Below are 56,195 nucleotides of genomic sequence, written 5' to 3'. Positions count from 1 at the left end.
CGACGACCAGCAGCCACAGGAACAGCCGCCCGTCGTCCGGGCCGGTGAGCGCCTGGCCGATGCCGTCCGGGGCGACGTCGCCCATCGCGGCGACCGCCTGGGTCCCGTAGAGCAGGAGGGCGGGCAGGCCCAGCAGCAGGGCGGCCAGGGTGAGCAGCGCGGCGAGCGCGGTGATCACGGCCCCGGCGCGCCCGCGCCCGCCCGGCGCCCGCCGGGCGGGGGCCTGCGGGACCCGCTTGTGGCTCCGGGTGGTCCGGGCCTGGTCCGGGGCGGGTCGGGCCTGGTCCTTTGCACGTGGCGCGGCCATCAGTCGGTCTCCGCTTTCTCGACTCCGTGGACGAGGGTGGCACTGCCCCTGCCCGTTACCTGACGCTCTCCGAGGGAGCCCAGCAGGACCGGCCGGAAGTCCGTCACCACCGTGACGGTGACGACCTTGCCGTCCGCCGAGAACGTGACCCCGGCCGCCGTGAGTCCGTACAGCCCGAGGTAGGCGTCGACGGCCTTCAGGGCGTAGTCGTGCTGGACCTGGATGCCCTTGCCCTGGAGGACGAGGGCCTGGTCGAGCTGCTGTCCGCCGACCCGGGCCGCCTCCTGCGCGTAGGCATCGTTGCGTTCGACGACCCGCAGGCGGCCGCCGACGTCGACGACGATGGCGATCACGAACACCAGGTAGCCGGCGCAGATCGCCACGAAGAGCGAGACCGCACCTCGGTCGGACCGCCGCCGCGGCCGCCGCAGGCGCAGCAGGCCGGTCGGCCGGCCGTGCGGCCCGGCACCCTCACGTGCACGCACCTTCACACCCCCTCGGACTTCCCCACCGCTGTTCGCCCCCTGGCCCTTCGTCCCCGCTCGTCCCCGAGCCGTTCGTCCCAATGCCGTTCGTCCCCGCTCGTCCCCGAGCCGTTCGCCCCGAAGCCGTTCGCCCCCGAGCCGGCCGGCCCCGCCCCGACCGCCCCGAACGCCACCGGCCCCCACCGGGCGCCGCCCGGCCCCGTTCCGTCATCGCCCGGGCGCTCTCCGCTTGCGTCTCCCCCGCCCGGGCCGTCCCCAATCCCCGGATCCGGCCCACCTGTCGTCACGCGCCCCGGTAGCGGTCCACCACGGAGGTGAACTCGCCGGCCAGGGTCTTCGTCCCGGGCACCCCGGAGAGCCCGCCGAGCAGGTCGCCCAGCCCGACGTCGCACACCACCCGGACCTTGACGGTGGCGACGGCGCCGCCCGGCAGCTCCAGTTCCCCCTGGGTGACGGTCACCGAGAGGTTGCCGCAGGAGACGCCCTGCTGCTTCAGCTGGTCGCGGGCCGCCTCCTTGGCCGGCTCCGCCATCCCGTCGAAGCTGCGGACGAGCGAGGCCGTGCGGGCGGCCGAGCGGGCCGCCGCCTCTACCGTCGCGGAGGTGGTCTGCAGGCGCCCCGCCGCGATCGCGATCAGGACCAGCCCGACCACGTACGGCGCGATGATCGCCGCCTCGATGGCCACCCCGCCGCGGTCCGGCCGTCGCCGCACCCCGGCCGGACGCCACCGCGTGCGCGCGGAAGACCCGGACCGCCCGCTCACGGCGCCGCCCCCGGCGCCGCTCCCGGCGGGACGAAGCGCTCGCGCGGCGCCTCCGCGAACTGGGTGATGTGCGGCGCGGACAGACCGGGGATCAGCAGCGTCGGGGTCAGCCGGACGGTGACCCGCACCCGTTGCGCGGTGCTGCCGTCGGTGCTCACCTCGTACGTGCCGCTGCCCTGCCGCCGCAGGAAGTCCTCGGCCTGCGCGCGCGCCGCCGCGTCCTTCGCCGCCTGGTCCGCCGCGTCGTCCGGCGCGCCCTTCGTCGCCGCGCCCGCCGCGCTCCGCGTGCGGCCGGCCTCGGCGCCCTCGCGGGCGGCGGTGAGCGCGACCTGCCGCGCGTACCACCACAGCGAGGCCTGCACGACCAGCAGCAGGAGCAGCAGGACCACCGGGAAGACGATGGCCAGGCTCAGGCTCATCGCTCCCCGGTCACTCCCGCTGCCGCTGCCGCTGCCGCTGCCGCGCGAACGGCGCTTGTCGCCCATCATCAGGTTGCCGCGCCGCCCGGGTACTTCGGGTCCTGCTCGACCTTGGTGGACACCTTCTTCTGCAGAATCACCAGCGAGGCCGCGACGGCGCCGGCGACGACCACCAGCGCGATGATGGCGAGGGCGAGTTCGATGCTGATGGCGCCGCGGTCGCCGCGGGCCCGGGCGGCGCGCAGCCGGCCGAGCCGGAAGGTGAACAGCAGCAGGGCGAACTGGACGGGCAGGAGCACGGGCCGCAGGAACAGCCCGGCCAGGTATTTGAGCCGGACGGCCAGGTGGGTCATCGGGTTCTCCCGGTGGTGAGGTGAGGTGCGGTGCGGGCTCGTCCGCCCGGCGGGCGCCGGGCGGACGTCAGGCGAGCATCTGGTGGAGGGCGGGGAAGACGATCAGGACGGTCATCAGCAGGGTCAGCGCGGATCCGGGGGCGACCATCCGCTCGCTGTCGGCGTTGGCGCGGGCCAGGTCCTCGGCGAGCAGTTCGCCCCGCAGGCCCTTGGCACGGGCCCGCAGGGTGTCGTACACGGCGGCGCCGTCGGTGCCGGACAGGCGCATGATGTCGGCGACGTCCTGGAGCGGGGTGAGGCCGAGTTCGGCGGCCAGCGCGTCCAGCCCGGCCCACGGCGGCATGCGGTCGGTGGCGGCGCGGTCGAGGGCGTCGCGGATGCGCAGGAACACCGTGCCGCGCCCGACCGAGGCGGCCCGGCGCAGCGCCTCGGCCGGCCCGCAGTCGGCGGCCCGTTCGAGCGCGACGAGTTCGAGGTAGGCGGCGATGCCGTGCAGGTACTCGACGCGCGCCTCCTTGGCCTCGCCGGCGACGATGGCGTCGGGGACGAACCAGAGCAGCGCGGCCAGCAGCGGCCCGGCCACCATCGGCAGGGCGAAGGGCAGTTGGACGTCCACGACGGCGAACACCGCCGCCAGGTAGGCGGGCAGCATCAGGCCGATCACGGCGAACAGCAGCTTGTGCACCATGAAACGGGCCGGGGTGCGGCCGATCAGGGCGAGTTCGCGGTGCGGGACGCGCACCCCGCGCACGGCGACGGAGCGCTCGCCGATCCGGTCGTACCAGCGCGGGCGCTCGTCCGGGTCCTCGGGGCGGTCGGCGGGGACGCGGTGCAGCCGGTCCAGGGCCTGGCGCAGGTCCGGCGGCGCCGGGCGCAGTTCGGCGATCAGCAGCGCGACGCCGCCGGCCGCGGCGGCACCGGCCAGGACGGACCACGGCGAGATCATCGGGCCTCCCCGAGCAACTCCGCTGCCTCGTCGGCGCCTTGGGCGTCCTGACCGGGCGCGGCGCGGCGGCGGCCGGTGCGGCTGCGCCGGTCGGCCACCAGCAGCCGGGGCACCGGCGGGTGGGAGGCGAGCGCGCGCATCCACGCGATGATGGCGACGAACAGAGCGGCGACGACGGCGAGCACGACCTGCCCGACGAGGGTGGTGTACGGGCGGGTGTAGTCGGAGTTGAAGGCGCCGACCACTATCACCAGCGTGATGATGCCGACCAGCCAGCGGATCGTGGTGCGGTGCTTGGAGCGGTCGGCCTCGATGGCGCGGCGCTGGCGCACCTCCTCGCGCACCGAGTCGGCCATGTCGGCGAGCGCGCGGGCGAGGCCGGGGCCGCTGTCGCCGGCCCGCAGGAGGAGCGCGGCGAGCACCTTGTCGGCGGTGGCGTCGGCGAGGCTGTCGGCGAAGGCGCGCAGCGCCTCCTCGGGCCGCCAACGGGCCTGGAGGCGGGCGGCGAGCTCGCCGATCTCCTCCTCCAGGGCGGCGGGGGCGGTGCGGCGGCTGGTGACGATCGCCTGGTTGAGGCCGACGCCGAGCAGCAGCACGTCCGCGATGCGCTGGGTCCACTCGGAGAGCGCTTCGAGGCGTTCGATCCGGTGGGTGTCGGAGCGGGTGGTGTCGAACAGCCAGGGCAGGCCGAACACGGCGAGCGGCACCAGCAGGGCGGTCAGCGGGATTCCGGTGAACAGCCAGCCGAGCGCGGCGCCGATCAGCGCGAGCGGCAGCTGGATCCGGCGCAGGCGCACCATCCGGGCGGGGGCGGTGCCGGGGGCGCCGTACCAGAGCGTGTGGGCCCGGGTGGCGAGCGGGTTCTCCTGCTCGTCGCCGCCGTCCGCTTCCGGCGCCGGTTCGCTGCCGCGGGCCCACGCCACCAGGGCGACGACGCCACCGGTGACCAGCAGCCCGCACAGCACGAAGAGCAGCATCATCGGGCGCCACCGCCGATCCGCAGCTGGAGCTGGGAGGCCCAACTCCCGTAGCGGGAGCCGAGGAGCGAGGCGTCGAAGCCGGCCCGGCGCAGGTCGTCCAGGCACTGCGGCGGGGTGTGCGGGACGGCGCGCGGCTCGCCGAGCTCGGGGCGCGGGCCGAAGACGGTGTTCAGCGCGGGCCGGCCGCTCTCGCCGAGGCCGGTGACCTCCAGGACGTGCGAGACGAAGCGGTGCCGGCGCCCGCCGACGGCCGTCTCGTCGACCATGGCGACGTGGACGATCAGGTCCAGCGCGTTGGCGGTGAGGCGGTAGGCGAGGCCGTCGGTCATGTGCGAGCCGTACTCCAGGCAGAGTTCGGCGATGCGGTCGACGACCATGTGCGGGCCGCGGGCGTGCAGCGTGCACATCGAGCCGCCCTCGCCGTTGGTCATGACGCGCAGCATCGGCACGACCTCGCCGGAGCGGACCTCGCCGACGATGATCCGCGAGAGCGTCATCCGCAGCGCGGCCGGGATGAGGTCACCGATCGTCAACTCGCCTGCCAGGCGGCCCTCGACGCGTTCCCCGTTGCCCTCGCGGGCCTCCATGGGGACGACCTGGCGCAGGTGGCCGAGGGTGTGCAGCCAGAGCTCGAACTCCGACTCCAGGGTGCCGATCCGCTCGTCCGGCGGGATCTCGGCGGCCATGGCGCGCAGCAGGCTGGTCTTGCCGACGCCCTGGGTGCCGGTGATCATCACGTTCTTCCGGGCCCGGATGGCGGCGGCCAGGAAGGCGGCCAAGGTGCTGTCCAGGGTGCCGAGCCGGACCATCTCGGGGAGCGTCGCGGAGGCCACCCGGTGGCGCCGGATCGCGACGTACGGGCGGGGCGTGACCTCGGTGAGCGCCTGGAGGCGCATGCCGCCCTCCAGGCGCAGGGCGAGGGTCGGGCTGGCGGTGGAGAGGCTGCGCTCTCCGCCGCCGTGCTGGCGGGCCAGGTCCTGGAGCAGCTCGACGAGTTCGGCGTCGCTGTCGGCCACCGGCGGCACCTGGCGCAGCGGCTGGTGCACGCGCGAGACCCAGACGTCGTCGCAGCCGTTGATCAGGATGTTCTCGATCTCCGGGTCGTCGAGGTAGGGCTGGAGCCGCCCGGCGCGGAACAGCAGGTCGAACACGGCCTCGGCGAGCGCGCGGTCCTGCTCCCGGGTGGGCGGGATGCCGTGGGTCTGCGCGTAGGCGTCCGACCAGCGCGCGACGGCCTCCTCGATGAGCGCCCGGCCGCGCTGGCGGCGGGTGGCGCGGTCCGGCTCGGCGCCGGTGCCGGAGGTCAACCGGGCGATCTGCTGGTGCAGTTCGGCCGCGACCTGGCGCTTGAGCTCGCGCGCGACCTGCGGGTCGACGGCCAGCCGGGTCCCGGCGCCGCGCAGGTCGAGCGAGGGCAGCTGGGACGGGACGGCGGTGGGCCCGGCCGGCGCCGCCGCGTACGCGGACTGCTGGGCGTACGGCGGCTGCTGGGCGTGCTGCTGTGACTGTTGGGCGTGCTGATGCGGCTGTTGGCCGGGCACCGGCTGGGGCACGGGCTGAGGCGCCGGCTGGGGCACCGGCTGCGGATGGACCGGCCCGGTCGCGGGCAGCGGGCCCGACCACGGGAGCGCGGCCGGATCGGCGGACGGGCGCTGGTGCAGGGGGCTACCGCGCACGGAGCACCTCCCCGGGGCCGTGGGGCCGACCGTTCACCGGGGGCTGCTGCTCCTGGTGCGGGTCCGGCTCCTGGACGTGCTGTTCTGGGACCTGCTGCTGCGGCTGGGACTGCTGCTGGACGTACGGCTGCTGCGGCTGTTGGCCGTAGGCCTGCTGCTCGTAGGTCCGTTGCTCGTAGGTCTGCTGCCCGTGTGCCTGCGGTCCGTACGCCTGCTGCCCGTGCGCCTGCGGGGCGTACGGCGACGGGGCCTGCACCTGCGGGCCGTACGCCTGCGACCCCTGCCCGGGGAACGGTGCGGGTGCGGCCGGCTGCGGCGCGAGCCCGGCGAGCGGCGCCACCGGGCCGGTGACGATCACCGGCGCGACCGGCTGCGGCTGCGCCTGGAACTGCACCTGGGTCTGCGGCTTTACCTGCGGCCGCACCTGGCCGGACGACTGCATGGGAGACTGCAACCTCGCCTGAGCGTACGGAAGTTGCTCCGCCTCCACCGACGACGGCGCCGCCATGGCAGCCCCGGCGGGCACGCCGACCGGCGCCCCCGGCTGCGCGCTCCGCGCGGGCGCGGCGACGGGCCCCGCCATCGACGCCACCGCCGTGACCGACGCCACCGGCGCCACCGCCGCGACCGGCACGTGCGCCACCGCCTGTCCGGGCGCCAGCCGCTGGCGCCGACGGCGCACCGCGAGCTGCACCTCGTCCGCCGCCGACCGCGCCGTGCGCATCAGCTCCGAACGGATGAACCGCCGGTCGGTGATGTCCCCGCCGTCGGAGAGCACCCGCGCGGTGCGCACCGCGTGCGGCAGCAGCCCGAGCACCGGCAGGCCGAACTCGCGCGACACCTCCGCCCCCGAGTACGGCCCCTCCGCGACGAGCAGCAGCCCGAGCGCGTCCGCCCCGGTGCCGGCCGTCGCCAGGTCCTCGGCGAGCGCGGCCAGCCGGGGCCGGGCCGCGCTCAGCCCGCGCAGGGTCGTCCGCACGGTGGCCGCGACGACGTCCGCCCGGCGGGCGAGGACGGCGCTCGCGCCGGTGGTGCCGGAGCGGCCGAGGTCCACGATGACGTCGTAGCCCTGCTGTTCGAGCCCGTGCAGCAGGTCGGCGAGCGGCTCCCAGGTGTAGGCGAGGCCGGGCGCCTGGCTCGGGTCGGTGAGGCCGGGCAGCAGGAGGCGCTCGGCGGTGCCGTCCGGGGAGAGGTCGACGAGCTGTTCCCAGAGCGTCTGGGCGAGCAGGCCGCGCCGGTCGGCGATGGCCAGGTTGCGCAGTCCGTACACCGCTTCGACGCGCCCCTCCAGGGCGCCCGCGAGCACGGCGCCGCCGTCCGGGTCGGCCTCGACGAGGACGACCCGGCGGCCGGGCTCCAGCGGCCAGGCGAGCAGGAGGGCCAGCGCGGACGTGGTCGCACCGGGTGCGCCGGGGCCGCCGGCCACCGCGATCACCGCCATCAGGCCCCACCCGCCCCTGTGCTGCGGCTCGCCCCGGCCGACGGGCTGCCCGCGGGCGGCGCCCCGGCGGCGGAGGTCCCGGGCGCGGGAGTCCCCGGCGCCGGTGTCCCCGCGGCCGGGGAGGCAGGAGCCGAGGGAGTCGAGGGGGCCGGGGTGGACGCCCCGGTGGCCGGCGGCGCGTCCCCGGCGGCGGCGCGCGGCGCGAGCAGCACCTGGATCCGTCCGCTCGCGACCCACTGGGCCAGCCGGGGCCCGTCCGCCGTGCCGATCGCCACGTCGGTCACGACGCTGCCGTCGGTGTCCGGGCGCCCGACCGTGATGACCGTCGCGGTCAGCGAGTCCGCCCGGCCGTTGTCGGGGGTGTAGACGATCACGACCTGCATGCCCGGCTGGAGCCGGGAGGCGGGCAGCTGGCTGCGGTGGGCCGCCACGCCGACGATGATCTGCCCGGGCTGCACGGCCAGCGACTGGGCGAGGTCGCCCTTGGTGAGCATCGCGCCGCGCTTGAGGTCGGTGGCGGCCCGCAGGCCGACCGCGCCCGACCGGTCCTGCGCGGACACCGGGCGCAGCGCCGGGTCGGAGGCGATCCGCGCCACCACGAGGTCGTCGTCGGTGATCACCTGCCCGTACGGGACGTCCCGGGCGAGCGCCAGCACGGCGACCCGCTGCCCGGTGCTGCTGTAGAGGACGGCGCCGCCGAGTCCGCCGGCGGCGATCAGCGCGATCGACATGGCGAGCACCGCCGGACGGCGGCGCCGGGCCCGCAGGGTGCGGGCGGGCGCGTGCGGCGCGGCGCGGCCCTTGCCCTTCCCCGTCCCCTTGCCGCCGCCTTGGCCCTGTGCCTGTTCGGGCACGGCCACGGACACCGCGGCGCCTGCGGGTGTGCCGGGTCCCGGCGTCGCGTACGTACGGTTCTCCACCGGGTTGAGGCCTTTCGCGTGTCGTCGTGCTCGTCGGTCGTCGGTCGTCGGTCGTCGGTCGCCGATCGTCGGTCGTCGGTCGTCGGCGGAGCAGGTCAGTTGAGGACCTGCACCTCGGCGACCTTGAGCTGGAAGGTGGCGCTCTGCGGCATGGGGATCGGGTCGACCTTGGTGTTCAGGCCCGTGACGGTGACCTCGCCCACCCAGTTCGCCGTGGCGGACACGGTGAACGCGCCGCCGGGCTCACGGGCCGAGCCGGTCGGGAACTCGAAGCCGCAGTCGGGGGACTTGGCGGCGCCGTAGCCGGGGTCGTACGGCGTCCCGGGCTTGTCGCAGGTCAGCGAGTACTTGTCGTTGAAGGTCCAGACCACGTTCTTCAGCCTGGGCGTGACGGTGACGGTGATGCCCTGGAGCGGCAGGGAGATGGGCTCCGGCGCCTGGCGGCCGTTCAGCCAGAGCCAGACCGGTGACTTCACCACCGCCGTGCCGAGTGGCGCGGCGGCGGGCGCGGGGGCCGGGAAGGGCATCCGGCCCACGATCTTCATCGCGATCGCCCGCGGGTCCGGCGGCGGTGCGGAGGGCGCGGTGGCGCTGAACTGGATCTTGCCCGGGGAGAAGCCTCCCCCGGCCTGCGGGCACGACGGCAGGTACAACGAACCCTCGGACGGTTTGTGCCCCTCCCACGCGGGGTCGTCGGCTGGCTTGTCGACGGTGGTGTAGTAGCAGCCGTCGCTGTTGCTGAACCAGCCCATCTCGGGGTCGTGGCACGGCCATTCCTGCCCGTGGTAACTGCACAGCAGCGGGCCGCCGCTGTTGCCGCCCCCGCCCCCGCCACCGCCTCCGTTTCCGCCGCCCGTGGACGTGCCTCCCCCACCGTGGACCTCACCGCAGATCACGTTCGGGGCGCATTGCTGCGCGCTGCCGCCCGGTGTTTCGTCCGCGATCGCCGGAACGGCCGCCGACATCAGCAGCAGGGCCGCCGACACCGGCGCGAGGGGTGCGAATCGCCGAGCGGTATTCCTGGTGTTCAGCATGTCCGGTCCGCCTCCCGCTTGAAGTCGTAGATCAGCCAGCGTGCTTGGAACCAGCGCAGGGACGCCTTCGCCACGTAGCGGTCGACCCGCCCCACCGGTTCCCGCGCGGCCTTCGTGGTGGCGTCGACCCGGTTCCACTGCGACACGTCGAGGCAGTCCTCGATCACCGCGGTGTGCGGATCGGCGTTCAGGTCGACCGCCGTCACGACGGCGGAATTGCGCGGCGCCCCGGTCATCACCAGTTTGGCGTCGTGGAGTTGACGCAGTCCGACGAGCGTATCGGCGAGCGCCTGTCCGGAGGAGTACGTCTCCAGAGCGATTCCGTCCGAATCCGTGCGCCCGAATGCCTCGGTCTGGGCCCGCCACCAGTCCTGATAGGTGTTCACGGCCAGTCGGCCCGCGGCACCTTCCGGACCGGTGGTCGGCGCGATCGTGGCGTTTATGGAACCACCCGAAGGAGTTAGCGGGTTCACTTGCGCGACGCTCGGCGCACCCGTCCCGAGACGATCGACGGAACCGCCCGGCCCACCGCTCGCGCACGCGCCCAGCAGCATCGCCAGAACCACCCCACCGACCCCAACCGCCCCAGGGCGCAACACATTTCCGCGCTGCCGCATCGCCCCACCTCATCGCGACCGAACCCGACCGAAGTCCGTGGCCGCCGGAAGAATTCCGCCGTCCCACCGATGTTTCCGCGGGGCATCGATTCTTCGCCAACCCACCCCATCACGGCAACACCTCGGGCCCCCTGACCTTACGCGGAAGGCGGATCCGTCGGGGCACTTTCGCGCCACAGGACGGCCAACAGTTCTTCGGAAAGCGACAATCCGGCCAATGCGCCCCGCACCGCCGCCCGATTGCGCATCAAGAGGCGCCCGCCCTGCGGCGGAACGAGCAGGCGCGCGCCCGGCGCACCCGAACTTCCGGCCGGTTCCGCGCGGTCCACGACCGCGGCGACGGCGGGCTGGAGGTCCAGCGGCCCGACGGCGGCCGGCGCACCCGGCAGGCCCTGGCGCAGCACGGTGGTGAGGGCGTGGCTGAACGATCCCTCACCGCCCGGCAGCACGGCGTCCCGGCCGCGTCTACCGGGGAGGTAACGACCGATCCGGCCCCAGAGCGGGACGCGCGAGTAGCTCAGCAGTTCGCCCGCGCCCTCCTGGCCGGAACGGGTGTCGGCACCGCGTTCGAGCGCCGCCCAGGTGTCCCGGTCGGCGACGGCGTCGACGAGCAGCAGCGTCTCCTCCTGGTCGCCGTGCACCATGGCGCTGACCACCCAGTCCCAGGCGAGGCCGCGGCGGTAGGCGTTGCCGGCGGTGCTGCCGGCCGTGACCAGGGCGAGCCGGCGCCCGCGCGGGTCGGCGACCAGCTGGCCGAGCAGGCAGACCACCAGCCAGCGACCGGGGTGCTGGGCCGCCGAACGGACGGCGGTGAGCATCGCGTTGGCGTCCGCGTCCGGCGCGACGGCGGTGACCCGGCAGCCCCCCGCGCCGGTGTCGAAGCACATCCCGGGCAGTTCCCCGGCGAGCAGGCGGGCGCCGTCCGGCGCGTGCGCCGACCCGCCGAAAGCCTTGTCGGGGCCGCCGTCCGCCCCGATCACCACCAGATCGACCCCACCGGCCATCAGCACACCCCCTCCTCGCCGGCCCCGGCGCACCCGGGGCCGCCCGCCGGGCAGGCTACCGCCCCCGGCCGCCGCCGACGGGGCTCCCGGCCCCTTCGCTCCGGGACCATGGGCCCTATCGGCCCGTGCGGCGGCCGGAGGACGATCGGACGCATGGAGCCCGACGACCGTGTGGAGACCCTGAGCGAGACCGAGTGCCTGCGGCTGCTCAGCACCGTGCCCGTCGGGCGCGTGGTGTACACCGAGCACGCGCTGCCCGCCGTCCTGCCGGTCTCCTTCGAGGTCGTGGACGGGCGGTTGCTGCTCGCCGTGCGCCGGGGGAGTGCGACCGCGCGCGGGCTCGACGGCACCGTGGTGGCTTTCCAGGCGGACCTCCTGGACCCGGTCACCCGCACCGGATGGAGCGTGCTCGTGCACGGGCGGGCCAACGCGGTCGGCGACCCCGAGCAGGTACGGCGGGCGCTGCGCTCCGGGCTGCGGCCGTGGGTGGGGGACCCGGAGCCGACGTACTTCGCGCTGGTGCCGGAACTGGTGAGCGGGCGCCGGCTGCTCCCGGCCGGACACGGGGTGCTCTGGCCCTGAGGGGGTGCCGCGGGTCTCGACGAGTACTGCGGGTCCTGAGGGGTGCTGCGGTCCTGAGGCGCTGACCTGGGAGTTCCGCGTCCACCCTCGATGAGGTGCGGGGCCCGCTCCTGACAGGTACCCGGGAGTAGGCATACCCTGCCGACGTCCTGATCACCGGGCTGCGGCCCGTCCCCCTCCAGGAGCGACCGTGACGAGCTTCGCCTCCCTCGCCGACCTCACCTCCGCCGTCGGCACCGAGCTGGGCACCAGCCAGTGGCACACGATCGAGCAGCGGCAGATCGACCTGTTCGCCGAGGCGACCGGCGACCACCAGTGGATCCATGTGGACCCGCAGCGGGCCAAGGAGAGCCGGTTCGGCTCGACGATCGCGCACGGGTACCTGACGCAGTCGATGATCCCGGTGCTCGCCAAGGAGTGCTACAGCGTCGAGGGGGTGCGGATGGCGCTCAACTACGGGTCGGAGAAGGTGCGCTTCCCGGCGCCCGTGCCGGTGGGCACCGCGATCCGGGCCACCGCCGAGCTCGTCTCGGCCACCGAGGTGCCGGGCGGGGTCCAGGCGGTCGTGCGCTTCACCATCACCAGCGCGGAGAGCGCCAAGCCGCACTGCGTCGCGGAGACGATCACCCGCTTCTACGCCTGACCCGCCGCCCGGGGGCCCGCCCGCAGCGGCGGGCCCGCACTCCAATTGGCCTGTACGCCGATCGGCTCGCACTCCTATCGGCCCGTGCTCCGATCGGCCCGCACTCCTATCGGCCCGTGCTCCGACTGGTCCGTACTCCGATTGGCCCGCACGGACGTCTCCACCGGGTCCGGACGGCTCACGGGGCGTAATCTCCGACGAGATGGTTGTCGCACCGCGTGGGGGCCGCACCCGGCCCGCCCCGTGGTGCGCCCCCCGGCATGCCCGGTAGCCGTGACCGTCCCTGGAGGAGCCGTGCCCCGCCCTGCCCCGTGGTTCTCCCGCCTCGCCGGTCTGACCTCCCAGCTCGCTCCTCCGCCCGCACGCCCGGCCCGCGGCCCGGGATCCAGCCCGGGATCCAGCCCGGGACCCGGCCTCGCCCAACTGCCCCGCGCGGCCTGGCACCGCGTGCGGGCCGAGGCCTTCGGGGCCGACCCGCGCGGCGAACGACTGGCCCGCATCCACCGCTCCCCGCAGTTCGCCGACGGCTCCTTCCGCAACCCGCTGCCCACCCGCCGGCTGGTGTACGAGCGCAGCCCGCTGGAGATCACCCTCGCCCAGCTGTCCGGCGACAAGACCCGCCGGGCGCCCGCCGCCGCCGTACCGGTGCACCGGCTCCTGCCCTCCGACCTCGCCGAGCCGCCGGAGTCCGGGCTGCGGCTCACCTGGCTCGGGCACGCGACCGTCCTCGCCGAGATCGGCGGACGCCGGGTGCTGCTCGACCCGGTGTGGGGCGAGCGCTGCTCGCCGTTCGCCTGGACGGGCCCCAAGCGGCTGCACCCGGTGCCGCTGCCGCTCGCCGAACTCGGGCCGGTGGACGTGGTCGTGGTCTCGCACGACCACTACGACCACCTCGACATGGCGACCGTCCGCGCGCTCAACGGGACGGGCGCGGTGTTCGCGGTGCCGCTCGGGGTCGGTGCGCACCTGGAGCACTGGGGGGTGCCGACTGCGCGGATCGTCGAGCTGGACTGGTGGGAGTCGGCCGAGGTCGCCGGGCTGACGCTGACGGCCACGCCCGCCCGGCACTACTGCAGCCGGGGACCGCGCACGAGCGCGCTGTTCCTGTGGGCGTCCTGGGTGGTGGCCGGCGGCGGGCACCGGATCTTCCACAGCGGGGACACCGGCTACTTCCCCGGCTTCGCCGAGATCGGGCGCCGGCTCGGGCCGTTCGACGCGACGATGATGCAGGTCGGCGCGTACAGCGACTTCTGGCCCGAGGTCCACATGACGCCCGAGGAGGGCGTGCGGGCGCACCTGGACCTGGGCGGCGAACTGCTGCTGCCGATCCACTGGTGCACCTTCAACCTCGCGCTGCACCCGTGGGAGGAGCCGGCCGAGCGGGTGGTCACGGCCGCCCACGCGCTCGGCGCCCACCTCGCGGTGCCCCGACCGGGCAAGCCGTTCGAACCGGTGAATCCGCCGGCCCTGCGGCTGTGGTGGCGGGCGGTCGCGGCGGCGGCGCGCGGGAGCGTCGACCCGGTGGTGGTCCGGGAGACGGGTTTCAGCGAACAGATTTCAAAATCTGTTCGCTGAAATCTGTTATCTGTTATCTGTCTTCTGTCAGCTGTCTTCTGTCGTCTGTCACCCGTCGCCCGTCGCCGCTCCCCCCGACGTCCGCCCGCCCCCCACGCCCTGCTCCCTACGTCCTACTCCCCCAGGACGTCCCGCAGGGCCCGGGCCTCCTTCACCACCCGGCCAGAGCCGCCCTTCGCCGCCGTGCCCGTCACCTCGGCGATCACACCGCGCGTCCCCGTCCGGCGGGCGCAGTCGGCGGCCAGCGCGACGAGGTCCCCGAGGCCACGCACGCTCTGGTCCCCCGCCAACAGGACCGGCAGCGCGGCGCCGAGCACCGACCACACCGTCGCGTACGCCCCCGTCCCGGCCGCGAGGCCCAGCGCCGAGGCGAGCCGGGTGGGCTTCACCACACCGCACTCGACCAGTGCGCCCAGCTCCCGCCCGAGGAGCGCGCCGTCGAGGTCGCCGCGGGCGGCCAGCACGAGCAGCGCGTCGACGGCCGCCGTCCGGTCCTCGGCGTGCCGGGCACCGAGCCCGTACCCGAGGACCAGGTGCAGCGCGAGCCCCGCCCGCCCGCCGGCCTCGGCGAGCACGGGCAGCAGCGGCCCCGCCCCGCGCTCGTCGAAGTCGGCCGCCGCGGCGAACCAGTCGAGCCAGCGGGCCGCCAGCTCCTCGCGGTGCCACGGCAGCATCGCCGCCCAGTGCGCCGTCGGCATCCACAGCCAGTGCCGCTGCGCCCGGACCCGCGCCACGCTCGGCTCGGTGCCGTCCAGCAGCGCCCGGAAGTCGCCCGCGAGCCGCTCACCCGCCGGTCCCTCGGGCCCGGCGCCGAGGCCCGGCTGGGCGACGGCGACCCGGTGCAGGTCCTCCCACCAGCGCTCGCCGTAGAGGTGCGAACTCCGCGCGCCCCGGCCGGGCGCGAAGACCACCCGCTCCGACGGCTGGGCGGGCAGGCCGCCGCCGCGCAGCCACTGAGCCACCCACCGCCCGGCGGGCGTGGGCACCGCCTCCGCCGCGCGGAGCACGCCGGCGTCGGCCGGCCCGACCCGCAGCAGCGCCGAGCACAGGTCCGCCTGGCCCGGCGTGACGCCCGCCGCCGCGTACCCGGCCAGCCGCTCGACCAGCACCGCCGCGTCCAGCGCTCCGGTCGCGTCGGTGGGCGTGGCCAGCAGGTACGGCGGGCGGTTCGCCGTCACCTGCCACGCCGCCTCCTCCAGTCGGGCAGCGAGCACCCGGCCGTGCAGCGTCGTGTAGTCGCCGCGCAGCGGGGAGCGGCCCTTGCCGCCGAGGAAGTCCCGGAGCCGGTGCGGCGGCGTCCGGCCGGCCGCCGCCGTCGCGACGTAGAGGACGCCCCCGGGGCCGCAGTCCTGCCAACGCCCGACGTCGTTCCACTCGTGCACCCGAAGGACCGGCCCCAGCGCCTCGACGAGCGCGGCCCGGTCCTCGCAGGCGTGCCGCACGAGCCCGTCCAGGACGCGCTCGAACACCGCGACCTCCGGCGCCGAGGACGCGAGCAACGCGGACAGCTCCTCCGCGACCTCCGCCGCCGAGGCGATCGGCGCCCCGAGCGGCAGCGGCTCGGGAACGGGCGGCAGCAGCTCGTTCCACCCGGTGTCCGGGTCGTCCCCGCCGACCGGTGCGCCGAACAGCTCGCCCGCCCGCGGATGGTGGACGGGGTTCAACCCCTCTGCGGCGAAGAGGAGTTCGGGCAGCACCGCGCTCCCGGCCGCCTTGAGATGACGAGCCACCACGTTCAACGCCCGCTCCTGGACGCCCGCGTCCGGGTGCCCGAACACCCCGGCCGCGGCGAGCACCACCGCGCCCGCCCGCTCCGGCGAGCGCCGGGCCGCCTTGTCCAGCCACCCCAACTGCGCGCGCACCAGCTTCTTCTCGGCCCGGAACAGCACCACCGCCGAGGCCTCGCCCAGCAGTTCGGGCTCGACCAGCCCGGCCTCGTCCAGCCCGGCCAGCTCCTCCTGCGCGTACCCGGCGATGACCGCCAGGCCGTCCAGCATCGCCACCAAGTCCCGTGCGCGGGCCGCGAACTCCTCGGGCGTCGGCGCGAGGGCGCGCAGCACGTCGGCGAAGAGCCGCTGGTCGGCGGGCCGCCCGCCGCGCAGCAGCCGGGCCAGGCAGCGGTCGAGCACCTCGCCGCGCTCCAGCACCCCGGAGGAGGCGAGCTCCGCGACGGCCTCCGTGAACACGTCCCCTGGCCGGTTGCTGAGCGACCAGGACAACAACTGCCCGACGTCGTCGAGTTCGAAGACCCTCGGTATCAGCACCGGGGTGAAGGCGTCGGCGCGCAGCTGCTGCGCGAGCGTCGGGCGCGCGCCGGTGCGGCCGATCTGCCCGTTCAGCCACTCCCGCACGAACGGCTCGCTCTGCGGCACCGCGCACCCGGTGCGCCGCACCACGGCCTCGACCACCGGGTGGAGCGACCAGCCCCAGCCCGGCACCGCCCGCTCGGCCAGCCGCGCGGCCACCTCGACCTGCCACTCCACCGGCTGCGCCGCGACGACCACGGCCAGCTCCCGGGGCAGCGTGCCGCTGCGCCCGCCGAAGTCCCGCCCGCCGATCCAGGTGGCCGCCCCGGCCGGACCCGCGTGGCAGCCGGCCCCGGCGACCAGCAGGGCGGCGGCCCGCGCGTTCGCGAGGTTCGACCACTCGCCGCGGATCTCCCGGCGCTGCTCCTTCAGCCCGGGCACGCAGGCCCGCCGCTGCGCCGGGTCCAGCGCGGCGAGCAGGCCGGGCACCGCCCGCACCGCACCGCTCCGGACGGCCGCGAGCAGCTCGCCGACCCCGTCCGCCATCGCCACGGCCGCGTCCGCCGATGCCACCGCGTTCACGCCCCGGCCTCCTTGCCGTCCCGTACGATCCCCACCGCGAGCGCGTGCTTGCACGGCCCGCGCCCGCCGCGGTACTTGGCCCACCACAGGCAGGTGCAGCTCACCCGGCCCGCTTCGTCCGTCCGCACCCGCTGGACATGGTCGTCCACCGTGACGACGGCCGTCGCACCGCCCTCCTCCAGCCGCACCGCGCCCGCCGCGACGAGCGCCCGCGCGGCCCGCAGCCGCGGGTTCGCCGCCTCGGCCCGCCCGGCGTCGTACGGGAGCTGCCGGTGGAAGTAGGCGGCCTCGGCGGTGTCGTAGCCGATCTGCCCGGCGGTGCCCAGCCTGGTGAGCGCGGCCCGCACCCGCTCCGCGGTGAGCCCGGACTGCTCGGCCAGGTCGGCGACCTCGATCCGCGGCTCCCACGCGAGCAGGACGGAGACGAGCTCGGCGTCCCGCTCGACGGTGCCGGTGGCCAGGGCCCCGAGCACGCCGCCCTCGCCGGAGAACCCGCGCGAGGCGTCCGGGGAGAGCGTCAGCGTCAGCCGCATGCCCGGCAGCACGACCTCCCACGCGGAGGCCGCCGGGCCGGCCAGGGCCGCACCGGCCACCGGCCCGTACACCCGAAGCGCGAGCGCGTGCCGCAGCACCCGCTGGAGCGCGACCAGCCGCTCGGGACCGGGCAGGCAGACCGCGCCGGGCACCGGACGGGTGGTCGGCCGCAGGGTGCGCCCGGCCGGCACGACCCACCCGACGCCGCCGCGCCCGCCGCCCCCGCCGCGCGGCAGCGAGCGCAGGAAGCGGACCGCCTCGGCGGCGGGCAGCTCGGCCCGCAGGTCGAAGCCGGCAGCGGTGACCTGCGTCTCGGCGAAGCCGCGCAGCCAGCGCTCGGGCAGCGGCACCTTCTTCTCCACCACCGGCCCGTCGAAGGTGGTGACCTCCAGCGCGTCCGGCCCGACCGCGAGGTGCAGCGGCTCGGCCGGGCCGATCCGGGTCAGGGCCTCGCGCAGCGGGTTGTTGACGTCCACGTTGGTGGTGCCGTGGCCGATGTCGTCGCCGTCGAGTCCGGCCTCCAGCACGTCGAGCCGGGCGTAGACGCCGCAGCAGCCGGAGAAGGACTCGAAGCGCAGCCGGTCCCCGTTGGCGGTGACCACCGGGTCGAGCGAGGCGCGCAGCTGCGGCTGGTAGTAGCGGGCGGCGGCGACGTCCGCGACGGCGAGCAGCGCGGCGGCGGCCGGCGCCGGGTCGGCGAGGAAGCCCGTGAAGAACCGCGGGTTGGCCGCCGCGCCGAGCGGCGTGGCCCCGCCCGAGGTGGCCAGGTCGAGTCGCCGGCCGGCACCCGCGGCGTCCGGATCGAGCACGGCGGAGGGGCGCAGATAGGCGTACGCGTGTGCGGATTGCGTCATGCCGAGCACGCTAGGTGAGGGCACTGACAATTCCTCACCCGCGAGCGCGACTGAAACAGGTTCTACATCTCTTTCGCCCCCTCGATGGTTACCCACGTCACACCGCCACCGGTTGGCATCTGCCACTATGGGCCCGTGACCGACCTGACCGAACAGGCGAGACGAGCCGACGCCCCGGCCGGCTCCTTCGCCTCGCTGCTGGAGATCGAGCGGCTGGACGAGAACACGTTCCGGGGCCGCTGCCACGCCGGGGCGCCGATGCGCGCGTTCGGCGGACAGGTCGCCGCGCAGGCGCTGACCGCCGCCGGGCGCACCTGCGACGGCGAACGCGCCGTGCACTCGCTGCACAGCTACTTCCTGCTGCCCGGCGACCCGACCGAGCCGATCGACTACGAGGTCGACCGGATCCGCGACGGCATGTCCTACACCACCCGCCGCGTCACGGCGGTGCAGAACGGGAACGCGATCTTCACGCTCTCCGCGTCCTTCAAGCGCCCCGAGCCGGCCGCCGAGCGCCACCGCCCGATGCCCCCGGTGCCCGGCCCCGACGGGCTGCCGGACGCGTTCTCGCTCTGGGAGCCGGCCGCCCGCGAGGCCCTCGCCCGCACCGAGGGCTTCCGCGAGCTCGAACTGCGCTTCGTCCCGGACGACGCGCCCGGCCTGCCGGAGGCCGTCCCGGGGATGCCGCAGCAGTTCGTCTGGTTGCGCACCGGCTCCCCGCTGCCGGACGGCGACCCGCTCCTGCACACGTGCGCGCTCACCTACCTGTCCGACCTCACCCTCGCGTCCACCGCCGGACTGCACGTGCAGCCGAACTTCTTCCGGCGCATCGAGCCGCCCCGGCTGCTGATGGCCTCGCTGGACCACGCGATGTGGTTCCACCGCCCGTTCCGGGCCGACGAGTGGCTGCTGTTCGCCCAGCGCAGCCCGTCCTCCTCGGACGGCCGGGGGCTGTCGCTCGGCGAGTTCTACGACCGGGACGGGCGGCTCGTCGCCTCGGCCGTGCAGGAGGCGCTGATCCGGGAACGGCGCTGATCCGGGCCGGGCCCGGCGGCCGGCGCCGCCCTGCTCAGCGCCGTCCCGGGCCTCCCCGGCACGGCGGTGACCGCCCGGCGAACGGAAGGGGGCCGGTCGGCGTCATACTCCTGAGCGGCCCCGGCCCGTATCATGGTGCGGGTGACCAAGGTTGACCTGTCACCACGGCCGGTGGAGGCGATGTCTCCGCGTCAGCTCGAACGCCGCGAAAGCCTGATCGCGGCGGCGCTCGCCCTGGTGAACGAGATCGGCGTCGAGCGGCTGCAGATGAAGCAGGTCTGCGAGCGGTCCGGAGTCGCCCTGGGGACGGCGTACCGCTACTTCTCCTCCAAGGACCACCTCCTGGCGGCGGCGATCGCCGAGTGGCACCGCCTGCTGCTGGCCGACCTGGTGGCCGAGCTGCGCGGGCCACGCGCCGGGCTGGGGGCCACGGACCGGGCGGTGCGGTTCGTCCGCGGCGGGATGCGCGCCTACCAGCGGCAGCCCGAGCTGGCGCGGCTGCGGGTGGCCGTCGCCGCGTCCACCGACCCCTTCGCCAGCGAGGCGCTGCAGGGCATGGCCCGGGCCGACAGCGCCGCGCTCCAGGCGCTGATGGGCGAGGTGCCGGGCGCCGCGAGCGACCTCGTGCGGCACATCGTGGGCCACGCCTGGCAGGGCGAGCTGACCGCGTGGGTGACCGGCCGCACGACGCTCGGGGACGCCAGGCGGCGCCTGGAGGACGTGGTGCGGCTGGTCCTGACCCCGTACGAGACGCCCTACCCGGCGCCCTACGAGGTCCAGACCGTGGTCCAGACCACTGCTGTACCGGCCACCGCGGTCCAGACCGCGCCGGTCCCGACCACCGCCTAGACCGGGCCCCGCCTAGACCCGGCCCCCGCCGGGTGCCGGTCCCGCGACCACCGTCACCGGGTGGGCCACCACCGCACCGAACAGGTAGCCCTCCCGGTTGAACTCCGCCGACCGCGGCTGCGTGCCGCCCCGGCGGTCCGTCGCCCGGGCGAGCAGCTCGTGGCGGCCGGGCCCCGCGGGGCGCCAGGCGATGCTCCAGCGCGTCCAGTCGCGGGCGCGCGGCTCGTCGTGCAGCTCGGCCCGCCGCCACGTCCGGCCGCCGTCGTCGCTCACCTCCACCCGGAGCACCGCGGCCCCGCCGGACCACGAGCGGCCGTGCAGCCGGTGGGTGCGCCCGGCCGCCAGCACGGCGCCCTCGGCGAGCTCGAAGGCGCACTTCGGCACCTGCCGGCTCAACGGGGCGCCGCCGCCGGGCGGGTGGCCGGGGCCGAACATCCGGTAGAAGTCGGTGTTCCAGGGCGAGGACAGCGGCCGGTCGGCGACCTCGATCGAGCCGAGCCACTTGATCGAGGCGATGCCCACCCAGCCCGGCACCACCAGTCGGGCCGGCGCGCCGTGGTCGGGCGTCAGCGGTTCGCCGTTCATCCCGTAGGCGAGCAGCACGTCGTCCAGCGCCTTGGCGAGCGGCAGCGGGCGGCGCACCGGGCCGTGGTCGACGCCGTCGCGGACGTAGTGCGGGTCGAGGCCGGCCGGCAGCAGGTCGACCGCGCCGGGGCCCAGCCCGGCCTCGCGCAGCACGTCCGCGAGCCGGACGCCGTACCAGCTCGCGGAGCCGACACCGCCGAGCGCCCAGGGCGTGCCCGGGACGCGCTGGTGCTGGCGGCTCGCGTAGTAGCTGCGGCCGTTCCCGGCGCACTCGATCAGGGCGCTGATCCGGCTGCTGGGCAGGGCCCGGAGGTCGTCGAGGGAGAACTCGACCGGCTGGTCGGCGGACGGGGAGCCGCGCAGACCGGTGCCGAACAGCCGCAGCCGCCACGTGCCGGGGTCGATCAGCGGGGTGCGGGTGTGGTTGCGGACGAAGAACCGTTCCACCGGGACGTGCCGGCCGATCGCCGCGCGGCCGTCCGCGCCGCGCAGCGCGTCCCAGCGCATCTCGGCGTTGGTGTCGTGCGCCACGAACCACGCCGCGGGCAGCGGCTTGACGATCCCGGGCACGTGAACGGACTCAGGGGCGGACTCACGAACGGATTCCCGAACGGACACCTCGGCTGGTGCGTGGGCGGGCGCATGGACGTCATCGGCCATGGGCGGACTCCTTCCCTCCGAACGGAAGGCACTGTGCGCCACCGTTCCGTCACGCTCCGGATGGTACGGCCGCGCACCGGCCCCCCGTAAGACGGCCGGGGGGGCTTGACCTTCTCACCGGTGTGAACACCTACCGTACGGACGAGCCGCGCCCCGCACCCACGGACAGGAGCACCCACGATGGCGTCCACCCCCTTCCCCCCGCTCGCCCGGATCGTCCGCGGCACCGGCCCCGGCCTGCTGCTCGCCCACGGCGCCGGCGGCAGCGCCCGGGACAACTGGGGCCCGCTACTGGCCGGCCTCGCCGCCCACCGCACCGTCGTCGCCCCCGACTACCCCGGCTCCGGCGACACCCCCTACGAGCCCGGCGAGCCCACCCTCGACGACCTCGCCGACCGGCTCGTGGCGACCGCCCACGAGGAGGGCCTCGACACCTTCGACCTGGCCGGCTACTCGCTCGGCGCCGCCGTCGCCGTCCGGGCCGCCACCCGCCACCCCGGGCGGGTCCGCTCGCTGCTGCTCCTCGCGGGCGTGGCCGGCGGCTCGGCGCGGCTGCGACTGCTGGCCGACCTCGCCATCGACCTCGCCGACCGCCCGGCCGACCTGACCTGCCTGATGCTCACCGTCGTACTCGGCGGGACGTGGATCGACGCGCTCTCCCCCGACGACCTCGCGTTCCTGCGGGAGTCGCTCGACTCGCCCGTCCCGGCGGGCTTCCGGCAGCAGTTCCGGCTGGCGGGCCGGGCCGACGTGCGCGCCGAGCTCGCCGCGATAGCCGTGCCGACCCTCGTCGTCAGCACCACCGAGGACCAGCTCGTGCCGCCCGGCCAGCACCGACTCCTGGCCGACGGCATCCCCGGCGCCCGCCTCGCCGAAATCGCCTCCGGCCACCTCCCCGTGGTCGAGCGGCTGTCCGAACTGCGTTCCGTGGTGCTCGACTTCCTCAAGGAACTGGACGCCACAGCCGTCTGAGGCCTGGCGCCGAGCCCTCGGGGAACAGCGGGCAACGGCGGGGAACACCGCCCGTCGACGGGACGTTCGCCCGGTCATGCGCATCGGAGAAGTCTCCCGCCTGACCGGGGTGTCCAGCCGCCTGCTCCGCTACTACGAGGAGCAGGGTCTGCTCGAACCGGCCCGCTCGGCCGCCGGCTACCGCGAGTACGCCGAGGCCGACACCGTCCGGGTCCGGCAGATCCGCAGCCTGCTCGCGGCCGGCCTGTCCACCCGCGTCATCGCCGAGATCCTCCCCTGCGCCACCGGCCCGATCCCGGCCCTGGAGGCCTGCCCGGACCTGCTCGCCACGCTGCGCGGCGAACTCGCCGACATCGACTCGCGCATCGACGAGCTGACCCGAAGCCGCCAGGCCCTCGCCCGCTACCTGACCACCGCGCACGCCCCGACGCACGAGTACGCGGCCTGACCACCGCGTGCCCCCGACGCACGAGTACGGAGCCTGACCGTCACCGGCGAGCGGCCGTGACGGGACGTAAGTCCCCTCCCGCCGCCTCCCCGGCGCGCCCTCCCCGCCCTCGCGGTGCGAACTGGACATAGTGCGATATGCAGCCGAATCCCCGTCATATCGCCGCCGCCCCGGTCCGCCCCGCGAGGTACGAGAGGTACGCCCGATGAGCACCCAGCCGCCGCAGTCCGAGCCCCGCCTCAAGGGTCCGGACGAACCCGCCGCGACCCTCCCCGTCGACCGGGTGGTGTTCGGGGTCGGCGCCGTCCTGGTCCTGGCGGTGGTCGCCTGGGGCATCTTCGCCGAGGACTCCCTCGGCCGGACCTCGAAGACGGCGCTGGGCTGGGTCCTGCACAACTTCGGCTGGCTGTTCGTCGTCGCCGCCGACGTGTTCCTCGCCCTCACCGTCCTGCTGGCCTTCAGCCGCTTCGGCCGCATCCGGCTCGGCCGCGACGACGACGAGCCCGAGTTCTCCACCCTCGCGTGGGTCGCGATGATGTTCAGCGCCGGCATGGGCATCGGCCTCATGTTCTACGGCGTCGGCGAGCCGCTGCAGTTGTTCGCCGCCCCGCAGCCCGGCTCCGGCCTCGAACCGCAGAGCGCCGCCGCGGCCCAGCAGGCCATGGAGTTCTCGCTGTTCCACTGGACCCTGCACCCGTGGGCGATCTACGCCGTCGGCGGCCTCGCGCTCGCCTACACCACCTTCCGCAAGGGCCGGGGCAACCGGATCTCCTCGGCCTTCGTCCCGCTGATCGGGCAGCGCGGCGCGGACGGCTGGCCGGGGCGGGCGATCGACCTGCTCGCCGTGTTCGCCACCGTCTTCGGCTCGGCGACCAGCCTCGGCCTCGGCGCCCTCCAGGTGGCCGACGGGCTCGGCTACATCTCGTCCGTCCGCAACACCCAGAACGCCCAGATGGTCATCATCGGCTCGCTGACCGCCGCCTTCGTGCTGTCCGCGTTCTCCGGCGTCCACAAGGGCGTCAAGTGGCTCTCCACCGCGAACGTCGTGCTCGCCTCGCTGATCATGCTCTTCGTGTTCGTGTTCGGGCCCTCGGTGTTCGTCCTGGACGCCGTCCCGTCCACCGTCGGCGGGTACCTGTCCGACCTGCTCGCGATGTCCACCCAGACCGGCGCCTTCACCGACGAGAGCTGGCTCGGCTCCTGGACGATCTTCTACTGGGCCTGGTGGCTGTCCTGGGCGCCGTTCGTCGGCACCTTCATCGCCCGCATCTCGCGCGGCCGGACCATCCGCCAGTTCCTGCTCGGCGTGCTGCTGGTGCCCAGCGGGGCCACCGTCGTCTGGTTCTGCGTGATGGGCGGCACCGCGATCCGGCTGGTCACCACCCGCACCGCCGACCTCGTCGCCACGATCCCGCAGGGCGCCGAGGCCTCCCTGTTCGAGATGCTGCGCTCGCTGCCGCTCGGGTCGGTGACCAGCGTCGTCGCGGTGGTGCTCGTGATGACCTTCTTCATCACCAGCGCCGACTCCGCCTCGCTCGTCCTCGGCTCGCTGTCCAGCCGGGGCTCGCTGCACCCGCGCACGTGGCTCGTCGTGGTGTGGGGCGTGCTCATGGGCGGGGTCGCCGCCGCGCTGCTGCTCGCGGGCGGGCTCACCGCCCTGCAGAACGCGACGATCCTCGTCGCACTGCCGTTCGTCGTCGTGATGCTGCTGCTCTGCGTGTCCCTCGTGAAGGAGCTGCGGGAGGACCCGGCCGCCGGGCCGTCCCGGTTCCACCCGGCGCACGGACTGCGGGACGCGGTCCGCGTCGCGGTCGGCGAGGCCCTCGCCGACGCGGGCCGCCGCGACCGCACACCACCCGTCTGACCAGCCAAGACGCCCCGCCCGAGCCAGGTTGGGGCGTATCCGCCCCAACCGACGTCCAACCCCCGTCCGGACTTAACCCGTGCGTACCGACCGTTCATTCCGTCCTGCCACCCTCCGTGACATGAACGCCTTCCCTCCGGCGACCTACCAGGAACCGCGCTTCCCGCTCCCCCAGCGCCACCGCCGCCTGCTCGCCTGCGCCGCCGTCCTCGCCTCCATCGTCCTCGGCACCTTCGGCGTCGGCGCGACCGTGGAGACCGTCCAGCACGACACCGTGACGACGACCGCCACCGCCGGCAAGTAACCGACCGCCCCACCGGACCCACCAGCACCGCCGTCCCCAGGGGCGCGGTGCTTTCGCATGTCCGGGCCGGACAGCCCGGGAGGGCCTCGGGAGCGCCTACTCGCCCTCGTCGCGGCGGGAGTGGCGGCCCGTGCCCGGGGAGGGGCAGAGGTCCAGCGCGGGGGCGTAGCGGGCGGCCGGGGGGCGCAGGAGCCACGCCGGGGGACGGGTCGCACGCGGGGCGGGGGTGATCAGGCCCAGGCGGTGCAGGAGGTCGAGGGCGTCGCGACGCAGCGCGGTGCGGTCGGCGAGGTAGTCGCGGCGCCAGCCGGCCGGGAGGCCGTACTCGTCGGCGATGTCGCCGAGGACGCCGTCTATCAGCGCGTCGGGGATCGGCACGTCGCCGTCGGTCGGGTCGCCGGGCAGCGGGCGGACCTCCTCGACGAGGCGCTCGACGAGCAGCAGGGCCGCCTGCGGCAGGGTGCCGGCACCGGGCAGGGCGAGGTCGGTCAGTTCGTCGGCCGGGTCCAGCAGGGCCACCCCTTCGGCCCTCAACTCGGCTTCCAGGCCGAGGAATTCGCCGAGTGCGGCGGGCCCGCTGAGTCGGTGGTCGCGCAGCCATTCACGCTGTTCGCCGGGGAGGTCGGCGGCGAGGACGGCGGGGGTCTCGGCGAGCAGGCGGCGCACGGCGGTGGCGGGTTCGGCGTCGGCGGCGCGGCGGATGAGGTCGGCGGCGCCGTCGGCGAGGGCGGGCGGCCCGGCGGGGACGGCGCGGGCGAGTTCGCGGTCGACGGTGAGCACGCAGGAGCGGTCGGCGGCGGCCGGGTCGTCCGGGAGTCCGTCGAGCACCTGCCAGCCGGCGAGCGCGGCGAGGGCCATGGCGCGGTCGGCGGGCGCGGCGGGCAGGTCGGGCGCGGCGGCGCGCATGGCGTCGAGCAGCCGCCGGTACGGGAGTTGCTCGGGGGCGTCGACGAGCAGGGCGAGCGCGAGGGCGAGCTGGGCGTAGCCGGCGGGGGTGAACGGGGTGCCGGTGCCGGGGTCGTGGAGGCGGCGGGCGGCGGCGGGGCCGAGGCCGGCCTTGTAGAGGCGGGCGTGCCAGGGGCCGACGACGAGGCGGTAGCCGAGCAGGGTGTCGAAGCGCTCGGTGAGCCAGTCGCGGTGACGGCGGATCAGCGGGAAGCCGTCGGCGTGCGGGCCGGAGGCGGTGACGAGGGGGTGGGCGAGCAGCAGCCGCGCGGCGATGCGGCGTTCGGCGGCAGCGTCGGGGTGCGGCGGGTCCTGGGGGCCGCGATCCCGGGCCTCACGCTCATGGGCAGCAGGCTCATGGGCAGCACACCCCTGGGCGGCACACTCCTGGGCAGCACGCTCCTGGACATCGCGGTCCCGGGCTTCAAGGGGCTGGACGTCACGCGGCTGCTTTTCGCACGCCTGCGTTCCGCACGCCTGGACCGCGCACCCCTCGGTTTCCCGCTCCTGGGCGGAACGATCCTGCGCGCCGGGCAGCAGCCGGGTCCGCTCGGGCTTGCGGTGCCTTCCGGGCTTGCCCGCCTTGGCGCCTGAGCGCACGACGGGCGGCGCGGCGGCGTCCCGGCGGGCGCGGCGCAGGCCGCGCACCGGGCGGGCCTCGCGGACGCGGCGCACGGCGGCGGCGTGCGCTGTGGGGCCGTGCCACCAGCTAATGTCGGCGTCGGCCGGCACGTCGGCCGGAACACCGAAGTGACGGGCCGGATAGAGGCCGAAGGACGCGGTGCACAGGTCGTCGGCGATGCCGGGGCCGGCCGCGGCGAACCAGTGCGCGAGCCGCAGCAGCCCCGGATCCGGCGACAGCTCCCGCCCCGCCGGGGACTGCCCCTTCACATCGTCAGACCTACTGCCGGGAACGGGGACGGACGCCGTGACGGACGGCGCGACGGATGCACAGGAGGTCGCGGACGCAGCGGCGGGGGCGGGTACGGCGAGGACGGCGTCGGTGGTCCCCCGCCCCGTTCCGCCCGTGCGCCCGTCCGGCCTGCCGTCCGCCACCCGGGTGGCGGAGGCCGCGTACTCCTGCTGCTCCATGTCGGGGACCAGACTAGACGGTGGCCGGGTCACCCGTCGGCAGCAACCGGGCCCCGGGCGGACATCCCGGCCAAGTGGCCGCCCGCCCTCCGCTACGTCGCCGACGGCCTGCGGGCACCGCCACCCCGGCCCCGTCGCGCCCCCGCCACAGCCCCATCGCGCTCCCCGAGTACCGCTCGCCGAGGTGTCATCCCCCGCCCCCGAATGGGGTTACGCACCGGTAACCCGGTCTACCGCCGCGCCGGACGGTCGCCTAGGGTTCGAGCGCGAGGCCCGTTCCCCCCCACCCTCATTCCCGGAGGTCAGCAGCCGCATGAGCATCAGTACGACCACCCGAGCCGTCCTCGGCGGGCGCCTGCGCTCGACCACCGGCCTGCTGGGCGGCTTCGCGGCCACCTCGGCGGCACACCTGGGCGCGATCCTCTCCGGCACCTCCGTGCTCCGCAACGCCACCAAGCCCGCCCTGATGCCCCTGCTGGCCGCGCACAGCGTCTCGGCGGCGACGGCGGCGGAGCGGGAGGCGCCGAAGCTGCTGGCACCGGCGCTGCTGCTGAGCGCGGGCGGGGACGTACTGCTCCAGCTCAAGGACGACACCGCGTTCCTGGCCGGAATGGGCTCCTTCGCGGCGGCGCACGTCTGCTACGTGACGATGTTCGTGCGCCAGGGGGCGCTCACCGACCGCAAGCGCGCCCTCCTGGTGGCGGCCGCGTACGCGGGGGCGTGGGCCGGCATGATCGGGCAGCTCTGGCCGGACCTCGGGGACCTCCGGGTGCCGGTGGCGGGCTACAGCCTGCTGCTCGCCTCGACCGCCGTGACCTCGGCGGGGCTGGGCTGGCGCACCGGCCTGGGCGGGGCACTGTTCCTGCTCTCCGACACCCTGATCGCCACCCAGCTGGCGAAGTGGCGCGAGCTGCCGGGGCATCAGTTCTGGATCATGGCGACGTACATCCTCGCCCAGTACCTGCTGGCCGACGGCGCCCTGAAGGCCGAGCAGCGGCAGGCCTGAGCCCGCCCCGAGGCGCCCTGGCGTCCCGGGGCACCGCGGCAACACCATCGGGACACCACCGCGCCGCCGGTCCGAGAACGGTCCGGCGGCGCGGCGGATGCGAGCGGGAGGCACGCGGAAGGGCCATCAGGCACCGCGCCTCCGCAGCAGCCAGAAGCCGCCGACCCCGCCGGCGACGAGCACCAGGCCGCCCGCCAGCTCGGCCGGGTCGCCCGCGACCGAGCCGCCGAGGCCGGTGTGGACGGAGCCGTGCGGGGCGACCTGCTGGCTCCCGGCACCGGACTGACCGAGCGAACCGGCCCACTCCCCGGCCGCCTTGCCCCAGTCGCCCAGGCCTTTGTCGGGGCCTTTGTCGGTGCCCTGGTCCGGGCCCGTGACGGTGGTGACCGTGACGGACGTGGAGAAGGCACCGCCGTCGGGGCAGGTGCCGTCGACCTTGCTGTCCCCGCCGTGCTGGCCGGCCAGGCGCGCGGAGCCGCTGTGCTTGCCGTCCGGGCCCAGGGTGAGGGTGGCCGGGCCGCCCTCGAAGGCCGCCGAGTGGGCGGTGATGGTCTTCGCGTCGGGTTTGTCCGACTTCTCGCAAGAGACCGTGACCGTCACGGTCTGGCCCGGTGCGGCCTGGGACGGGCTGACCGAGGCCGCACCGTCCCTGGCGATCGCGAGGGGGGCCGTCAGACCGGTCAGTACCGTCGCGCCGATCAGGGCGGCGGCGGCCGTACGCGTGGGGCGCATGCCGGAACCTCCGGGATTCTCGGGCGCGGCCGGGGACTCCCATGTCCACGTGGTCGAACAACCGCACCCAGTCACTCACCGACGGTAGGCACCCCTTCGGCGCCCGGCCACCGCGCAGGACCGTTCGGGTTACGGGCGGTAGCTGTGCGTGACACGGAAGCTGTGCGTGACGCGGTAGCTGTGCGTGACTCAGAGATCCAGGTCGACGACCACCGGGGCGTGGTCCGAGGTGCCCTTGCCCTTGCGCGCCTCGCGGTCGACGTAACTGTCGGTGACGGCGTCGGCGAAGGGCTCGTTGGCGTAGGTGAGGTCGATGCGCATGCCCCGGTTCTTCGGGAACGCCAGCTGGCGGTAGTCCCAGTAGGTGTAGGGGTGGTCGTACTTGAGCGGGCGGGGCACGACGTCGTGCAGGCCGACCTCGCCGAGGGCCTCCAGCGCGGCCCGCTCGGCCGGGGTGACGTGCGTGAGGCCCTCGAAGGCGGCGACGTCGAAGACGTCGTCGTCGGTGGGGGCGATGTTGAAGTCCCCGAGGACGGCGAAGGGGCGCGGCCCGGCCGCGTCGTCGGCGGAGGCCTTGCGCAGGGCCTCCAGCCACTCCAGCTTGTAGCGGTAGTGGGCGTGGTCGACCTCGCGGCCGTTGGGCACGTAGACGGACCAGACCCGGACGGGGCCGCAGGTGGCGGCGATGGCGCGGGGCTCGACGTCGGGCAGCAGGGCGTCGTCGGCGAGGTAGCCGGGCTGGCCGGGCAGGTCGCGCACGACGTCGTCGAGGCCGAGCCGGGAGACGATCGCGACGCCGTTCCACCGGCCGTTGCCGTGGGCGGCCGTCTCGTAGCCGAGCGCGCGGACGTCCTCGTAGGGGAAGGCGTCGGCCGCGCACTTGAGCTCCTGGAGGCAGAGCACGTCGGGCTTGGCGCTCTCCAGCCACTCCAGGAGCTTGGGCAGCCGCGCGGTGACGGAGTTGATGTTCCAGGTGGCGATGCGGACGGTCACGGCGGGCGGCCTTCCCGGGTCGTACGGACGGCGGACGGGGCGGGCGCCCGCTGGGAGCGCCCACCCCGAACATACCGCCCGCTACCGACAATCCCGGCAGGCTCCGGTCCGCATCTCAGCCCGCGGGCCGGACCACGGCGGCCGCGCCGCCGCCGCGCCGCACGGGTTCGGCCGCGGCCACCCAGCGGCCGTCCGGCAGCCGCTCGACGCCGGTCGCGGCCCCGATCTCGTCCACCGGGCTGAAGCGCTGCCCGAGCGCCTCCAGCCCGGACCGCTCGGGCAGCGCGAGGAAGCCCGGCTCGGCCTGGGTGGTGGCGGTGTTGCGCTGGCTGGCGCGCGGCGCGGCGATGGCCTGCTCCAGGCTCAGGCCGCGGTCGAGGCGGCCGAGGAGCACCTGGAGGGTGGTGGTGATGATGGTCGCGCCGCCGGGGCTGCCGGTGGCGAGCAGCGGCTCGCCGTCGCGCAGCACGACGGTCGGCGACATCGACGAGCGCGGCCGCTTGCCGGGCCCGGGCAGGTTGGGGTCGGGCACGCCGGCCGCGAGCGGGGCGAAGTCGAAGTCGGTCAGCTCGTTGTTGAGCAGGAAGCCGCGGCCGGGGACGGTGATGCCGCTGCCGCCGGTCTGCTCGATGGACAGGGTGTACGCGACGACGTTGCCCCAGCGGTCGGCCACGGTGAGGTGCGTGGTGTTCTGGCCCTCGTACGGCTCGGGGGCGGCCTGGCCGCCGTCCGCGCACTCGGCCGGGTCGTACGGGTCACCGGGGGCGAGCGGGCTGGTCAGGGCCTTGTCCGGGCTGATCAGGCAGGCCCGGGAGGCGGCGTAGTCGGGCGAGAGCAGTTCCTTCGTCGGCACGTCCGAGAAGCGCGGGTCGCCGAGCCAGCGGTTGCGGTCGGCGAAGGCGATCCGGGAGGCCTCCAGGAAGTGGTGGTAGTACTGCGTGCCGCTGTAGCCGGAGACGTCGCCGTTCTCCAGGATGCCGAGGGCCTCGCCGACGGTGGTGCCGCCGGAGCTGGACGGTGCGATCGAGTAGACGTCGTAGTCCCGGTAGGCGACGTGTGTCGGGGCCTGGCGGCGGACCGCGTAGGAGGCGAGGTCGGCGGCGTCGACCTTGCCGGGTCGGGCGTTGCGCCCGGAGGCGGGGTCGACCGGCGGGTGCTGGAGGGTGTTGACGACGTCCCGGCCGATGTCGCCCTGGTAGAACGCCTTGGTGCCGTCCTTGCCCAACTGCCGGTAGGTGGCGGCGAGATCGGGGTTGCGCAGGACGGAGCCGACCTCGGGGAGCTTGCCGCCGGGCAGGAACAGCCCGGCCGTCGCCGGGAAGTCCTTGAAGCGGCTGTAGTTGTCCTCGGTCATGCCGCGGAAGGTGGCGTTGACGACGAAGCCGTCGTCGGCGATCCGCTCGGCGGGCCGCAGGTTCTCGGCGAGCGAGCGCGAGCCCCACTGCCGTAGCGCGTCGTCCCAGGTGGCCGCGGTGCCGGGGACGCCGACCGACAGGCCGCTGGTGACGGCGTCGGGGAAGGCGAGCGGCTTTCCGCCCTCCAGGAAGAGCCCGGTGTCGGCGGTGCGGCCGGCGGTCTCGCGGCCGTCGATGGTGTGCACGCGGCCGGTGGCGTGGTCGTAGTAGACGAAGTACCCGCCGCCGCCGATCCCCGACGAGTACGGCTCGGTGACGCCGAGGGCCGCGGCGGCGGCGACGGCCGCGTCCACCGCGTTCCCGCCCTTGCGCAGCACCTCGATCCCGGCGGCGGTGGCCTCCGCGGACACCGTGGACACGGCCCCGCCCCACCCGACCGCCTCCGGCACGTGGGCCGGCGGCGCCACCGCCCCGGCCGGCCCGGCGGCGGACCACACCAGAGCACTCGCGAGCAACAACGGTGGCGCGAGGCGGGTCAGAGCCCTCATCCCATTCCTCCTGAGTCGGCGTCAACTCCGTTGTTTCACAGGAGGTGTGATCCCGACAACCACACGGCGGCGGCGAAGTGCGGCGACCGGCCCCGACCCCGGCCTCTGACGGCCGGGACCACTGGAAGGCCGAGGGCTGACCCTTCGGGAGTTTGCGGGCGGAGGGACGGCCGACGATCAACAGATAACAGATGACAGAAAACGAAATCTGTCATCTGTTATCTGTTCGCTGAAAGTTGTTCGCCGCCCCCCGCCCTACAGCGCGCTGCGCTCGACCCGGCGGCGCTTGATCGTGCGGAAGCGGCGGGCGACCTGGCGGGCGAGGTCGGCGGCGCCGACCAGGCCCGCCTCGTTGCCGAGGGCCGCGTGGACGATGACGGCCTCCGGGCGGAAGCCCCGGCCGGTGAGGGTGCGCCGGAAGGTGTCCCGGGCGGGGCCGAGCAGGAGGTCGCCCGCCTCGGAGACGCCGCCGCCGATGACGAACCGGCCCGGGTCGAGGGCCGCGGCCAGGTTGGCGATGCCGACGCCCAGCCAGGTGCCGACCTCGTAGAGCAACTCGGTCGCCGTCGGGTCGCCGGCCTGCGCGGCCTCGGTGACCAGCGGGCCGGTGATGCCCTCGACGGTCCCGCCCGCGAGGGCCAGCAGCGGCTGCACCACCGGCGACTCCTCGGCGATCAGCTCGCGCGCGTCGCGCACCAGCGCGTTGCCGGAGGAGTACTGCTCCCAGCAGCCCCGGTTGCCGCACGGGCAGCGGTGGCCGCCGGGCACCACCTGCATGTGCCCGAACTCGCCCGCGAGCCCGTACTTGCCGCGGTCGACGTAGCCGTCGCGCACGACGGCCCCGCCGATGCCGGTGCCCAGCGTGAGCATCACCATGTGGTCCTCGCCGCGCCCGGCACCGAAGCGCCACTCGGCCCAGGCCGCCGCGTTGGCATCGTTCTCGACGATCACCGGGAACCGCAGCCGCTCGCTGAGCGCCTGCTGGAGCGGCTCGTTGCGCCAGTTGAGGTGGGGGGCGAAGAGCACCTTGGAGCGGTCGGCGTCCACCCAGCCGGCCGCGCCGATGCCGACGGCGTGGACGTCGTGCCGGTCGGCGAGCTCCAGCACCAGTTCGACGATCACGTCCTCGACGACCTTGGGGCTCTTGCTCTTGTGCGGGGTGTCGGTGCGCAGCTTCTCCAGCACCTTGCCCTCGCCGTCCACGACGCCCGCGACGACCTTGGTGCCGCCGATGTCGATGCCGATGGTGGGCAGCCGCAGTATCCCGGCGGGCAGGGCGCGGCGGCGGCGTTCGGCGCGCGGGCCGAGGCCGAGCAGGGTGGGCAGGACGGCCGGCCGGGTGCTGCCTTGGGGGCTGTTCACGGCTTCGGACGCTCCTCACGGGTGTCGGAACGGGTGTCGGAACGGGTGGTCTCGGAACGGGGGGCGTCGGAACCGGTGGTGTCGGAACCGGTGATGTCGGTACGGGTGTCGTCAGGGCCGGACGCGCCGCGCGGGCCGCCGCCCGCGTTCGGCCGCGCCAGCTCGTGGGAGAGCTCGGCGAGGTCGGAGCCCCCGGCCATCTCGGTGGTGAGCTGTTCGAGCCCGATCGCGTCGCGCGGGTGGCTGCCGGCCATCCGGCCTCGCTTGAGCAGGGTGAAGTGGTCGCCGACCAGGTACGCGTGGTGCGGGTTGTGCGTGATCAGGACGACCCCGAGCCCGGCGTCGCGCGCCGCGGTGACGTACTTGAGCACGACGCCCGACTGCTTGACGCCCAGGGCGGCGGTGGGCTCGTCCAGGACGAGCACCTTGGCGCCGAAGTGGACGGCGCGGGCGATGGCCACGCACTGGCGCTGGCCGCCGGACAGGGTGCCGATCGGCCGGTCGACGTCGTGCAGGTCGATGCCCATCCGGGCGAGCGCCTCGCGGGTGGTGGCGCGCATGCCGTCGGCGTCGAGGCGCAGGCCGCCCCAGCGGCGCAGGCTGCGCTCGGAGCCGAGGAAGAAGTTGCGCCACACGGGCATCAGGGGGACGACGGCCAGGTCCTGGTAGACGGTGGCGATGCCGCGGTCGAGGGCCTGGCGCGGGGAGTCGAACCGGACCTCCTCGCCGCCGACGGTGTAGACGCCCTCGTCGTGCCGGTGCAGCCCCGCGATGATCTTGATCAGGGTGGACTTGCCCGCGCCGTTGTCGCCGAGCACGCAGCTGATCTCGCCGGCCCGCAGGGTCAGCGAGACGTCCTGCAGCGCCCGGACGGTGCCGTAGCTCTTTCCCACGCCGTCGAGCGCGAGCAGTTCGCCCTCGGAAGGAATCCCGGCAGTCATCGCGGCCCCCGCTCGGCCCGGCGCTTGACGAACGCGTTCAGCAGGGCGGCGAGCAACAGCATCGCGCCCAGGAAGAACTTGAACCAGTCCGGGTTCCACTGCGCGTACACGATCCCCTTGCTGGCCATGCCGAAGATCAGCGCGCCGAGCGCGGAGCCGGCCACCGAGCCGTAGCCGCCGGTGATCAGACAGCCGCCGATGACGGCCGCGACGATGTAGATCAGCTCGTTGCCGACGCCCTCGCCGGACTGGACGGTGTCGAAGGAGAACAGCAGGTGCTGGCCGAGCACCCAGGCGCCGAAGCCGACGCCGAGGTAGAGCACGGTCTTCGTCCGGGCGACGGGCACGCCGACCGCGCGGGCCGCGGCCGCGTCGCCGCCGACGGCGAAGATCCAGTTGCCGAAGCGGGTGCGCAGCAGCACCCAGCTGCCGACGGCGAGCATGCCGAGCCACCACCACACGGTGGCCTTGACCGTCAGCCCGCCGACGGTGACCTCGGAGGCGAACAGCCAGCGGCAGGAGGCGAAGCCCTGCATGTCGGAGATCGGCTTGGTCGACACGGTGCCGGAGACGAGCTTGGTGACGCCGAGGTTGGCGCCGGTCAGCATCAGGAAGGTGCCGAGCGTGACGATGAAGCTGGGCAGCCTGGTGCGCCCGAGCATCCAGCCGTTGAACCAGCCGACCGCGAGCGCGGCGGCGAGCGAGGCGACGACGCCGACCCAGGTGACGGCGGTGAACTGGTAGGAGATCATCGACGAGGTCAGCGCGGCGGTGGTGACCAGCACGCCGGCCGACAGGTCGAACTCGCCGCCGATCATCAGCAGGGAGACCGGCACCGCCATGATCCCGATGGTGGACGCGGCGTAGAGCACGGTGCCCAGCGAGGCGACCCGCAGAAAGGGTTCGGCGGCGGCCGCGAAGACCAGGAAGACGGCGCCGGCGGCGATCAGCGCCCCGAGCTCGGGGCGCGCCAGGAGGCGCCGCAGGGCCGCCGGACGGTCCTGGACGAGGAAGTCCGCCGCACTCGGCGGGAAGCTCGACGGAGAGCCGGACGGAGCGCCGGGCGTAGGGCCGGACGGAGGGCCGGACGGGCTGCTCAACGGGTCCCCCTCGCGACGTACTCGGCGAGCGCGTCCGCGTCGTTCTTCGTGAGGATCTGCGGGCCGGTCGCGACCGGCTTGCCGCCGCCGAGCATGTCCAGGTTGGACTTGTACAGCCACAGCAGGTCGACGCCCTCGTAGCCCTGGAGGTAGGGCTGCTGGTCGACGGCGAAGCCGACGCTGCCGGACTTCAGCCCGGCGACGACCTGGGTGCCGAGGTCGAAGGTGTCGAGCTCGACCTGGCGGCGGGCGTCCTGGACGGCCTGGAGGCCGGTGGCGGCCATCGGACCGGAGAGGGTGAGCACGGTGTCGATGGCCGGGTCGGCCTGGAGCTTGGCGGAGATCGCGGCCCGGGCGTCGGGCATGTTGACGCCGTCGACGTAGAGCACCTGGAAGGAGGCGCCGGGCAGGGCGGAGCCGGACTGGGCGCCGGAGCAGCGCTGCTCCTGGCCGACGTTGCCCTGCTCGTGGATGACGCACAGGACGGACTTGCGGCCGCGGGAGGCGAGCTCGGCGCCGGCGGCCTGGCCGGCCGTCGTCTCGGCCTGGCCGATGTGGGTGAGCGCGCCGAACTTCGCGGAGTACTCCTGGCCGGAGTTGATCGTGATCACGGGGATGCCGGCGGCCTTGGCCTTGGCGAGGACGGCGGCCATGGCGTCGCCCTTGGCGAGGGTGACGAGCAGGCCGTCGACCTTCTGGTCGATGGCGGCCTGGACGAGCTGGACCTGGTTCTGGGTCTGCGCGTCGTTGGAGTACAGGAAGGTGATGTTGTCCTTGGCGGCGGCCTGCTCGGCGCCCTTGCGCACGCTGTCCCAGAAGGCGTCGCCGGGCCCGGCGTGGGTCACCATGGCGACCTTCCACCGCGGGGTGGTGACGGCGCTGCCGCCGGCGGCCGCGGCCTTGGCGCGGGCCTCCTCGGCGCGTCTGCCTCCGGTACTGCTGCAGCCGGCCACGGCGACCGCGACCGCGAGGACGGCGAGGACGGGCCGGAACCGGCGGGACGGGCGAAAGCGGGTTGTGCTCATCCCACGATTCTCTCCGTAACCGCGGTACGGGCTCGCACCGCCTCGCCCGGCGGCCGGGGCGGGGCGGACGGTAAGGTGCCTCGGGGCACCTTCCTGAGCGTCGGCTGGACACCTCGTCCGGCGGACGGCCGTCCGGGTGGCAGACTAGACGCCGATCCGAAAGCGGAACATCACAGAAACGTGATGTTCCTCTCAGGTTCCGCACAGATTCGGACGGCAACCGATCCCGGGTTCAACGCCGTCCCTTGCCATTGGAGTGCGCGCGGGCGAGTGGGGCCCGAGCGGCTTGCGATCCGGATAACGAGAACTGATGCAACTGACAGGTACGCCCTTCTTCATCCTCACGGTCGTCCTCGTGCCGGTGTCGATCGCGGTCGCGCTGTTCTTCTGGGGCAAGGTGCGCGGACCCGAACCGGTCAAGGTGCTCTCGCGGCTGGTCATGATCGTGTTCTGCCAGATCACGGCCGTGCTGACGGTCTTCGTGATGGTGAACAACGCGAACCTGATCTACGGCAGCTGGGACGACCTGCTCGGCACCGGCGACCACGTCCGCGCGGTGCCCGCCGTACCGAAGGACGACGCGGCCGGCGCGGCCAAGTCGGGCGGGGACGCCAAGCCCCCGGCGAAGGTGCTCCAGCAGTTCGGCGGCGTGAACGACCCGGCGGTGCCCGGCGACGTCAAGAAGACCGAGCTCAAGGGCCAGGTGTCCGGCGTCGACGGCGAGGTGCTGGTCTGGACGCCGCCGCAGTACGACGACCCGGCGTACAAGGACAAGAAGTTCCCGGTCGTCGAGCTGATCCCGGGCTACCCGGGCTCGTCCTCCACCTGGTACGGCACCCTCAAGGTGTCCGAGCAGCTCAAGCCGCTCATGCAGCAGGGCAAGGTCGCCCCGTTCATCCTGGTCTCGCCGCGCACCCTGCTCCTCGGCAACCACCAGGACGCCGGCTGCACCGACATCCCCGGCAAGGTCAACGCCGACGCGTGGGTCACCCGGGACGTGCCGCAGATGATCATGGACAACTTCCGGGCCGACCCCTCCCCCGATCGCTGGGCGATCGCCGGCTACTCGGCCGGCGCGCACTGCGCCGCCAAGCTCTCGCTCGCGCACCCGAACCGCTACCGGGCCGGCATCAGCCTCTCCGGCTACAACGACCCGGCCCAGGAGTCGGACTCGCTGGTCGGCAAGAACCCGCAGCTGCGCGAGGCCAACAACCCGGTCAACATCCTGAAGACCGCCCAGACCCCGCCGAAGGTCTCGCTCTTCATCAGCGGCGCCAAGGGCGACGGCTTCGAGGACGCCCAGGCACTGGCCGCCGCGGCCAAGGCCCCCACCACCATCCAGGTGCAGGAGACCACCGGCCCGCACACCACCGACCTGTGGAAGCGCATGGTGCCGAATGTCTTCGAGTGGCTGACCGGGATCATCCCCGCGCAGTAACGATCACCCGAACGACGAAGGGGCCCGCCGCGAACGTACGCGGCGGGCCCCTTCGTCATGTCGTCCCGGCGTCAGGCCAGTTCGAGGGCCAGGTAGAAGTCCACCCGGTCCTCCAGGCGCGAGAGGTCCCGGCCCGTCAGCTCCTCGATGCGGCCGATCCGGTAGCGCAGCGTGTTGACGTGGACGTGCAGCTGCCCGGCGCAGCGCGTCCAGGAGCCGTCCGAGCGCAGGAACGCCTCCAGGGTGCGCACGAGGTCCGCCTGGTGCTCGATGTCGTAGCCGATCACCTTGTCCAGCAGGCGGCTGCGGAACGCGCGGCGCACCTCGTCGGGGACGGCGGCCAGCAGGAGCACGTGCGAGGCGAGCTCCTCGGGGCCGGCCACGCACACCCGGCCGACCCGGGCGGCGGCGATCCGGCGGGCGTGCCGGGCCTCCTCCAGGGCGCCGCGCAGGCCGCCGGCCTCGGAGGCGGGGGCGGAGACGCCGAGGGTGATGCGGCCCTCGGAGCCGAGGCCGGCCTCCAGCGGGGCGAGCAGTTCGCGCAGCGTGTCGGCGGGCACGGCGGCCTCCAGCACGGGCATCACGACGACCGCGCCGGTGCCGGCCCCGGCGACCAGCGCGCGGTCGGTGGTGCCGCCGAGCGCCTCCTCCAGGACGGCCCGCACCATGCCCTCGGGCAGGCCGGTGCCGTCGGCGCTGAGCACCAGCCAGGAGCCCTCCGGGGCCTGCGGCTTGGGCTCGGCGTTCTCGTACCGGGCGGCCATCGCCGAGGAGGCGTACAGGGTGCGGCTGATCTCGGCCGGGTCGGCGTCGCGGCGCAGCCGGTCGAGCAGTTCGTCGGCCAGGCGGCGGCGCAGCCGGCGGCCCTCGTCGCGGCGCTGGCGCTCGGCGGCGACGAGGCGGGCGAGGTTCTCGGCGAGCTGCTGGCGCTTGGTGGTCCATTCGGTGACGTCGCCGGCCACGGCGAGCACCCAGTCGGCGAGCGGCGCCTCGTGCTCGGCGTCGGCGGTGGCCGGGGCGGGCAGCAGCGAGTACGCGCCGGTGGCGAGGCGGGCCCGGTGCGGGGGGCGGCGGCGCTGGCGCTGGGCGGCGAGGTGGGCGCGCACCAGCTGGTCGCGGTCCTCGGCGGACAGGCGGTCGGCGGGCCCGGCGATCACGGCGCCGGTCGGGGTGAGCACCCAGCAGTCGAGGTCGAGGTCGCCGCCGAGCAGGTCCAGGACGGCGTCCAGGCCGCCGCCGCCGGCCGCCGAGACGAGCAGCCGGTGGCGGTCGACGAGGGCGGCGAGGTCGGCGGCGCGGTCGGCGGAGACCTGCCGGCCGACGAACTCGGTGACCGTTCCGAAGGCGATGTCGTCGGGGACGGCGAGCAGGGGCATCCGGTGCCGGCGACAGGCGTCGACGAGGTCCTCGGGCACCGGGCCGACCTCGGCCTCGCCGGCCGCGAGGGCGACGGCGCCGCCGGCCGCGATGGTGCGCACGAAGCGCTCCGAGTCGGCCGGGCCGGTGCGCCAGAGCATGCCGGTGAGCACCAGCTCGCCGCCGTGCAGGTAGCGCCCGGGGTCGTGCAGGTCCGTGGTCATGACACCGCTGACCTGCCGGTCCAGCTCGTCCTCGGCCGCGAGCAGGCGCAGTCGCGGGGCGCCGGGGGCGAGCAGGTCACGGACACGCATCCGCAGACTCCTAACGGGCTGGATCGGTGGGGGTGAGGGGCCCGAACGCGCTGCCGGGGGTGACAGTGTGCCCGAACATCCGTGCTTGGCGTTACGTCCGTCCGGGACGGCGGGTCACGGGCCCGTAGCTCCCGAATCACGGCCGGATTACGGTCGTAGGTAGCGCCTGGTGATTAGCTGGACTGCGACGTTGTCCTCCTTAGAGGAACGTACAGGATGCCGGGCGGGACCACAGCCGGGGCTTCATGCCATCGGTGACTGCCAGTGGGCCCCGTCACAGCGGTTCACTGGCCACACGCCGCCGGACACAGCCCGGTGACCGGGATCCGACGCCGAGGCGACGACACGGTGGGCAGGTCCCGAACACCGGGTTCCGGGCACCCAGCCCACCCGTCCGGCCGGCGACGACTTGAGGAGACACCCGCATGGAGTTCCTTCGGCCCGCTACCTGGGACGAGGCACTCGCGGCGAAGGCTGAGTACCCGACCGCGCTGCCCATCTCGGGCGGTACGGACGTCATGGTCGAGATGAACTTCGACGTGCACCGGCCATCCGCGATTCTCGACCTGAACCGCATCACCGAGCTCACCGAATGGTCCAACGACGGCAACGTCGTGCAGCTCGGCGCCTCGGTCCCCTACGCCCGGATCATCGACGAGCTGTCCGGTCCGCTGCCCGGCCTCGCGCTGGCGGCCCACACCGTCGGCTCGCCGCAGATCCGCAACCGGGGCGGTGTCGGGGGCAACCTCGGCGGCGCCTCCCCGGCCGGTGACGCGCACCCCGCGCTGCTGGCGGCCGGGCGGGACGTGTTCGTCGAAGCGGCCTCCGTGCGCGGCACCCGGATGATCCCGATCGACGAGTTCTACGTCGGCGTGAAGCGCAACAGCCTGGCGGCCGACGAGCTGATCCGGGCCGTGCACATCCCGGTCGCCGACGGCCCCCAGCAGTTCTCGAAGATCGGCACCCGCAACGCGATGGTCATCGCGGTGTGCGCCTTCGGCTTCGCCCTGCACCCCAGGAACGGCACCGTCGGCACCGGCATCGGCTCGGCCGCCCCCACTCCGCGCCGCGCCGTCGAGGCCGAGGAGTACCTCCAGGGCGTCCTCGCCGAGCGCGGCCTCTGGGAGTCCGGCGGGCTGCTGGGCACCGAGGTGATCCAGCGCTTCGGCGAGCTGGTGAAGGCCGCGGCCTCCCCCATCGACGACGTCCGGGGCACCGCCGAGTACCGGCGCCACTCCCTGGCCGTGATGGCCCGCCGCACCCTCACCTGGTGTTGGAACGACTACAGCAAGCAGATCAGGAGCGCGGCATGAGGGTCACTTTCACCGCCAACGGCAAGCCGGTCGAGGCCGACGACGTGTGGGAGGGCGAGAGCCTCCTGTACGTGCTGCGCGAGCGGGTCGGCCTGCCCGGCTCCAAGAACGCCTGCGAGCAGGGCGAGTGCGGCTCCTGCACCGTCTACCTCGACGGCGTGCCGGTCTGCTCCTGCCTGGTCGCGGCCGGCCAGGTGCAGGACCGCGAGGTCCGCACGGTCGAGGGCCTGGCCGACGAGAACGGCGAGCTCGGCCTCGTCCAGCAGGCGTTCATCGACGCCGGCGCCGTCCAGTGCGGCTTCTGCACCCCCGGCCTGCTGGTGCAGACCGACGCCCTGTTGGAGCGCGACGAGCAGCCCAGCGACAACGACATCCGCGAGGCGCTGTCGGGCAACCTGTGCCGTTGCACCGGCTACGAGAAGATCATGGACGCGGTGCGGCTCGCCTCCGCCCGCAAGTGCGCCGGTAAGGGGACTGCGGAATGAGCACGCGCACGATCCAGGGGCAGAAGAACCTCCAGAACATCGACCAGGCGTCCAAGGACGGCATCGGCGGCTCGCCGCTGCGCCCGGACGGCAACCTGAAGGTCAAGGGCGAGTTCGCCTACTCGTCCGACATGTGGCACGAGGACATGCTGTGGGGTATGGCGCTGCGCTCGCCGCACCCCCGGGCCAACATCCTCGGCGTCGACATCTCCGAGGCGCTCAAGGTGCCCGGCGTGTACGCCGTCCTCACCCACCAGGACATCCCGGGCTCGAAGTTCTACGGCCTGGAGATCCAGGACCAGCCAGCCCTCGCGATCGACAAGGTCCGCTACCACGGCGAGGCGATCGCGCTGGTCGCGGCCGACCACCCGGAGACGGCCCGCCGCGCGGTGAAGAAGATCAAGGTCGAGTACGAGGTGCTCACCCCGATCGTCACCGAGGAGCAGTGCCTGGACCCGGAGACCCACGGCTACGTGCACGAGCCGCACGAGTTCAAGTCGCACGGCTACGGCAACATCTGCCACGAGCAGAAGCTGGTCTCCGGCCTCGGCGTCACCGACGAGGTCCGCGCGCTCGCGGACGTCATCGTCAGCGGCGACTACGAGGTCGGCATGCAGGACCAGGCCTTCCTCGGCCCGGAGTCCGGCCTCGCCGTGCCCGCCGAGGACGGCGGCATCGACCTGTACATCGCCACCCAGTGGCTGCACGTCGACCGCGAGCAGATGGCCCCGGTGCTGGACCTGCCCGAGGAGAAGGTCCGGCTCACCCTCGCCGGTGTCGGCGGCGCCTTCGGCGGCCGCGAGGACATCTCGATGCAGATCCACGCGTGCCTGCTGGCGCAGCACACCGGCAAGCCCGTCAAGATCGTCTACGCTCGCGACGAGTCCTTCTACGGCCACGTGCACCGCCACCCGGCGAAGATGCACTACGAGCACGGTGTCACCCGCGACGGCAAGCTCGTCTTCGCCGACTGCCGGATCGTGCTGGACGGCGGTGCCTACGCCTCCGCCTCCCCCGCCGTCGTCGGCAACGCGGCCTCGCTCGGCCACGGCCCGTACGTGATCCCGAACGTCAAGATGCACGCCATCGCGCTCTACAGCAACAACCCGTCCTGCGGGGCGATGCGCGGCTTCGGCGCGGTGCAGGCCGCGTTCGGCTACGAGACGCAGATGGACCGGATCGCCGCCGAACTGGGCATGGACCCGGTCGAGTTCCGCCAGCTCAACGCCATGGCCGAGGGCGACTTCATGCCCACCGGCCAGCAGATCGACTCGCCGGCCCCGGTGGCCGACCTGCTCCAGCGGGTCAAGGACATGCCGCTGCCCCCGCCGCTGGACACCGCCCACCTGGACGTGCGCCAGCTGCCCGGCGCGCTGTCCAACACCTCGCACGGCGAGGGCATCGTGCGCGGCGTCGGCTACTCCGTCGGCATCAAGAACGTCGGCTTCTCCGAGGGCTTCGACGACTACTCCACCGCCCGGGTGCGCCTGGAGGTGATCGGCGGCGAGCCGGTCGCCATGGTGCACACCGCGATGGCGGAGGTCGGCCAGGGCGGCGTCACCGTGCACGCCCAGATCGCCCGCACCGAGCTCGGCGTCGAGCTCGTCACCATCCACCCGGCCAACACCGAGGTGGGGTCGGCCGGTTCGACCTCCGCGTCGCGCCAGACCTACATGACCGGCGGCGCCGTCAAGCTCGCCGCCGAGGCGGTCAAGCGCGCGCTGATCGACAAGGGCCGCCGCCGCTACGGCTGGCTGCACGACGACATCACCCTCGTCGGCGGCAAGGTCGTCTCCGAGGGCGCGGGCCCGCTGGTCTCCATGGTCGACCTGCTCGGCGACGAGGCCATCGACCTCACCCGCGAGCACCACCACCGCCCGACCCAGGCGTTCGACAAGGAGACCGGACAGGGCTTCGGCCACGTCCAGTACACCTTCTGCGCCAACCGCGCGGTCGTCGACGTCGACGTCGAGCTCGGCCTGGTCAAGGTGGTCGAGCTGACCGCCGTCCAGGACGTCGGCAAGGCGCTCAACCCGCTCTCCGTGGTCGGCCAGATCCAGGGCGGCTGCACCCAGGCGCTCGGCCTCGCCGTCATGGAGGAGATCATCGTCCGGGACGGGAAGGTGCGCAACGCCTCCTTCACGGACTACCTGATCCCCACCATCCTCGACACCCCGCCGATCCCGGTCGAGATCCTCGAACTGCCCGACCCCAACGCCCCCTACGGGCTGCGCGGCGTCGGCGAGGCCCCGACCGTCTCGGCCACCCCGTCGATCGTGGCGGCCATCCGCAACGCCACCGGCCTCGCGCTCAAGCGGATCCCGGTCCGCCCCGAGCACCTGACCACCGAACAGCCCGGCTGACCCCGGCCGTTCACCGGACGTCCCCGGGGCGGCGACCGTCTTCCCCGCCGCCCCGGGGCAGCACCACCCGGCACCACCAGCACCAACCCCCACCTCGCAGTTGAGGCGACTCCCATGCACCACAAGCCGATACGCGAACGCACTGTCCCGCTGCCTCTCCCACGCCGGGGTTCTGCAGCGGTGCGCACCACCTACGCACCGCCGGCACAGCCACAGAGTGCGCCCAGTGAGTCGATTAGTCCCCCTGCGCCGGATTCGTTGCCTGGCAGTCAGGTCGGCTCGCCCACCCCAACCCCCTTTGAACCTTGGGAGTGGACATGACCCGGATCCCCACGGAACCCGGCACCACCGAAGACAGACCCGCCGAGGACGACACCCCCACGTCGGTCCCGGCAGCACGGCCGAACAGCGCGCTCGACGCGTACTTCAAGATCTCGGCCCGGGGATCGACGCTCGCCAACGAACTACGCGGTGGTCTCACCACCTTCATGGCGATGGCGTACATCATCCTGCTCAACCCGCTCATCCTGAGCGGCGCGGACGTCACCGGCGTGAAGCTCGACCACGCGGCGCTGACCACCGCGACGGCCCTCGCGGCCGCCGTCACCACGATCCTCATGGGCGTGGTCGGCAACGTGCCGCTGGCCCTCGCCGCCGGCCTCTCCGTCTCCGGCGCGGTCTCCGCCCTGGTCGTCCCGCACACCACGTGGCCGCAGGCCATGGGCCTGTGCGTGATCTACGGCCTGCTGATCGTCCTGCTGGTCGTCTCCGGCCTGCGCGAGAAGATCATGAACGGCATACCCCTGCCGCTCAAGCACGCGATCACCATCGGCATCGGCCTGTTCGTCACCATCATCGGCCTCTACAAGGCCGGCTTCGTGCACACCGGCGGCCCCACCCCGCTGTCGCTGGGCCCCTTCGGCGAGCTCTCCGGCTGGCCCGTCCTGATCTTCTGCCTCACCCTGCTGACGATCTTCGTGCTGATGGCGCGCAACGTGCGCGGCGCGATCCTGATCGGCATCGCCGGCGGCACCGTGGTCGCCATCGTCGTCAACAAGCTGGCCCACGTGCCGGCCAAGGCCTGGGCGAACTCCGTCCCGGTGTGGCCCGGCAGCCCGGTCGCCGCACCCGACTTCAGCCTCTTCGGCCACGTCGACCTCTTCGGCGCCTTCGGCGGCAAGGGCATGGGGGCGATCAGCGCCTCCGTCGCGGTCTTCACCCTCGTGCTCGCCGGCTTCTTCGACGCGATGGCCACCATCATCGGCGTCGGCACCGAAGCGGGCCTGGCCGACAAGCAGGGCCGCATGCCGGGCCTGTCCAAGGCCCTGTTCATCGACGGCGCCGGCGGCGCGGTCGGCGGCCTGGCCGGCGCCTCCGGCCAGACGGTCTTCGTCGAGTCCGCCACCGGCGTCGGCGACGGCGCCCGCACCGGACTCGCCTCCACCGTCACCGGCGGCCTGTTCGCCCTGATGCTGTTCTTCTCCCCGCTGGCCGGCATCGTCCCGGTCGAGGTCGCCTCCGCCGCGCTCGTCGTCATCGGCTCGATGATGCTCAGCCAGGCCCGGCACATCGACTGGTCCGACCGCGAGGTCGCCATCCCGGCCTTCCTCACCTGCGTCCTGATGCCGTTCACCTACAGCATCACCGCGGGCGTGGCCGCCGGTGTCATCTCGTACACGGTCATCAAGGCCGGCCAGGGCAAGTGGCGCGAGCCCGGCGTCCTGATGTGGATCCTCACCGGCGTGTTCGTCGTGTACTTCGCGCTCTCGCCGATCAAGTCCTGGCTGGGCGTGCACTAGCCGCGGCGCGCGGGCGGCCAACTGCGGCACGGTGACCGCTCGCACACCAACGCCGCCGTACGGGATCGTTTCCCGTACGGCGGCGCCCCCGCTACTGTCGAAACGTGTAAGGAGCCTCCCGACATGCAGGACATCGCCGACCAGCTGCAGGCCTGGCACGCGTCCGGGCGCTCCTTCGCCGTGGCCACCGTCGTCGGCGTCTCCGGCAGCGCGCCCCGCGACCCCGGCGCCGCCCTCGCCGTCGACGCGGACGGCGAGGCGATCGGCAGCGTCTCCGGCGGCTGCGTCGAGGGCGCCGTGTACGAGCTGTGCCAGAGCGCCATCGCGAGCGGCGAACCCGTCCTCGAACGCTTCGGCTACAGCGACGAGGACGCCTTCGCCGTCGGCCTGACCTGCGGCGGGATCCTCGACGTGTTCGTCCAGCCGGTCGTGCCCGGGGCCGACCCCGGCCTCGACGCCGGCATCGCCCACATCGCCGCCGGCACGCCCGTCGCGCTCGCCCGGATCATCGCCGGGCCCGGCGGACTCGTCGGCGCGACGCTCGCCGTCACCGCCGACGGCGCGACCGGGGCGCTGTCCCCGGCCCCCTCGACGGTCGGCGGGCTCCAGCGGGCCATCGTCGCCGAGGCCCGCGCCATGCTCGACGCCGGACGCACCGGCCGGATCGTCCTCGGCCTCGACGGCCGCCCCTGCGACGAGCACGACCAGGGCACCGTGACCTGCTTCGTCGAGTCCTACGTGCCCGCGCCGCGGATGATCGTCTTCGGCGCCATCGACTTCGCCGCCGCCGTCGTGCGGATCGGCCGCTTCCTCGGCTACCACGTCACCGTCTGCGACGCCCGGCCCGTCTTCGCCACCGCCCGGCGCTTCCCCGACGCCGACGAGGTCGTCGTCGACTGGCCCCACCGCTACCTCGACTCCCAGCTCGACCGGATCGACGGGCGCACCGTGCTCTGCGTCCTCACCCACGACGCCAAGTTCGACATCCCCCTGCTGGAGCGCGCCCTGCGGCTGCCCGTCGGCTACGTCGGCGCGATGGGCTCCCGCCGCACCCACCGCGACCGCAACGCCCGGCTGCGCGAGGTCGGCCTCACCGACGCCGAGATCGCCCGGCTGCGCTCCCCCATCGGCCTCGACCTCGGCGCCCGCACCCCCGAGGAGACCGCCGTCTCGGTCGCCGCCGAGATCATCGCCCACCGGCGCGGCGGCAGCTGCCTCCCGCTCAGCGCCGGCAGCGGGCCGATCCACCACGACGTGGCGGCGGCGGAGCCCGCGGACAGCCAGGCACCGCGCACGCACGCCGCCTGACGGGCGGGGGCGGCTCGCCGGCCGACGCCGACGGGCGCCGGCTGACGGACCGGCTCAGCGCACGACGCGGTAGGCCTCGAAGACCTGCGGCGGGTCGGCCGGGATGCCGACGTCCTGGAGGATCGGCCGCAGCACCTCGGCGAAGCGGTCGAACGCCTCGCGGCTCTCCCACACGTCGGTGACGTGCCAGCCGGTCGCCGTCGGACCGGCCACGTGCGACACGATGCCCGCGACGGGCAGGTCGGACGGCAGGTTGAAGCCGGTGGTGCTGCCGGTCAGGGCCTTGATCACCCCGTCGTACTGGGCCTGGGTCACACCGGGGATGTCGAAGGTCACAACGATCGCCATAGCGGGCTCCTTCTCGGCTGGGCAGTGGCCCAACCAGTGCAGCCCGCCACGCCCGCCGCGGCCACCCACCGGCCGCCACGCGGGTGACGTTGCGGCCCCTGGTGGCCGGCGCGAGGCTGGAGTTGCGGACTCACCCCGAGCCCGGGCAAGGAGCACCTGCCATGCGCGTCCTGCTGGACATCGAAATCGACACCGCGACCACGAACAAGCTGATCGCCGACGGCACGGTCGGCGAGAGGTTCGAACGGATCATGGCCGCCCTCAAACCCGAAGCGGCCTACTTCTTCAACCGCAACGGCCACCGCGCCCAGATCATCGTGGTCGACGTCCCGGACGAGGCCGCCCTGCCGTCCATCTGCGAACCGTTCTGGCTGGAGTTCAACGCGACCGTGCAGACCCACATCTGCATGAACCCCGACGACCTGCGCGAGGGGCTGTCGCGGCTGGGGCGCTAGCGGCCGGCGGCCGGCCCGGTCCGCTCAGTCGGACAGCGCGAGCTTCAGCCCGAACCCCACCACCACCGTGCCCGTCACCCGGTCCATCAGCCGGCGCGCCGACGGACGGCGCAGCCAGCCGCGCACCACCTGCGCGAAGCCCACCAGGACCGCCGACCACAGCCCGCCCTCCACGACGTGGACGCAGGTCAGAGCCACCCCGGCGGCGAAGTGCGGCGCCCCCGACGGGATGAACTGCGGCAGCACGGCGACGTAGAAGACCCCGACCTTCGGGTTCAGCAGGTTGGTCAGCGCACCCCGCCGCCACCCGTACCGGAACCCGCCCCGCGCCGGCGCCTCCTCCTCCGCGGCCTGCACGCCGCGGCTGCGCAGCATCCCGACGCCCATCCACACCAGGTACGCGGCCCCGCCCCAGCGCAGCACCTCGTACGCCACCTGCGAGGCGGTCAGCAGCGCCGTGACCCCGGCCGACGTGAGCGTCCCCCAGACCAGCGTCCCCGTCTGGATGCCGAGCACGACCCCCCACGCCTGCCGCCGCCCCGCCAGCGCGGACGTCCGCAGCACGAGCGCGGTGTCCAGTCCGGGCGTGAGCGTCAACAACCCCACGACGAGGGCGAAGGACCACAGGGCAGTCGTCATCTCCATGGGCCGCCATGGTACGGACGAACCACGACGGCTTGCGCGGGTACCCCCTGCACACATGGCAGACCAGCACACCGCCGCCGGCACCGCCGACCTCGCCGCCCGATCGCAGCGCACCTGGGACGAACCCTTCTTCACTGCCGTCCATCGCCCGGTCGGGACTGCGACTACAGACGACGTCTGGGCCGACAAAGCCGTGGCGTATGCGCGCGCCAGGAAAGAGCGCGAACGGACACGGGAATCGAGCAGGACGTAAACCGTCCGTCACCCGCGATCCTCCGCCGTACTGGCAGGACCAGGCCGCGATGTGCGGTGCGCACCCGCTGTCGCAGACCCGTACCGGCCTCAGGTCACGTTCAGGCGGGCGGCCAGGCGCAGGAGGGCGGGGCTGAGGCGGCTGAGGAGGCGGGCGGCCTTGGCCTCGGGGGTGACGGGGACGACGGGCTTCTTCGTGCGGACGGCCTGGAGGATCGCGGCGGCCACCTTCTCCGGCGGGAAGCCGCGGCGGGCGTAGAGCCGGGCGGCGCGGGCCTGCTTGGCGGCCTGCTCGTCGGCGGTGGTGGCGGAGAAGGTCGAGGTGCGGGTGATGTTGGTGTTCACGATGCCGGGGCAGATCGTGGAGACCCCGATGTCGTGGGACGCGAGGTCGGCGCGCAGGCAGTCGGAGAGCATGAACACCGCGGCCTTGCTGGTCGCGTACGCGGTGAGCGCCTTGGACGGCAGGTAGGCGGCGGCCGAGGAGACGTTGACGATGTGGCCGCCCTCGCCGCGCTCGGCCATCAGGGCCGCGAAGGCGCGGCAGCCGTGGATGACACCCCACAGGTTGACGTCCAGCACGCGCCGCCACTCCTGCTCGGTGGTCTGCAGGAACGTCCCGGAGTGGCCGATGCCCGCGTTGTTGACCACGACGTCGGGCACGCCGTGCTCGGCGGCCACGGCCTTCGCGAAGGCGTCCACCGCGGCGCCGTCGGCGACGTCCACCCGGTAGGCGTGGGCCTGCGGGCCGATGAGGGAGGCCAGTTCGGCGGTGCGCTCGGCCGCGGCGAGGTCGAGGTCGCACACCACCACCCGGGCGCCGTCCTCGGCGAAGGCGAGCGCGGTGGCCCGGCCGATGCCGCTGCCGCCGCCGGTGACGACGACCAGCGGGCCGTCGCCCTTCGCCGGACGCCCGTCGCCCGCCTCCGCCTTCGCCGTGAACTCGCGGACCATACCGGCCACGTGCGCTCCCTTCTCCAGCAGCGCCGACCAGTGGCCGGCCCGCAGCGTCCGTCGGGTGAGGTTCGGGGCCCAGCGCTCCAGGCCCTCGGAGAGGTAGGTGCCGACGTAGCGGTCCCGGGTGAGGGTCACCAGCTGGACCGGCACCTCGGTCGGCCGCTCGCGCGGACTGCCCAGCGCGGAGCGGAAGTTGGCCCGGTACAGCTCGATGCCGCGCACCGCGTCCCGGCGCAGGCCCGGCTGCGGGTGGCCCGGGCGGGGGGTGACGTGCTCCAGGTCGCGCAGCACCCGCGGCCACGCGCGGGCGAGGCCGAGGCGCCACACGCCCGGGCCGAGGAACGGCAGGTGGAACGCGGTGATGTACCAGGAGTGCAGGCCCTGGTGGAGCAGCTGCCCGAGGTGGCGCGGGGTGGGGCGGCGCAGCCGGTGGCGCAGCCAGTACCCCATGTGGTCGAGGCAGGGCCCGGACATCGTCGTGTAGGACGCGATCCGGGCCTCCGCGCCGGGCGAGGTGACGGCCTCCCAGGACTGGACCGAGCCCCAGTCGTGGGCGACGACGTGCACCGGGCGCCCGGGGCTGACCGCGTCGGCGACCGCGAACAGGTCGTCGGCGAGCTGCTCCAGGCGGTAGCCGTCGCGGGTCGCGGGGGCGCCGGAAGCGCCGGCGCCGCGGACGTCGTAGCGCACCACGTGGTGGTCGCGGGCGAGGTCGTCGGCGACGTCGTCCCAGACGGCGTGGGTGTCGGGGTAGCCGTGCACGAGGAGGACGGTGGGGGCGTCCGGGTCGCCCTGCTCGTAGACGGCGAGCGGCAGGCCGCCGGAGCGGACGGTCCGGCGGGTCTTCGGGCTCTCGCTCATCGGGCTCTCGCTCATCGGGCGGTCTCCAGGGCGGTGGGCTCGGGCGTGGGCTCGGAGGTGGGGTCGGACGTGGGCGCGGACTGGAACGTGGGCCCGGACGTCCAGCGGCGGACGTGCGGCAGGTCGTCGTCGAGCCAGTAGGCGTCGTCCTCGGTGACGACCAGCAGCTCCTCGAACTTGATGCCCACGCCCCGGAAGGCGATGTGCGGCTCCACCGCCCACAGCCCCGGGGTAGGCATGTGCCGCGACGAGCGGCCGTCCGCCCACAGCGGCGAACGGCCGTGCAGGCGCTCGGAGACCAGCTCGCGGCCGAGGGTCTGCAGGGTGCGCACGCCGAAGCCGAAGACGGTGACCCCGGCCGGGCCGCGCGCGGTCGTCCTCGTCACCTGGTGGCCGATCACCCGGCCAGGGTAGACCCGGTGGCGGTTGTCGTAGCCGTGCTCGGCGAGCTGCGCGTCCACGGCCGCGTACACCTCGGCCAGCGGGCGGCGGGCCCGCACCTCGGCCAGGATCAGCTCCCGGTAGACCCGCAGGTCGGCCGCGAGGCGGTCCCAGACCGGGTTCTCCCCGACCTTGCCGCCATAGCCGATGTCCGCCGTGTAGCCGTCGACGATCGGCGCGCAGTCGAGGACGTACGGCATGCCCTCCTCCAGGCGGCGGTTGCCCGCGAAGAACTGCAGCGGGGTGCGGAAGTGCCGGAACGCCGTCCGGTCGCCGAACCACGCGAACGGGACGTGGAAGAAATCCTGGACCCCGGCCGCCACCAGGCGCCGGCGCAGCTCGGCGGTGGCCTGCCGCTCGGTGACGCCCGGCTCGATCCAGGCGGCGACCTCCTCGGCGCAGTCGTAGGCGAGCTGCTGCGTCTCGCGGAACCGGGCGAGGTCGCGCTCGTCGTACGGGAAGGACGGGGTCGGTTTCGCCGTCGGGGGCAGCTTCGCCGTCGGGGGCAGCTTCGCCGTCGGGGGCATCGGGGCTCCTTCTGCAGGTCGAGCACGCTCGTGGGGGGCGCCTGGGGGTCAGGGGTCCGGCTAGAGGTCCAGGACGAGGGTCTCGCCCTCGGCGGCCCGGGAGACGCAGGGCAGCAGGGCGCCGGCGGCCCGCTGCTCGGGGGTGAGGCGGCGGTCCCGGTGCTCGGGGCCGCCGGCCAGCACGCGGACCTCGCAGGTGCCGCAGAAACCCTGGTGGCACGAGTACGGGAGGTCCGGCCGGGCCTCGCGCAGCACGTCCAGGGCGGACCGGTCGGCCGGCACGTCGAGCGCCGGACCGTCCGCGCCGAGCCGCACCGTGAAGGGCTTGCCGCCGGTGATCGGGGCGGCCCCGAAGCGCTCGAAGTGCAGGGCCCCGGCCGGGGAGGAGTCCAGCGCCCGCTGGACGGAGGCCAGCATCGGGGCCGGCCCGCAGCAGTAGACGGCCGCGCCGCGCGGGGCGTGCGCGAGCAGCTCGTCGCCCGTCGGGACGCCGCCGTGCTCGTCGTCGGTGCGCAGCACGACCCGGCGCGGGTCGAGGGCGCGCAGCTCGTCCGCGTACGGGAGGGTGTCGGCACTGCGGCCGACGTGGACGAGCCGCCAGTCGAGGCCGTGGCGCTGCGCTTCGCGGGCCATGGGGAGGAGGGGGGTGATGCCGATGCCGCCGGCGAGGAGGAGGACGGTGGGCTCGGCGCAGAACGCGAAGCCGTTGCGGGGGCGGCGGGCGGTGAGGCGGGTGCCGCGGTGGAGGGTGTCGTGGATCTCGACGGACCCTCCGCCGCCTCCGGGGAGCCGGCGGACGGCGATCCGGTAGGTGGCGGGGTCGGCGGGGTCGCCGCTGAGGGAGTAGTGGCGCTCGCGGCCGGAGGGCAGGGCGAGCCGCAGGTGGGCGCCGGGCTGCCAGCCGGGCAGCGGGCCGCCGGAGGGGTCGGCCAGCGTCAACTCGACGACGTCGGTGGCGAGTTCGCGGCGGGCGGCGACGACCAGTTGCAGCAGCGGGGTGGGCCGGCTGAGCGGGCGGCGGGGGTTGCGGCGCAGCAGCGGGCCGCCGAGGGCCGGGGAGTAGCGGTCGCCGAAGGCGGTCAGCCGCCGCATGAAGCCGTCGGCGCCGGGGCGGCCGTAGAGGTCGGGGGGCGGGTTGAGCAGGTCCATCCGGCGGGCTCCTTGGCGTCGGTGCGGGCGGGGGCGGGCGGGGGCGCGCGGGGGGCGGCTGGTGGCTCGTGGCGGGCAACCGCCGACGGCTGACGGCTGACAACTTTCAGATTTCAGATAACAGATAACGTTTCCTGTTATCTGAAATCTGTCGGCCGTCACCTGTCAGCCACCCCCGTCACCCGCTCCCCGCCACCGCCACCGCCGCTGCGCGGGCGGCCGGGGAGGTCGCGAGGTAGCCGAGGGCCTGGCTGGAGGAGCCCTCCTGGGTCGGGTGGTAGCCGGGCTTGAGGTAGCGCAGGCCCGAGCGGATCGAGTTGACCGGGTCGGGCAGCAGCCCGCGCTTGGCGATCCGGCCGGCCTCGCGCCAGGTGGGCTTGATCCGCCCGTCCAGGGTGGGGTCGGCGGCGAGCATGAACCGGGCGCCGCGCACCCACAGGTGCACCAGCAGCGGCCCGGAGACGGCCATCCCGCGGATCCGGCGCAGGTAGCCCGGGTCGAGGTGGACCATCAGGTCGTAGGCCACGCTGCGGTGTTCGACCTCCTCGGCGCCGTGCCAGCGCAGCAGGTCGAGCATCGTCGGGTCGGCCTTGGCGCGGTCCAGGCCGGGCGAGTTGAGCACCCAGTTGCCGAGGAAGGCGGTGAAGTGCTCGATGGCCGCGATGAACGCGACCCGCTCGATGATGTTCTCGCGCCGCCGGGCGGGCGACAGGCCGGGCTTGTCGCCGAGCACGCGCCGGAACAGCCAGGCGACCTGCCGCACGTACGGACGCGGGTCGAGCCCCTGCCCGAGGAGGTGGTCGAGGACCTCCTGGTGCGCCTCCGCATGGATGGCCTCCTGGCCGATGAACCCGAGCACCTCCTCGCGCAGTTGCTCGTCCCGGATCAGCGGCAGCGCCTCCTTGAACACCTTGACGAACCAGCGCTCCCCCTCGGGCAGCAGCAGGTGCAGCACGTTGATGACGTGGGTGGCCATCGGCTCGTCGGGGATCCAGTGCAGCGAGAGGGCGGCCCAGTCGAAGCGGACGTCCCGGGGCTCCAGGACGAGGCTCTCGTGCACGCGGGCCGCAGGGGCGGCGAGGGCGGGAACGGGGGTGGATCGGGGCATGGCGGGCCCTCCTGACCTGGGGGCGGCGGCTCGGGGCGGCGGCTCGACTCAGGGAAACGTACTCGCGGGTAGCGACGGGGACAAGGGTTTCGGCGACCCTTATCGACATCGAGTCTAATAAGTGATGTGCGCCGGAGAACGCCCCGGGAAACGCGCGGAGCCCCACCGGTTCTCCGGTGGGGCTCCGTCGAACGGACGGCGGTGCTCAGACCGCCATCGCCAGCATCACCGGCGCCGCCCGGGCCGCGAGCAGTTCGGCCGCCGCCCTGAGCCGGTGCACGTTGTCCACCGGCATCGACCTCGCCAGGCAGCCGACCGTGCTGCCCGCCGTCACCGGGACGGCCGCGCACACCGTGCCGAGCGCGTACTCCTGAATGTCCAGCACCGGGACGGTGGCCGGCTGCCGCTCCAGACGGTGCATCAGCTGGTCGGCGTCGGTGACGGTGCGGGAGGTGAGCCGGGCGACCGGGTGGCGGGAGAGGTGGTCGCGCCGGCCGTCCGAGTCGAGCTGGCTGAGCAGGCACTTGCCGATCGCGCTCGCGTGCGCGGTGGCCCGGAAGTCCACCCACTCGTGCACCGGCGGGGCGTACTCGGACGAGGAGACCGCCTCGACCGTCAGCTCCCCGTCGTGGTAGCGGCCGAAGTACACGGCGGCGCCCAGCTCGTCGCGGATCTCGGCGAGCTTGCGGTTGAGCCGGGCGCGGACGAGCTGCTCCCGGTTGTGCTGGCCGAGCAGCGCGAAGGTGCCGCCGAGCACCCAGCCGCCGTCCTGGCACTGGAGGTAGCCCTCGATCTCCAGGATCTCCGCGAGCCGGCGCACGGTGGGCAGCCCGAGCGAGGTCTCCCGGGCGAGGGCGACCAGGGTGGCGCCGTCGGAGTGCCGGTCGACGGCTTCCAGCAGTCTGAGGGCGTGCTGCAGGGAGGTGAACGGACCGGGCAGTCCCTGGTCCAGCGCGGCGTGACGACCCGGGGCTGGTGTCGACATGTCGTCCCCTTCCGATGTCCCCCACGGAGCGACCGCGGGCGTCCTCCAGCCTATCGACCCGAAGGCTCCGGCAACTGCTCTCCGTGAATATTCCGTGCAGCTCCGTATTCACGGATTTGCCGGGCGGCGCACGGAGGCACGCGGGGGCGGAAAACGCCGCGACGGGCCCTCCCCCACTGCCCAGGGGGAAGGCCCGTCGTGCGGCCGCCGGGGTGCGGGCCCCGGCGGCCGGTGAGGGTGGAGGAGGAGCGGAGGGGGCGGAGCCCGCGTCAGCCCTCGTCGCCCGCGCGGAGCTTGGCGACGGCCGCCTCCAGGCGGGCGCCGTACTCCTCGTCGGCGGCGTGGAAGTGGGCCAGGTTCTTCTCGACGATGTCGTCGCGCGTCACCTGGGCCAGGAAGCCCGCGATGTTGTCGATCAGGCGGGTCTTCTCGCCGGCCGACATGAGGCGGTAGAGCTCGCCGGCCTGGAAGAAGTCGTCGTCCTTGGTGTGGGCCGGCGTGGTGTAGGTGCCGGTGTGGCCGTCCAGCTTGACCGGCGCGGCGAGCGCGTTGTCGGTCTGGGCCGGGCCGTCGTACGAGTTGGGCTCGTAGTTCTTGGCGCGGCCGGCGCTGTTGGCGGCCATGAAGCCGTCGCGGCCGTAGTTGTTGGCCTCGGTGGCGCGCGGCGCGTTGACCGGCAGCAGGGTGTGGTTGACGCCGAGGCGGTAGCGCTGGGCGTCGGCGTAGGCGAACAGGCGGCCCTGGAGCATCTTGTCCGGGGACGGGCCGATGCCGGGCACGAAGTTGTTCGGCGAGAACGCGGACTGCTCGACGTCGGCGAAGACGTTCTCCGGGTTCCGGTTGAGCACCAGGCGGCCGACCTTGACCAGCGGGTAGTCGGCGTGCGGCCACACCTTGGTGAGGTCGAAGGGGTTGAAGCGGTAGTCCGCGGCCTCGGCGACCGGCATCAGCTGGACGTAGAGGGTCCAGGACGGGAACACGCCGCGCTCGATGGCCTGGTGGAGGTCGCGCTGGTGGGAGTCGGCGTCGGCGCCGAGCACCTCGGCGGACTGGTCGCCGTCCAGGGAGCGGATGCCCTGGTTGGTCTTGAAGTGGTACTTCACCCAGTACGCGTCGCCGTTGGCGTTGACCCACTGGTAGGTGTGGGAGCCGTAGCCGTTCATGTGGCGGTAGGAGGCCGGGATGCCGCGGTCGCCGAACAGCCAGGTGATCTGGTGGGTGGAGGCCGGCGAGTGGGCCCAGAAGTCCCAGACGTTGTCGGCCTCCTGCACGCCCGTGTACGGGTCGCGCTTCTGCGAGTGGATGAAGTCGGGGAACTTCACCGGGTCCTTGATGAAGAAGACCGGGGTGTTGTTGCCGACGAGGTCGTAGTTGCCCTCGCCCGTGTAGAACTTCAGCGCGAAGCCGCGCGGGTCGCGCACCGCGTCGCTGGAGCCGAGGGCGCCGGCCACGGTGGAGAAGCGCAGGAAGACCTCGGTGCGCTTGCCGACCTCGGAGAGGAAGTCCGCCCGGGTGTACTGCGAGACCTCGTCGGTGACCTCGAAGTAGCCGTAGGCGCCGGAGCCGCGGGCGTGCACCACGCGCTCCGGGATGCGCTCGCGGTTGAAGCGGGCGAGCTTCTCCAGCAGCTGCTGGTCCTGGATCAGCAGCGGGCCGTACTCGCCGGCCGAGGCCGAGTTCTGGTTGTCGGCGACCGGGGCGCCGGACTCCGTGGTCAGGATCTTGGACATGGAGGGGTCCTTCAGGTGTCGGAACAGGCGGTGCGTGACGAGGGGAGGAGGTGGACCGGGCGGGGGCTCAGACGCCGAGCAGGCGCCAGAGCGCCGAGCGGCGCCGCGAGGAGTGCTCGCCGTCGGGGCCGTCGGACGGCTGGAGCGCGGCGACGGCGGCGGTGGCCGCGGCCGGGTCGGCCAGCGGGCGGGCGGCGGTCAGCGCGGCGGCCTCGTCGGCGCTCAGGCCTGCCTCGGCGAGCGCGGCGGCGGCCTCGGCGGCCGGGACGGCGTTGAACCAGCGCAGCGCGAGGGCCGCGCGGCCCGCCTCGGTGAGCCGGCCGGTGAGGCGCAGGCGGGCGAGGCCGCCGTCCGGGTAGACGTTGATGCGCACGTGGGTCACCGGTCGGCCGACGTCGAGCCGGAAGCGGTGGCGGGTGTCGGGCTGCAGGCGGGTGCGGGGCAGGATCTCGAACCACTCGCCGTCCGCGCCCTCGGAGGGGTTCCCGCCCGTGGAGGCGTCGAAGCCGACGAGGTCGGCCCAGCCGGGGGCATTGGCGACGAAGTGGGTGGTGTCCACCTCGGCGGCCAGGACCTCACCGCCC

50 protein-coding genes and 1 pseudogene (2 of these 51 only partly in view) are annotated in these 56,195 nt (G+C 74.2%); 17 read left to right on the top strand and 34 right to left on the bottom strand.

What is annotated here, in order from left to right; all coding sequences use genetic code 11:
- From ACFVSN_RS11050 to ACFVSN_RS10990, 13 genes are all read right to left on the bottom strand, one after another.
- A protein-coding gene (locus ACFVSN_RS11050) for a LysM peptidoglycan-binding domain-containing protein (RefSeq protein WP_387590240.1) crosses the window boundary here: on the bottom strand, positions 1-307 show its 5' portion. The gene continues 3,761 nt to the left of window position 1, outside the view; 307 of the gene's 4,068 nt are visible here — the first part of the coding sequence; its start codon is at positions 305-307; its stop codon lies off the left edge, out of view.
- Positions 307-792 (bottom strand): hypothetical protein, encoded by a 486-nt coding sequence (locus ACFVSN_RS11045; RefSeq protein WP_387590237.1) that lies wholly within the window; start codon positions 790-792, stop codon positions 307-309. Before ACFVSN_RS11045 ends, ACFVSN_RS11050 begins: the two co-directional genes overlap by 1 nt.
- Before the next feature lie 283 nt (positions 793-1,075).
- Positions 1,076-1,477: a TadE/TadG family type IV pilus assembly protein gene (locus tag ACFVSN_RS11040; protein ID WP_380437915.1), complete on the bottom strand. Its 402-nt coding sequence runs from the start codon at positions 1,475-1,477 to the stop codon at positions 1,076-1,078.
- A gap of 74 nt (positions 1,478-1,551) precedes the next feature.
- On the bottom strand, positions 1,552-1,974 hold the full coding sequence (locus tag ACFVSN_RS11035; RefSeq protein WP_387590234.1) for a TadE/TadG family type IV pilus assembly protein: 423 nt from the start codon (positions 1,972-1,974) through the stop codon (positions 1,552-1,554).
- Positions 1,975-2,042: 68 nt separating this feature from the next.
- Positions 2,043-2,327, bottom strand: coding sequence for a hypothetical protein (locus tag ACFVSN_RS11030; protein ID WP_359957841.1), 285 nt, complete (start codon positions 2,325-2,327; stop codon positions 2,043-2,045).
- A gap of 67 nt (positions 2,328-2,394) precedes the next feature.
- Positions 2,395-3,273 (bottom strand): hypothetical protein, encoded by an 879-nt coding sequence (locus tag ACFVSN_RS11025; protein ID WP_380437911.1) that lies wholly within the window; start codon positions 3,271-3,273, stop codon positions 2,395-2,397.
- A complete protein-coding gene (locus ACFVSN_RS11020) occupies positions 3,270-4,253 on the bottom strand; it encodes a type II secretion system F family protein (protein ID WP_380437909.1) in 984 nt (327 codons plus the stop codon). The genes ACFVSN_RS11025 and ACFVSN_RS11020 overlap by 4 nt, the downstream gene beginning before the upstream one ends.
- Positions 4,250-5,929 carry a CpaF family protein gene (locus ACFVSN_RS11015; protein ID WP_387954588.1) on the bottom strand — a complete coding sequence of 560 codons (1,680 nt, stop codon included), beginning with the start codon at positions 5,927-5,929 and terminating at the stop codon, positions 4,250-4,252. The genes ACFVSN_RS11020 and ACFVSN_RS11015 overlap by 4 nt, the downstream gene beginning before the upstream one ends.
- Positions 5,919-7,370 carry a hypothetical protein gene (locus tag ACFVSN_RS11010; protein WP_387954586.1) on the bottom strand — a complete coding sequence of 484 codons (1,452 nt, stop codon included), beginning with the start codon at positions 7,368-7,370 and terminating at the stop codon, positions 5,919-5,921. Before ACFVSN_RS11010 ends, ACFVSN_RS11015 begins: the two co-directional genes overlap by 11 nt.
- Complete coding sequence (locus ACFVSN_RS11005) at positions 7,370-8,224, bottom strand: SAF domain-containing protein (protein WP_387590221.1); 855 nt, start codon at positions 8,222-8,224, stop codon at positions 7,370-7,372. The genes ACFVSN_RS11010 and ACFVSN_RS11005 overlap by 1 nt, the downstream gene beginning before the upstream one ends.
- A 161-nt stretch (positions 8,225-8,385) precedes the next feature.
- Complete coding sequence (locus ACFVSN_RS11000) at positions 8,386-9,324, bottom strand: hypothetical protein (RefSeq protein WP_387954584.1); 939 nt, start codon at positions 9,322-9,324, stop codon at positions 8,386-8,388.
- Positions 9,318-9,941, bottom strand: a complete 624-nt coding sequence (locus tag ACFVSN_RS10995) for a hypothetical protein (RefSeq protein ID WP_387954582.1) — start codon at positions 9,939-9,941, stop codon at positions 9,318-9,320. Before ACFVSN_RS10995 ends, ACFVSN_RS11000 begins: the two co-directional genes overlap by 7 nt.
- Before the next feature lie 137 nt (positions 9,942-10,078).
- On the bottom strand, positions 10,079-10,945 hold the full coding sequence (locus ACFVSN_RS10990) for a hypothetical protein (RefSeq protein WP_387590215.1): 867 nt from the start codon (positions 10,943-10,945) through the stop codon (positions 10,079-10,081).
- 153 nt (positions 10,946-11,098) lie between these two features.
- On the opposite strand from ACFVSN_RS10990, the gene ACFVSN_RS10985 reads away from it, so the two are divergent.
- From ACFVSN_RS10985 to ACFVSN_RS10975, 3 genes are all read left to right on the top strand, one after another.
- Positions 11,099-11,527 carry a pyridoxamine 5'-phosphate oxidase family protein gene (locus tag ACFVSN_RS10985; RefSeq protein WP_387590213.1) on the top strand — a complete coding sequence of 143 codons (429 nt, stop codon included), beginning with the start codon at positions 11,099-11,101 and terminating at the stop codon, positions 11,525-11,527.
- A 190-nt stretch (positions 11,528-11,717) separates the two neighbouring features.
- Positions 11,718-12,170 carry a MaoC family dehydratase gene (locus ACFVSN_RS10980; RefSeq protein ID WP_380437893.1) on the top strand — a complete coding sequence of 151 codons (453 nt, stop codon included), beginning with the start codon at positions 11,718-11,720 and terminating at the stop codon, positions 12,168-12,170.
- A gap of 423 nt (positions 12,171-12,593) precedes the next feature.
- Positions 12,594-13,745: an MBL fold metallo-hydrolase gene (locus tag ACFVSN_RS10975; RefSeq protein ID WP_380499996.1), complete on the top strand. Its 1,152-nt coding sequence runs from the start codon at positions 12,594-12,596 to the stop codon at positions 13,743-13,745.
- 113 nt (positions 13,746-13,858) lie between these two features.
- Here ACFVSN_RS10975 and ACFVSN_RS10970 read toward each other — a convergent pair whose 3' ends face one another.
- Together ACFVSN_RS10970 and ACFVSN_RS10965 are read right to left on the bottom strand one after the other, a co-directional pair.
- Entirely contained in the window at positions 13,859-16,573 is a 2,715-nt protein-coding gene (locus tag ACFVSN_RS10970) for a DUF6493 family protein (protein WP_387954580.1), read from the bottom strand.
- The gene (locus tag ACFVSN_RS10965; RefSeq protein ID WP_380437889.1) at positions 16,570-17,961 is read right to left on the bottom strand and encodes an SWIM zinc finger family protein; all 1,392 of its coding nucleotides are present in this window, start codon (positions 17,959-17,961) and stop codon (positions 16,570-16,572) included. Before ACFVSN_RS10965 ends, ACFVSN_RS10970 begins: the two co-directional genes overlap by 4 nt.
- A 135-nt stretch (positions 17,962-18,096) precedes the next feature.
- Between ACFVSN_RS10965 and ACFVSN_RS10960 the strand changes: the two genes are divergently transcribed.
- Both ACFVSN_RS10960 and ACFVSN_RS10955 read left to right on the top strand, forming a co-directional pair.
- Positions 18,097-18,996: an acyl-CoA thioesterase gene (locus tag ACFVSN_RS10960; protein WP_380437887.1), complete on the top strand. Its 900-nt coding sequence runs from the start codon at positions 18,097-18,099 to the stop codon at positions 18,994-18,996.
- Between the two features lie 141 nt (positions 18,997-19,137).
- Positions 19,138-19,845: a TetR/AcrR family transcriptional regulator gene (locus tag ACFVSN_RS10955; RefSeq protein WP_380437885.1), complete on the top strand. Its 708-nt coding sequence runs from the start codon at positions 19,138-19,140 to the stop codon at positions 19,843-19,845.
- A gap of 12 nt (positions 19,846-19,857) precedes the next feature.
- On the opposite strand, the gene ACFVSN_RS10950 is transcribed toward ACFVSN_RS10955, so the two are convergent.
- Entirely contained in the window at positions 19,858-21,090 is a 1,233-nt protein-coding gene (locus ACFVSN_RS10950; protein WP_387954577.1) for a sulfite oxidase, read from the bottom strand.
- A gap of 180 nt (positions 21,091-21,270) precedes the next feature.
- Between ACFVSN_RS10950 and ACFVSN_RS10945 the strand changes: the two genes are divergently transcribed.
- From ACFVSN_RS10945 to ACFVSN_RS10930, 4 genes are all read left to right on the top strand, one after another.
- A complete protein-coding gene (locus ACFVSN_RS10945; protein ID WP_387590201.1) occupies positions 21,271-22,062 on the top strand; it encodes an alpha/beta fold hydrolase in 792 nt (263 codons plus the stop codon).
- A gap of 76 nt (positions 22,063-22,138) precedes the next feature.
- Positions 22,139-22,510 (top strand): MerR family transcriptional regulator, encoded by a 372-nt coding sequence (locus tag ACFVSN_RS10940; RefSeq protein ID WP_387590198.1) that lies wholly within the window; start codon positions 22,139-22,141, stop codon positions 22,508-22,510.
- A 205-nt stretch (positions 22,511-22,715) separates the two neighbouring features.
- A complete protein-coding gene (locus ACFVSN_RS10935; protein ID WP_387954575.1) occupies positions 22,716-24,374 on the top strand; it encodes a BCCT family transporter in 1,659 nt (552 codons plus the stop codon).
- Between the two features lie 121 nt (positions 24,375-24,495).
- Positions 24,496-24,678 carry a hypothetical protein gene (locus ACFVSN_RS10930; RefSeq protein WP_380437877.1) on the top strand — a complete coding sequence of 61 codons (183 nt, stop codon included), beginning with the start codon at positions 24,496-24,498 and terminating at the stop codon, positions 24,676-24,678.
- A gap of 96 nt (positions 24,679-24,774) precedes the next feature.
- Here ACFVSN_RS10930 and ACFVSN_RS10925 read toward each other — a convergent pair whose 3' ends face one another.
- Positions 24,775-26,715: a DUF2398 family protein gene (locus ACFVSN_RS10925; protein WP_387590195.1), complete on the bottom strand. Its 1,941-nt coding sequence runs from the start codon at positions 26,713-26,715 to the stop codon at positions 24,775-24,777.
- 313 nt (positions 26,716-27,028) lie between these two features.
- On the opposite strand from ACFVSN_RS10925, the gene ACFVSN_RS10920 reads away from it, so the two are divergent.
- On the top strand, positions 27,029-27,721 hold the full coding sequence (locus ACFVSN_RS10920; protein WP_380499826.1) for a lysoplasmalogenase: 693 nt from the start codon (positions 27,029-27,031) through the stop codon (positions 27,719-27,721).
- Positions 27,722-27,847: 126 nt separating this feature from the next.
- Here the strand turns inward: ACFVSN_RS10920 and ACFVSN_RS10915 are convergent, their stop codons facing one another.
- The 7 genes from ACFVSN_RS10915 to ACFVSN_RS10885 all read right to left on the bottom strand — a co-directional run bounded on the left by ACFVSN_RS10915 (position 27,848) and on the right by ACFVSN_RS10885 (position 35,777).
- A complete protein-coding gene (locus tag ACFVSN_RS10915; protein ID WP_380437871.1) occupies positions 27,848-28,453 on the bottom strand; it encodes a hypothetical protein in 606 nt (201 codons plus the stop codon).
- 189 nt (positions 28,454-28,642) lie between these two features.
- Positions 28,643-29,446, bottom strand: coding sequence for an exodeoxyribonuclease III (locus tag ACFVSN_RS10910; protein ID WP_380437869.1), 804 nt, complete (start codon positions 29,444-29,446; stop codon positions 28,643-28,645).
- Between the two features lie 115 nt (positions 29,447-29,561).
- Complete coding sequence (gene ggt / locus ACFVSN_RS10905; RefSeq protein ID WP_380489435.1) at positions 29,562-31,349, bottom strand: gamma-glutamyltransferase; 1,788 nt, start codon at positions 31,347-31,349, stop codon at positions 29,562-29,564.
- A 255-nt stretch (positions 31,350-31,604) separates the two neighbouring features.
- Positions 31,605-32,711, bottom strand: a complete 1,107-nt coding sequence (locus tag ACFVSN_RS10900; protein WP_380437863.1) for an ROK family glucokinase — start codon at positions 32,709-32,711, stop codon at positions 31,605-31,607.
- Positions 32,708-33,652, bottom strand: a complete 945-nt coding sequence (locus ACFVSN_RS10895) for an ATP-binding cassette domain-containing protein (protein ID WP_387590189.1) — start codon at positions 33,650-33,652, stop codon at positions 32,708-32,710. Before ACFVSN_RS10895 ends, ACFVSN_RS10900 begins: the two co-directional genes overlap by 4 nt.
- Positions 33,649-34,752, bottom strand: coding sequence for an ABC transporter permease (locus ACFVSN_RS10890; protein WP_387590186.1), 1,104 nt, complete (start codon positions 34,750-34,752; stop codon positions 33,649-33,651). The genes ACFVSN_RS10895 and ACFVSN_RS10890 overlap by 4 nt, the downstream gene beginning before the upstream one ends.
- Entirely contained in the window at positions 34,749-35,777 is a 1,029-nt protein-coding gene (locus ACFVSN_RS10885; RefSeq protein WP_387954573.1) for a substrate-binding domain-containing protein, read from the bottom strand. The genes ACFVSN_RS10890 and ACFVSN_RS10885 overlap by 4 nt, the downstream gene beginning before the upstream one ends.
- Positions 35,778-36,087: 310 nt before the next feature.
- Here ACFVSN_RS10885 and ACFVSN_RS10880 point away from each other — a divergent pair, with 310 nt between their 5' ends.
- Positions 36,088-37,215 carry an alpha/beta hydrolase gene (locus tag ACFVSN_RS10880; protein WP_380437857.1) on the top strand — a complete coding sequence of 376 codons (1,128 nt, stop codon included), beginning with the start codon at positions 36,088-36,090 and terminating at the stop codon, positions 37,213-37,215.
- A 71-nt stretch (positions 37,216-37,286) separates the two neighbouring features.
- On the opposite strand, the gene ACFVSN_RS10875 is transcribed toward ACFVSN_RS10880, so the two are convergent.
- On the bottom strand, positions 37,287-38,885 hold the full coding sequence (locus ACFVSN_RS10875; protein WP_380437855.1) for a PucR family transcriptional regulator: 1,599 nt from the start codon (positions 38,883-38,885) through the stop codon (positions 37,287-37,289).
- A gap of 425 nt (positions 38,886-39,310) precedes the next feature.
- On the opposite strand from ACFVSN_RS10875, the gene ACFVSN_RS10870 reads away from it, so the two are divergent.
- From ACFVSN_RS10870 to ACFVSN_RS10850, 5 genes are all read left to right on the top strand, one after another.
- A complete protein-coding gene (locus ACFVSN_RS10870; protein WP_387954572.1) occupies positions 39,311-40,198 on the top strand; it encodes an FAD binding domain-containing protein in 888 nt (295 codons plus the stop codon).
- Positions 40,195-40,683, top strand: a complete 489-nt coding sequence (locus ACFVSN_RS10865) for a (2Fe-2S)-binding protein (RefSeq protein ID WP_380437851.1) — start codon at positions 40,195-40,197, stop codon at positions 40,681-40,683. Before ACFVSN_RS10870 ends, ACFVSN_RS10865 begins: the two co-directional genes overlap by 4 nt.
- Positions 40,680-43,046: a xanthine dehydrogenase subunit D gene (gene pucD / locus ACFVSN_RS10860; protein ID WP_380437849.1), complete on the top strand. Its 2,367-nt coding sequence runs from the start codon at positions 40,680-40,682 to the stop codon at positions 43,044-43,046. The genes ACFVSN_RS10865 and pucD overlap by 4 nt, the downstream gene beginning before the upstream one ends.
- 317 nt (positions 43,047-43,363) lie before the next feature.
- Positions 43,364-44,845: an NCS2 family permease gene (locus ACFVSN_RS10855; protein WP_380437847.1), complete on the top strand. Its 1,482-nt coding sequence runs from the start codon at positions 43,364-43,366 to the stop codon at positions 44,843-44,845.
- A 123-nt stretch (positions 44,846-44,968) separates the two neighbouring features.
- Entirely contained in the window at positions 44,969-46,153 is a 1,185-nt protein-coding gene (locus ACFVSN_RS10850; RefSeq protein ID WP_380489449.1) for an XdhC family protein, read from the top strand.
- Positions 46,154-46,207: 54 nt separating this feature from the next.
- Here the strand turns inward: ACFVSN_RS10850 and ACFVSN_RS10845 are convergent, their stop codons facing one another.
- On the bottom strand, positions 46,208-46,501 hold the full coding sequence (locus tag ACFVSN_RS10845) for a hypothetical protein (RefSeq protein WP_380437843.1): 294 nt from the start codon (positions 46,499-46,501) through the stop codon (positions 46,208-46,210).
- Between the two features lie 161 nt (positions 46,502-46,662).
- Here ACFVSN_RS10845 and ACFVSN_RS10840 point away from each other — a divergent pair, with 161 nt between their 5' ends.
- Positions 46,663-46,956, top strand: a complete 294-nt coding sequence (locus ACFVSN_RS10840) for a hypothetical protein (protein ID WP_380437841.1) — start codon at positions 46,663-46,665, stop codon at positions 46,954-46,956.
- A 24-nt stretch (positions 46,957-46,980) separates the two neighbouring features.
- Here ACFVSN_RS10840 and ACFVSN_RS10835 read toward each other — a convergent pair whose 3' ends face one another.
- The 8 genes and pseudogenes from ACFVSN_RS10835 to alc all read right to left on the bottom strand — a co-directional run.
- Positions 46,981-47,601: a LysE family translocator gene (locus ACFVSN_RS10835; RefSeq protein WP_380437839.1), complete on the bottom strand. Its 621-nt coding sequence runs from the start codon at positions 47,599-47,601 to the stop codon at positions 46,981-46,983.
- A gap of 342 nt (positions 47,602-47,943) precedes the next feature.
- Complete coding sequence (locus ACFVSN_RS10830) at positions 47,944-49,686, bottom strand: SDR family oxidoreductase (protein ID WP_387590169.1); 1,743 nt, start codon at positions 49,684-49,686, stop codon at positions 47,944-47,946.
- Positions 49,683-50,639 (bottom strand): M24 family metallopeptidase, encoded by a 957-nt coding sequence (locus tag ACFVSN_RS10825; protein ID WP_387954570.1) that lies wholly within the window; start codon positions 50,637-50,639, stop codon positions 49,683-49,685. Before ACFVSN_RS10825 ends, ACFVSN_RS10830 begins: the two co-directional genes overlap by 4 nt.
- Before the next feature lie 60 nt (positions 50,640-50,699).
- A complete protein-coding gene (locus ACFVSN_RS10820) occupies positions 50,700-51,788 on the bottom strand; it encodes a PDR/VanB family oxidoreductase (protein WP_387954568.1) in 1,089 nt (362 codons plus the stop codon).
- Between the two features lie 178 nt (positions 51,789-51,966).
- Positions 51,967-52,896: a metal-dependent hydrolase gene (locus tag ACFVSN_RS10815; protein WP_380499840.1), complete on the bottom strand. Its 930-nt coding sequence runs from the start codon at positions 52,894-52,896 to the stop codon at positions 51,967-51,969.
- Between the two features lie 205 nt (positions 52,897-53,101).
- Positions 53,102-53,881: an IclR family transcriptional regulator gene (locus tag ACFVSN_RS10810; protein ID WP_387954566.1), complete on the bottom strand. Its 780-nt coding sequence runs from the start codon at positions 53,879-53,881 to the stop codon at positions 53,102-53,104.
- Positions 53,882-54,150: 269 nt separating this feature from the next.
- A complete protein-coding gene (locus tag ACFVSN_RS10805; RefSeq protein ID WP_380489468.1) occupies positions 54,151-55,611 on the bottom strand; it encodes a catalase in 1,461 nt (486 codons plus the stop codon).
- A gap of 280 nt (positions 55,612-55,891) precedes the next feature.
- A pseudogene (gene alc / locus ACFVSN_RS10800) lies at positions 55,892-56,195 on the bottom strand (allantoicase) (its annotated part continues 752 nt past the right edge of the window); the annotation flags it as partial.

This window comes from Kitasatospora sp. NPDC057904, from assembly GCF_042887925.1.
Lineage (GTDB): Bacteria > Actinomycetota > Actinomycetes > Streptomycetales > Streptomycetaceae > Kitasatospora.
The sequence above is the reverse complement of the archived record's forward strand: the minus strand, read 5'-3'. Positions and strand labels throughout refer to the sequence as shown.

Bases quoted from the DNA above. Each gene is read 5' to 3' on its own strand.
- ACFVSN_RS11035 (WP_387590234.1), bottom strand. From the start codon at position 1,974: ATGAGCCTGAGCCTGGCCATCGTCTTCCCGGTGGTCCTGCTGCTCCTG.
- ACFVSN_RS11030 (WP_359957841.1), bottom strand. From the start codon at position 2,327: ATGACCCACCTGGCCGTCCGGCTCAAATACCTGGCCGGGCTGTTCCTG.
- ACFVSN_RS11025 (WP_380437911.1), bottom strand. From the start codon at position 3,273: ATGATCTCGCCGTGGTCCGTCCTGGCCGGTGCCGCCGCGGCCGGCGGC.
- ACFVSN_RS11020 (WP_380437909.1), bottom strand. From the start codon at position 4,253: ATGATGCTGCTCTTCGTGCTGTGCGGGCTGCTGGTCACCGGTGGCGTC.
- ACFVSN_RS11010 (WP_387954586.1), bottom strand. From the start codon at position 7,370: ATGGCGGTGATCGCGGTGGCCGGCGGCCCCGGCGCACCCGGTGCGACC.
- ACFVSN_RS11000 (WP_387954584.1), bottom strand. From the start codon at position 9,324: ATGCTGAACACCAGGAATACCGCTCGGCGATTCGCACCCCTCGCGCCG.
- ACFVSN_RS10995 (WP_387954582.1), bottom strand. From the start codon at position 9,941: ATGCGGCAGCGCGGAAATGTGTTGCGCCCTGGGGCGGTTGGGGTCGGT.
- ACFVSN_RS10990 (WP_387590215.1), bottom strand. From the start codon at position 10,945: ATGGCCGGTGGGGTCGATCTGGTGGTGATCGGGGCGGACGGCGGCCCC.
- ACFVSN_RS10985 (WP_387590213.1), top strand. From the start codon at position 11,099: ATGGAGCCCGACGACCGTGTGGAGACCCTGAGCGAGACCGAGTGCCTG.
- ACFVSN_RS10965 (WP_380437889.1), bottom strand. From the start codon at position 17,961: ATGACGCAATCCGCACACGCGTACGCCTATCTGCGCCCCTCCGCCGTG.
- ACFVSN_RS10950 (WP_387954577.1), bottom strand. From the start codon at position 21,090: ATGGCCGATGACGTCCATGCGCCCGCCCACGCACCAGCCGAGGTGTCC.
- ACFVSN_RS10945 (WP_387590201.1), top strand. From the start codon at position 21,271: ATGGCGTCCACCCCCTTCCCCCCGCTCGCCCGGATCGTCCGCGGCACC.
- ACFVSN_RS10940 (WP_387590198.1), top strand. From the start codon at position 22,139: ATGCGCATCGGAGAAGTCTCCCGCCTGACCGGGGTGTCCAGCCGCCTG.
- ACFVSN_RS10935 (WP_387954575.1), top strand. From the start codon at position 22,716: ATGAGCACCCAGCCGCCGCAGTCCGAGCCCCGCCTCAAGGGTCCGGAC.
- ACFVSN_RS10930 (WP_380437877.1), top strand. From the start codon at position 24,496: ATGAACGCCTTCCCTCCGGCGACCTACCAGGAACCGCGCTTCCCGCTC.
- ACFVSN_RS10925 (WP_387590195.1), bottom strand. From the start codon at position 26,715: ATGGAGCAGCAGGAGTACGCGGCCTCCGCCACCCGGGTGGCGGACGGC.
- ACFVSN_RS10920 (WP_380499826.1), top strand. From the start codon at position 27,029: ATGAGCATCAGTACGACCACCCGAGCCGTCCTCGGCGGGCGCCTGCGC.
- ACFVSN_RS10915 (WP_380437871.1), bottom strand. From the start codon at position 28,453: ATGCGCCCCACGCGTACGGCCGCCGCCGCCCTGATCGGCGCGACGGTA.
- ggt (WP_380489435.1), bottom strand. From the start codon at position 31,349: ATGAGGGCTCTGACCCGCCTCGCGCCACCGTTGTTGCTCGCGAGTGCT.
- ACFVSN_RS10895 (WP_387590189.1), bottom strand. From the start codon at position 33,652: ATGACTGCCGGGATTCCTTCCGAGGGCGAACTGCTCGCGCTCGACGGC.
- ACFVSN_RS10885 (WP_387954573.1), bottom strand. From the start codon at position 35,777: ATGAGCACAACCCGCTTTCGCCCGTCCCGCCGGTTCCGGCCCGTCCTC.
- ACFVSN_RS10880 (WP_380437857.1), top strand. From the start codon at position 36,088: ATGCAACTGACAGGTACGCCCTTCTTCATCCTCACGGTCGTCCTCGTG.
- ACFVSN_RS10875 (WP_380437855.1), bottom strand. From the start codon at position 38,885: ATGCGTGTCCGTGACCTGCTCGCCCCCGGCGCCCCGCGACTGCGCCTG.
- ACFVSN_RS10870 (WP_387954572.1), top strand. From the start codon at position 39,311: ATGGAGTTCCTTCGGCCCGCTACCTGGGACGAGGCACTCGCGGCGAAG.
- ACFVSN_RS10865 (WP_380437851.1), top strand. From the start codon at position 40,195: ATGAGGGTCACTTTCACCGCCAACGGCAAGCCGGTCGAGGCCGACGAC.
- pucD (WP_380437849.1), top strand. From the start codon at position 40,680: ATGAGCACGCGCACGATCCAGGGGCAGAAGAACCTCCAGAACATCGAC.
- ACFVSN_RS10855 (WP_380437847.1), top strand. From the start codon at position 43,364: ATGACCCGGATCCCCACGGAACCCGGCACCACCGAAGACAGACCCGCC.
- ACFVSN_RS10850 (WP_380489449.1), top strand. From the start codon at position 44,969: ATGCAGGACATCGCCGACCAGCTGCAGGCCTGGCACGCGTCCGGGCGC.
- ACFVSN_RS10845 (WP_380437843.1), bottom strand. From the start codon at position 46,501: ATGGCGATCGTTGTGACCTTCGACATCCCCGGTGTGACCCAGGCCCAG.
- ACFVSN_RS10840 (WP_380437841.1), top strand. From the start codon at position 46,663: ATGCGCGTCCTGCTGGACATCGAAATCGACACCGCGACCACGAACAAG.
- ACFVSN_RS10835 (WP_380437839.1), bottom strand. From the start codon at position 47,601: ATGGAGATGACGACTGCCCTGTGGTCCTTCGCCCTCGTCGTGGGGTTG.
- ACFVSN_RS10830 (WP_387590169.1), bottom strand. From the start codon at position 49,686: ATGAGCGAGAGCCCGATGAGCGAGAGCCCGAAGACCCGCCGGACCGTC.
- ACFVSN_RS10825 (WP_387954570.1), bottom strand. From the start codon at position 50,639: ATGCCCCCGACGGCGAAGCTGCCCCCGACGGCGAAGCTGCCCCCGACG.
- ACFVSN_RS10820 (WP_387954568.1), bottom strand. From the start codon at position 51,788: ATGGACCTGCTCAACCCGCCCCCCGACCTCTACGGCCGCCCCGGCGCC.
- ACFVSN_RS10815 (WP_380499840.1), bottom strand. From the start codon at position 52,896: ATGCCCCGATCCACCCCCGTTCCCGCCCTCGCCGCCCCTGCGGCCCGC.
- ACFVSN_RS10810 (WP_387954566.1), bottom strand. From the start codon at position 53,881: ATGTCGACACCAGCCCCGGGTCGTCACGCCGCGCTGGACCAGGGACTG.
- ACFVSN_RS10805 (WP_380489468.1), bottom strand. From the start codon at position 55,611: ATGTCCAAGATCCTGACCACGGAGTCCGGCGCCCCGGTCGCCGACAAC.